The following is a 47258-nucleotide window of genomic DNA, read 5'->3' as shown; positions in this document are numbered from 1 at the left end:
AGTACTCCGTGACGCCTGCGATAGAACCGAGCGGCCGCGGCGTACTGGATGCCCCGCTTTCGCGGGGCATGACAGCTATTGCTACGCGGGCAGATTGCCTATCACTCCGCCGCGACCGTCATGCCGTGGCCGAGCCGCTTCGAGATGGCGCCGGCGCAGTCGCGCAGCGCATGGGCGATCGGGCTGTCCCAGCGCGCGTCGAACGTGCCTTCCGGGCCCATCGCGGTGATGACCAGCGCGACATGGCCGGAATGATCGAACACCGGTGCTGAGAACGCATTGACGCCGGGCAGGGGATCGCCGAGCGCGCGGGCGAGGCCGTGCTTGCGGACTTCAGCGAGCATCTCGGCGACCTTCGCGCCTTTCACCGCGCGCTTGGGATTGTAGCCGACGCCATGGCGGTCGAGGCCGCTTTCGAGCGCGGCATCGATGGTCTTCTCCGGCAGGAAGGCGGCGAAGGCGCGGCCGGTCGCGGTCTCCAGCAGCGCCATCACCGAGCCGGCCCGCATCACGATGTGGACGGGCTGGGCCGGCTCTTCCAGTTGCACCACGGTCGGACCGTGCGTGCCCCAGACCGCGAGCGAGACCGCGTGGCCGATCTGGCTCGCGAGCGCCGCGATCTTGGGACGTGCGATGCGCACGCCGGAGAGGCGGCGCAGGCTGATCAGGCCGAGCTCCAGCGCCAGCGCGCCGATCTCGTAGCGGCCGGTGGTCTCGTCCTGCTCGATCAGCCCGATGCGGGAGAAGCTGGCGAGATAAGGATGCGCCTTGGCCGGCGTCATGCCGGCCTCGCGGGCGAGATCGCGCAGCATCATCGGCTCGCCGCTCCTTGCGAGCGCACGGAGCAGTTCTCCGCCGACCTCGATCGACTGGATGCCGCGGCTTTCCCTCTTCATGCGCCTCCTGGCGTGCGTCCGCTTAGGCCGCCTTGCGCTTGGCGGCGCTGTCGGCAAGGTGTCGTCCGGCAATGTAGCCGAAGGTCAGCGCCGGCCCAAGCGTGATGCCGGCGCCGGGATAATTGCCGCCCATGATGCTCGCCATGTCGTTGCCGGCGGCATAGAGCCCGGGAATCACCCGGCCTTCGGCGTCGAGCGCGCGCGCGTTCTCGTCGGTGACGATGCCGGCATAGGTGCCGAGATCGCCGATCACCATCTTGATGGCATAGAACGGGCCGTTCTCGATCGGCGCGACGCAGGGGTTCGGGCCGTGCAGGGCATCGCCCTGGTAGCGGTTATAGGCCTTCGAGCCCTTGCCGAAGGCGGCATCGTGCCCTTGCGGCGCGGTCGTATTGAATTGCTTGACGGTCTCGGTGAACGCTTTGGCATCGATGCCGGCCTTCGCCGCCAGTGCCTCCAGTGTGGAGCCACGCATGAGGTAGCCGGTCTGCAAATGATGGCCCAGCGGCATCGGGAATGGCGGCACACAGCCGAGGCCATACTTCCGCAGCGTCTTGTGATCGCAGACGAGGAAGGCGGCGATCTCCTCGCCGGGCTTGGCCGCCTTCACCATGGCCTGGACGAAGTCGTGATAGGAATTGCCCTCATTGGCAAAACGCCTGCCGTCGCGCATCACCGCGATCACGCCAGGCTTGGCACGGTCGATGAAGTGCGGCATCACGCCCTTTGACCCGTCCTTGCGCGTGGTTAGGGACACCGGGACCCAGGCGGCCGCGTTCGGCAGGCGATCCTCGATATGTCCGCCGGCGCTTTCCGCAAGGCGCAGACCGTCACCGGTGTTGCCGGCCGGTCCCGGCGAATAATGCTCATTGCCGGTCGGCGCATGTGGAAACATCTTTCTGCGTCGCTCGACATCGTGCGGAAAGCCGCCGCAGGCGAGCACGACGCCATGGCGCGCGCGGACGTGCACATCGCGTCCCTCACGCGAAACGATCGCGCCGATGACGGCGCCATTCTCGACCGTCAGCTCGCGCACCGGCGAGGACAGCCACATCGGAATCTTCAGGTCGAGCGCGGATTTTGCCAGTCGTCCGGCGAGCGCGTTGCCGTTGGTCAAGGTCATGCCGCGGCCGTAGCGCAGCACGTCCATGAAATGCCGCGACAGGCGCTTGGCGACATAGACCGCGGAGGCCAGCGACTTCGTGACGCGCATGAAATGGATGATCTCCTTGCCGGAGCCCAGCATCATGCCGAACACGGTGAGCTCGGGCAGCGGCATGCCCAGCGTCTTGATGTGATCGCCGAGCTCGCGGCCGTCGAACGGGCGCGTCACCATGGAGCGGCCGCCCTGCGCGCCGCCGGGTGCCTCGGCGTGATAGTCGGGAAACACCAGCGGCATGTCGAAGCGCAATGCGGTCTTGGTGGTGAAGAAATCGACCGCTTCGGGGCCGGCGCTCAGGAATGCGTCGACCCGCGCGGCGTCGTAATTGTTGCCGGCCTCGTGCCGCAGATAGGTGCGGGCCTGCTCCGGTGTTTCCTCGATGCCATAAGCCTTGGCAAGAGAGGTGCCGGGGATCCAGAGCCAGCCGCCGGAGCGGGCGGTGGTGCCGCCGAAGCGCGGCTCCTTCTCGACGATGAGCACGTCGAGGCCGCGATGGCACGCGGTGATCGCCGCCGACATGCCGGAGGCGCCTGACCCGGCCACGAGCACATCGCACTCGTAAGTCTCAACTGCGCTGCGCTCGTTACCGGTCATCTGGACCTCACTTCTTCAAGAGTGGACATTTGGACTCGGAGACCGGGCGGAAGGCGTCCTCGCCCTTCACGGTCTTGACGATGTCCAGATAGTCCCACGGCTCCTTGGACTGCTCGGGCGACTTCACCTTGGCGAGATACATGTCGCGGATGACGCGGCCGTCCTCGCGTAACTTGCCGCCATGGACGAATGTATCCTCGATCGGCAGCTCGCGCATCTTGGCCATCACCTTGGCGGACTCGTCGGTTCCGGCGGCCTTGATGGCCTTGAGATAATGCAGCACCGAGCCGTAGACGCCGGTCTGGATCATGGTCGGCATCACCTTGGTGCGCTCGTAGAATTTCTTCGACCAGGCGCGAGTCGCCTCGTCCATCGCCCAGTAGGAGGCCGTGGTCATATAGGTGCCCTGCGCGGCCTTGAGGCCGATCGCGTGCACGTCGGTCTCGAACATCAACAGGCCGACCAGCTTCTGGCCGCCCTGGACGAGGCCGAACTCGCCGGACTGCTTGATGGCGTTGTCGGTGTCCTGGCCGGCATTGGCGAACGCAACCACGTCGGATTTCGAGCTCTGGGCCTGGAGCGCGAAGGAGGAGAAGTCCGCGGTGTTGGTCGGATGCTTGACGCCGCCGAGCACCTTGCCGCCCATCTCATTGATGAAGCGGGTTGCGTCCCTCTCGAGCTGTTGGCCGAAGGCATAGTCGGCGGTGATGAAGTACCAGGACTTGCCGCCCTCCTTGATCACGGCGGAGGCCGTCACCTTCGACAGGGCATAGGTGTCGTAGGTGAAATGCACGGTGTTGGGGCTGCACAGCTCGTCGGTCAGCGAGCTTGCACCGGGGCCCGAGAGCAGTGCGACCTTGCCCCGCTCGCGCACCATGTTGTGCACGGCGATCGCGATGCCGGAATTGGGAATGTCGACGACGGCATCGACCTTGCCGTTGTCGAACCAGCCGCGCACGATCTGCACGCCGACATCGGTCTTCATCTGGTGGTCGGCGCTGATGATCTCGATCGGCTTGCCGAGCACGGTCGCTCCGAACTCCTCCACCGCCATTTTCGCCGCTTCGACCGAGCCCGGCCCGCTGTTGTCGCGGCCCCAGCTCGACAGATCCGTCAGCACGCCGATCCGCACCACGTCGTCGGAGACTTGCGCGGTGGCAGCTGTAGTCATGGCAGCTGTAGTCATGGCCGCGAGCATGGCGCAGGCCAGAAGCCCTTTCATCGTGGTTCCCTCTCTTATGGGCCGCTTGGTGCGGCGGGTTATTCTGGCGGCTAGTTAGATATGGGCGAATGAGTTTGTCAATGGCGAATAAGGGCGCCGGCCGAGGTTCCATAGTCCCCGCGACGACATTGCGGAGATGTCCGCGCAGCTGCCTCAGCACCCGTCATTGCGAGGAGCCCTTGCGACGAAGCAATCCAGACTGCCTCTGCAGAGAAAGTCTGGCGGGTCCGCCATCGGCCGGTGCCAAACTCGCAATGACGGGTGTTGAGGCTGTGGGCGCGAAAATCCCGCATTGTGATCTCGGCGAGAGGCAACACCTCCGCAGGTTGCAACCACGCGCGCGATTATTCATGATGCCATCCGGAATCTTTGGGGGCAGGGCATGACGGCAGCAACGGGGGTCTCCGCTTCGGCGGAGAAATCGACGACGGCGCATGTGGTGTGGGCGAGCGCGCTTGGCACCGCGATCGAGTGGTATGACTTCCTGATCTACGGCACCGCCGCGGCGCTCGTCTTCAACAAGCTGTTCTTTCCGAGCTTCGATCCCTTCGTCGGTACGCTCGTGGCGTTCTCGACCTATGCAGTCGGCTTCGTGGCGCGGCCGATCGGCGGCGCGATCATCGGGCATTACGGCGACCGGCTCGGCCGCAAGACCATGCTGGTCGCGACCATGATCGCGATGGGGCTCGGCACCTTCCTGATCGGCTGCCTGCCGACCTACAGCCAGATCGGCGTCTGGGCGCCGATCCTGCTCGTCTGCCTGCGCTTCGTCCAGGGCATCGGGCTCGGGGGCGAATGGAGCGGCGCGGTGGTGATGGTAATCGAGCATGCCGGCAATCGCCGCGGCTTTTACGGCAGCCTGGTGCAGGTCGGCTTTCCCGTCGGCGTCGCCGCCTCCACCGGCATCTTCGGCCTGATGACGAAGCTGCCCGAGGCCGACTTCCTCAGCTGGGGATGGCGCGTGCCGTTCCTGATCAGCATTCTGCTCGTCGGTATCGGCTTCATCGTGCGGCTCAAGCTTGCGGAGACGCCGCATTTCAAGGAGGTGGTCGAGCGCAAGGAGGTGCTGGCGCAGCCGGTGCTCGAGGTGCTGCGTCGCGACTGGCGCAGCTTTCTGCTCGCGATCGGCATCACGGTGTCGGAGGTCGGGCTCGCTTATCTCCTCACCGTCTTCACCGTGGTCTATGCCACGACAAAGCTCGGACTGCCGCGGCAGGTGATCCTCGACGCGGTCGTCTGTGCCGCCATCGTCGAGTTCGCGACGCTGCCCCTCGCCGGCTGGCTCTCCGACATCTTCGGCCGCAAGTCGCTGTACCTCGCCGGCGGCGTGTTCTCGGTGGCGCTGGCGTTCCCGCTGTTCTGGTTCCTCGACACCAGGGAGCCGGCGCTGATCACGCTCGCGCTCGTCGTCACGATGACGCTGACCCATGCGCTGCTGTTCGGGCCAAAGGCCGCGTTCATGCCGGAGCTGTTCCGCACCCAGGTGCGCTACAGCGGTGCCTCGCTCGGCGCCAACGTCGCGGCGGCATTGAGCGGCGGCTTCTCGCCGTTGATTGCGGCCGCGCTGCTGGCATGGGCCGGCTCGTACTGGGCGGTGTCGGTCTACATCATCGCGCTGTCGATCATCACGATCATCGCAACGCTGATGGCGCCGGAGACGGCGCGGGAGTCACTGAAGTTCTGAGCGTCGCGGCAAGCAGGCGGGATTTGCCGCGTTCGGAATCACCAGGACGGTGATGGTCGCTGGCGCAAGCCGGATTGCTCCCGCTGGTGTTGCCTGCGCCTCGAGCCTGGGCAGCATGCCATCGGCAGTCAGCGTGAGCGTCTTGCCGTTCAACTGCACGGTCGGGCCCTGGAGCCGCACCGCGTGCAGTGTGTACCGCTCGGCAGAATCCGAGAGCGTCAGCGGGTGCGTTGCGCTGCGCGAGGCGTTGATGGCGAGCAGCGACACCGCGCCCGCCATGGCCGGGTGGCAATGCGCGTAGAGATGAAGATCGGACGAAGCGGCCTTGCCTGCGTCGAGCACGATCGTTCCCATCAGCCCGCGCCAGAGCAGCGCAGCCCAGTAACTCGGCCGCGGCCGGAACGTTGCTTCGTCGACCAGACCGTAATCGCTGGCGGCCAGCGTATTGTGCATCACCACCTGGACGCCGGCCTTCGCCAGGCGTCCGAGCTGGTCGAGATAGCGGAAGGTGTCGAGAAAGGTCTGGTCCCATCGGCTGCCGCCGCAGGCCGCATCAGCCGTCTCGGTCAGCCAGATCGGCTTGCCCGGCTCGAAGGCATCGCGCAGGGCTTGGTAGGTCTTGAGTGTCGCATCCGTGCGCGCCAGCCATTCCTCCGAGAGCGCCTGCGCCGGATCATCGTGCCCGCCGCAGCGTGGCGAGATCGTGTTGTAGTGATGATAGGAGAAGCGATCGACGCCGGGTCCGGATGCGGCGAGCAGGTCGCGCGTTGTGATGGCCGCGCCGGATGGCATGGTGCGTCGCCGGCCGAGCCTGGGCCGAGGATCAGCGTCTCCGGCGCGGCGCGCCGCATCCAGTCGCGGAAGATCTTGAAGTCGCGGCCATAGGCGGCCGCGTCATAGCCGGCCGGTGCACCGTTGGTCGCTGCGAGTGTCGGCTCGTTCATGAATTCGGCGGCGGCGATGCGGCCGCCCAGCGCGCGTGTGGTGTCGACCACCTGCTGCGCCTGGTCCGGTTCCCACACGCCATCGGTATCGCGGCTGCCGGGACTGATCGCAAAAGAGGTGACGATCTCCGCATCGACCGCGCGCGCGAACTCGACGACGCCGCGCCACTGCGCACGGCTGAGCACGGAGTTGAATCCCGGCGGCGGCTTTCCCGGCGCGTCGGCAAAGAACGTCGCATTGGCCCAGGTTCCGCTGACGCGCAGATAGGCCGGCGACAAGGCGGCCGCGAGCAGGCGCAGGCGTGCATTGGCCAGATCGATCGGCGGTCTTGCGCTGTAACGATCCAGCTGGTCGAAGCCTCGTGCCGTTCGCGGATAGGGCTTCCAGAACCGTCCGCCGGTCACCTCCACCATCTCGATGTTGTAGGACTGAAAGCGCGTATCGATCGTTGCGACCGCCTTCAACTGCGCTGCCGCGACGGTGCTGTCGTCGGCGCGCGCCGCGCACAACGTTGCGGCCGCGAGCAGCGCAATCGTCATCGCCCCTGCTGCTGCGCAAGTGGTCCGGCGCGTTCGGGAGCCTTGTCGATCATGCATGATATTTCTTCATGCCCGCTGCGGGTCCACATGCATAAAGGGCACCCCCCGGCCCTTGCCTAAATCGACATTTCTATCTTCCTTTGACGTCGCCGCCGAGAGCTTCCGGGGCATCCGCGCCGGGGCGCCTGGAGAGCCCCTTGCGAGGGCCTGCGGGGACGAGCCCGACAGCCGACGATCAACGCGGGTAGGGCGAAAAAATTTCTGGCAGCCCCCTTGAAATCGGTATCCGTTTTTCTAAGTCGTTTTTCGCCGCGAGAGCGGTGTGCCGGATGCCAGAATCGGGTCCGGCACGGGCGCCGGGCTGGTCTTTTCGGATCCGTCTGAAACCCCCGCCTTGCGCTCCTTCGTATCCATCTTGCTCTTTGGAGGACTTGGTTATGAGGACCAATTTTGATTTCGCGCCTTTGTGGCGCTCCACCATCGGCTTCGACCACCTGGCCGACCTCGTCGACAGCACGCTGCGCCAGGCGACCGAGGACAACTATCCCCCCTACAACATCGAGCGTTCCGGTGAAGACCACTACCGGATCAGCCTTGCCGTGGCGGGGTTCGGCGTTAACGACATCGCGGTGACGGCCGAACAGAACGCGCTCACCATCGAGGGCAAGAAGCCCGAGACTGCTGCGCGCGAATACCTGTACCAGGGCATTGCCGCCCGCCCCTTCAGGCGCGTGTTCAATCTCGCCGACTATGTTCAGGTGAAGCAGGCCTCGTTCCAGGACGGGCTCCTGATCATCGATCTCGTCCGCGAGGTTCCGGAGGCCATGAAGCCGCGCCGGATCGAGATCGCGAGCTGCACATCTCCTACGTCGCAGATCGAGCAGCAGAAAGCAGCTTAGGCTCGTCTAAAGCGTTGTCTTGGAGCGTGGACGGCATGTGGCCTCCGCGCTCCCGAGACCATTGAATGAAGGAGAACACCATGGCTATTCGCGATCTTATTCCCTGGTCGAGAAACCAGGAGCTTGTGCAGGCGCGCGGCAGCTACGATCCGTTCATGACGCTGCATCGCGAGATGAACCGTCTGTTCGACGATGCGTTCCGGGGCTTCGGCGGACCCGGCCTGTCGCCGCTCATGGAGGGGCGCTTCGGCTGGCCCAAGATCGAGCTCAGCGACACCGACAAGACGCTGACGATCTCGGCGGAGCTGCCCGGGATGACGGAGAAGGACGTCCAGATCGAAATCGCCAGGAGCGTCCTGACGATCCGCGGCGAGAAGAAGGATGAGCGCAAGCACGAAGGCAAATACTTCACCGAGCGCTACTACGGCGCCTTCGAGCGGCAGATTCCGCTTGAGGACGTCGATGAAGACAAGGCAGAGGCATCGTTTAAGGACGGTGTCCTGACCGTGTCGCTGCCGAAGTCCGAGAAGGCACGCGAAGGCGTCAAGCGCATCGCGATCAACACGCATTAGCATCAACCACGGGCGGCGGCGGTCGGCGCCGCCGTCTATCATCAACAAACCCGTCGCTGGCGCTGTTGGTGCTGACGCTCACGGCGTCGCAGCCGGCCGCTAGCCAAATCCCTCACCTGAAGACGGCGCCGGCGAGGGCGCCAATTCGATTTCGCCGCCAAAGGTCGATGTGGCGCAGGTTTGGTCCGCGCGCGGTGATCCAAGTCGCCGCGCCGATCCGTGTTGCTGGCATACCAAATATCGATTATCAGCCAGATCGGCGCGCATGACGCCGCCCAAGAAGGCGAAGGGAGCACCTGAGATGAAGAGGACCTCACCCACGCGACGCGATCTGCTCGCAACCGCCGCGGTCGCGACCGCGGCCACCATGGCGGACGTCGCACCGGCCGCCGCGCAGGCCGGGCCCAAGCCGATCGTCCCGGTGCCGATGGTGACGATCCCGATCGTCGGCGAGACCCAAGTGTTCCAGGTGCGCCGCATCTACTGCATCGGGCGCAATTACGCGGCGCACGCGATCGAGCGCGGCTCGGATCCGAACCGCGAGCCGCCGTTCTTCTTCCAGAAGCCGACCGACGCGATCCAGAACGTCGCGATCGGCGAGGTCGCCGATCATCCTTATCCGTCGCTGACCAAGAACTATCATCACGAGGTCGAGCTGGTCGCGGCGCTGAAATCCGGCGGCACCAACATTCCCGTCGAGAAGGCGCTCGACCATGTCTACGGCTATGCGCTCGGTCTCGACATGACCCGGCGCGATCTCCAGAACGGCATGGCCGCGGAGAAGAAGCCTTGGGAGATCGGCAAGAGCTTTGATCATGCTGCCGTGCTCGGTCCGATTCATCCGGCAAGCAAGACCGGCCATTTCGAGAAGGGTGCGATCTCGCTGGCGGTGAACGGCACCGTTCGGCAGAACTCCGATCTCGGCAAGATGATCTGGAGCGTTGCCGAGCAGATCGCAAAGCTGTCGGAAGCGTTCGAACTGAAGGCCGGCGACATCATCTATTCCGGCACGCCGGAGAATGTCGGCCCGGTCGTGAAGGGCGACGTGCTCGTGTGCAAGCTCGAGGGCCTGCCGGACATGTCGATCAAGATCGTGTAGCAGTTGCGCTGAGTGGCCGGCTTGCAACCCCGGTTGAGGGCGCAAGCTGGAAACAGCGAGTTCCATGGTCGATTGCCCTTTGTTGGCCGGCAAGCGAACTTCGTACGGCCATATTTGAGCAGGAGTGATCTCCCGCGAGGGGAGGCACTCCGATGAACAAGGCTCTGATCACCGCTATCGCAATGCTGGCTTGCGTGCCCGCGAGCGCAGTTGCGCAGGAGCGCGCGGGCGATGCAGCGCTCGGCGCCCTATCCGGTGCTGTCGTGCTGGGCCCGGTCGGAGCCGTCGCCGGAGCTTTGGTCGGCTATACGGCCGGACCTTCGATCGCCCGGTCCTGGGGCATGAGAGGTTCGCAGTCGGCAAGGCACCGGCAGCCGCCGCGTCGCGCGGCCGCGACCCGCGTTCCACCGCCCACGCGCGAGGCGATGGCTGCCAACGGCCAGATGAGAGCTGCCGGCAATCCGACCGCGCCGGTTCAAGCGGCGCCTGCCGTACCACCGCAAACCTCGACGCCGCCCGTTCAGGGATTCGACTGAGGCCGAGGCCGATCGATAGTCCGCGCAATCAGCGCGGCTTGGCGAACGATCATGGCGAGGCCTGCGTCCCGATCTAGGGTTGGCCGAGGATTTTCTTCGCGGCGCGAAGATGCGGCTTGTCGATCATTTGGCCCTCGAGGCGCAGCGTGCCGGAATCGGGATTGCTCGCGAACGCCGCGATCACCCTCGTAGCCCATGTGCGCTCGGCGTCGGTCGGCTCGAAGGCCGCGTTGACGATATCGACATGCTTGGGATGGATCAGCGCCTTGGCCGAAAAACCGTTGCGCCGTGCCGCGCGCGTTTCGGCTTCGAGGCCGGCGAGATTGTCGATGTCGGTATAGACGGTATCGATCGGTGCGACCTCGGCCGCCGCCGCCGCCATCAGGCAGAGATCGCGCGCGAGCCGATAGGGGCTGTGGAACACGCCGCCCGAGGCTTTCTCGGTGGCGCCGAGCGAGGCCGAGAGGTCTTCCGCGCCCCACATCAGGCCGGCGAGGCGAGGGGAGGATCCCTTGTAGCTGCCGAGGCCGAAGATCGAGCCGGCGGTCTCCGTCGCGACGCAGACGATTCGCGTCGTGCCGACCGCGATGCCGGACGCCGCCTCGAACGCTTCGAGCCAGGTTGCCACCTGCCGCACATCGCCGCCGCCTTGCGATTTCGGCAGCACGATGCCGTCGGGCTTGCCCGGCATCACCGCGGCGAGGTCGGCGAGCGTCATGCCGGTGTCGAGCGCGTTGACGCGGACATAGAGCTGGTGCGGGCCGCGAGAGCCTTTCAGCATCGCCAGCGTCAACCCGCGTGCTTCGTCCTTCTTCTCGGTGACGACGGAGTCCTCGAGATCGATGATCAGCGCGTCGGCCTTGCCTTCGCTCGCCTTCTCGAATTTGCGCGGGGAATCACCCGGCACGAACAGCATCGAACGCATCAGGCCGGCCTCTTGTGCATCATCGCCATGCGCCGGCATTTGCCGACGATCTCGTCGTTCTGGTTAAGGGCGTGGTGCTCGAACTCGACGATGCCCGCCCTGGGGCGCGATTTCGATTCCCGCAACGAAAGCACCTTCGTCGTCGCTCGCAACGTGTCGCCATGGAAGACCGGCTTTGGAAAAGTCACGTCGGTCATGCCGAGATTGGCAACGGTGGTCCCCAGGGTCGTATCATAGACCGTCATGCCGATCATGATGCCGAGGGTGTAAAGGCTGTTGAAAATGCGCTGGCCGAATTCGGTCTTTTCGGAGAAATGCGCGTCGATGTGTAGCGGCTGCGGATTGAGCGTGAGCAGGCTGAACATGGTGTTGTCCATCTCCGTGACGGTCCGGGTCAGCGGATGCCTGAACTCCTGGCCCACGGAAAAGTCCTCGTAATAAAGTCCGGCCATCGCGGTTTCCCTCCCTGCGAAATAACAGCGCGCTCGCACAGTCGCGCCGCATGACCCTATGCATGGTACACACAGTTGGCAGACAAATTCACGTATCTGTATTCAGTTTTTCGAGCTAAAGAACGCAACCGAGGGAACGTCCGGCGCAGCAATTGGCCATGGCCTTTGGGTGGGTGACGCGAAGAGAAGAGAGATTGCGCGCGGTCGCGGCTTCCACGGTCATTCCCGACTTGCCTTAAAAATCGGGAACGTCAGTCGCCGCTGCTCCCCATAAGGAGATCAAGAATATGGATTTCGCGCTCACCGATCAGCAGGAAGCCATTCGCGACGCCATCGCCAAGATCTGCGAAGGCTTCCCCGACGCCTATTGGCTGAAGAAGGACCACGACGGCGGCTTCCCGCACGATTTTCACAAGGCGCTGGCCGATGCCGGCTGGCTCGGCATCTGCGTGCCGGAGGAGTATGGCGGCTCCGGGCTCGGCATCACGGAAGCCGCGATCATGATGCGCACGATCGCGGAATCCGGTGCCGGCATGTCCGGGGCGTCCGCGGTGCACATCAACGTGTTCGGGCTCAATCCCGTCGTCGTGTTCGGCACCGAAGAGCAACGCAAGCGCATGCTGCCGCCGATGGTGGAAGGCCGCGAGAAGGCGTGCTTCGCCGTCACCGAACCCAACACCGGCCTCAACACCACCCAGCTCAAGACCCGCGCGGTCGCCAAGAACGACCGCTACATCGTCAACGGCCAGAAGGTGTGGATCTCGACCGCGCAGGTCGCGCACAAGATCCTGCTGCTGGCGCGCACCACGCCGTTGGAAGAGGTGCGCTCGCCGACCCACGGCCTCAGCCTGTTCTACACCGATTTCGACCGCAACAGGATCAAGGTCCACGAAATCGAGAAGATGGGCCGCAAGATCGTCGATTCCAACGAGCTGTTCTTCGAGGACTTTGAAATTCCGATGGAGGATCGGATCGGCGAGGAAGGCAAGGGTTTCCAGTACATCCTCGAAGGCATGAACCCGGAGCGTATCCTGATCGCGGCGGAGGCCGTGGGGCTCGGCAAGCTCGCGCTGTCGCGCGCGACCGAGTACGCCAAGACGCGCGTGGTGTTCAACCGCCCGATCGGCAAGAACCAGGGCATCCAGCATCCGCTGGCGGTGAACTGGGTCGAGCTCGAGGCGGCCTGGCTGATGGTGATGTCGGCGGCCTGGCAATACGACAAGGGCATGCCCTGCGGCGCCGCCGCCAATGCGGCAAAGTATCTCGCGGGCGAAGCCGGCTTCTCGGCCTGCGAGCAGGCCGTGATGACCCATGGCGGCTTTGGCTATGCCAAGGAATTCCACGTCGAGCGGTACCTGCGCGAGATCCTGATCCCGCGCATCGCGCCGGTCAGTCCGCAGCTTGCGCTCAGCTTCATCGCAGAAAAAGTGCTTGGCCTCGCCAAGTCTTACTAAGCAAGTCCTACTAAGAAGAACTTACGGTTATTGCCCTAGAAGAGCCTATTCGGCGGCGATCCGTTCCATGGCCATGGCACGAAGCCTGGCGCGTTGAATCTTGACGCCGTTGGCACTGTCGGTGACGGGGAAGGCGTCCACCACGTAGATCCGCGCCGGCACCTTGTAGCCGGCGAGCCGCTCGCGCAGATGGGCGGTCAGCGCTTCCTGTCGCGGTGGCTCTCCAGCCGGGATCACGAAAGCGACGCAGCGTGCCTGTCCCTTGAGGTCGATCGCGACCACCTGGGCATCGGCCACCCCCGCACAAGACTTTAGCTCGTCTTCGATTTCTCCGGGCGCGACCAGGAAACCGCCGAGCCGCATCGCATCGCCCGCGCGGGTCTCGTAGACGAATGAACCATCGCCGCGCAGGTGGCCGATGTCGCCGGTGCGGAAGAATCCGTCGGCGGTGATCGCTTCGCGCGTCGCCTCGGGATTGTTGAAGTAGCCGAGGAAGCGCGACGGCGCGCTGATCTCGATCTCGCCGGAGACGTCGCTGTCCGCAAGTTCGGCGGTCTCGACATCGCGGACGCGGACTTTCGCGTCCGGCGACATCGGCCAGCCGCCGCCTTCGATGCGGTCGGCGAAGCCATCGCTGCCGCGGCCGATCGAGAACAGCGCCTGCACCTCGCTCGACCCGTAGAGTCCGAACAGCGGCATGCCGCGCGCCTCGGCCTCCGCGGCCAGCTCGCGCCAGCCGGGCTGGAACGCGGCGAAGCCGCAGATTTCGAGATGCGGAAACGGACGTGGTGCATCGGTGAGCGCGAGGATGCGGCGGAACATCTCATCCGAGCCGAATGAATGCGTGATCCTGCACTCGCTGAGGACCTTCGCCGCCGGGGCCGCTTCGAAGGCGTCGAGTACATGGATGGCGGCGCCCGCCGCGATGAAGCCGAGCAGGCTCGTCATACCAAAAGTGCCGCAGAACGGCAGCATCGCCAGCAGCGAATGGCGCTGTGGATCGAGCTCGAGTGCCTTGGCAACGGAAGCGGCGTGCGTCGCCAGCGTCCGCTGCGAATGCGCGACGAGCTTCGGGCCCTTGGTCGTGCCCGATGTCGTGTAGAGCAGCACGGGCAGGTCGATGTCGTCCTCAGCCGGCGGAGCGGGCGGACAGGGCCGCTCGAACGCATCGAACCGCACACAAGGCCAGTGTGCCGGGATGGCATCCGCGCCGACCACCGCGAGCTGTTGCAGCGCGGGCACCTCGTCCTTGGCGACATCGGCGAGGATGGCGGCAAAGTCGATCGAGCGGAACGCGGCTTCCACCACCATCAGCTTGGCACCGGACACGCGCAGCAGATGCGCGACCTCCGCGCTGCGATAGCGCGTATTGACCGCGGCGACGACCGCGCCCAGGCGGGCGGCGGCGAACAACAGTGCGAGCCATTCGATCCGGTTGACCAGCCAGACCGCGACGACGTCGCCCCTGCCGATGCCCTGGGCGGTGAGCCAGGCGGCAGTCTGCTCGATCTTTCCTGAGAACTCCGCGCGCGAGACCGGCGTGCCATCGAACACGAAGGCGGGACTGGCGGCCTCGGTCCGGATCAGCGATTGCAGCGAAAGTCTGTCGGTCAGCATGGCAATCGGAGTAACCCGATCGCGCAAAGCTGTCTACTTGGTGCCGAACATCCGGTCGCCGGCATCGCCCAGGCCCGGCACGATGTAGCCGTGGTCGTTGAGCCGTTCGTCGATCGCGGCGGTCCAGACCGGCACGTCGGGATGCTCGCTCTGGAACTGCGCGATGCCCTCGGGCGCGGCCAAAAGGCAGACGAAGCGGATGTCGCGGGCGCCGCGGGCCTTGAGCAGGGAGGCGCCGGCGCAGGCCGAATTGCCGGTGGCCAGCATCGGATCCATCAGGATCACGGTGCGATCGGACAGGTCCTGCGGCGCCTTGAAGTAATATTCCACGGCCTGCAACGTCTCGGGGTCGCGGTAGAGCCCGATATGGGCGATGCGCGCCGAGGGCATCAGCGCCAGCATGCCGTCGAGGAAGCCGACGCCCGCGCGCAGGATCGGCGCCAGCGTGAGCTTCTTGCCGGCGATCTTCGGCGCCTGCATCGGCGCGATCGGCGTTTCGATGTCCACCAGCTCCAGCGGCAGGTCGCGCGTCACCTCGTAGCCGAGCAGCATCCCGATCTCGTTCAGGATCTCGCGAAAGCTCTTGGTCGAGCGGTCCTTCTCCCGCATCAAGGAGAGCTTGTGCTGGACCAGGGGGTGGGCGACGACGTTGACGCTGCTTGTGCTCATGAAACCGCTCTACACGGTTCCGTGAAATTGCGCCAGATCGGTCGGGACTTTTCCGCGGGATACGCCGCCTCAACCTGGCATCGCGACCGCGGTGCGGGCCCGGTTGCTCGCTTCAAAGGCAGCCATGGTCAGCTCCCGTGCACTTGCCGCGCGCGGTGGCACGACCCTAAACGCCCAGGCCGCGTGCTGCCAGCGTGATCACGAGCGTCAGCACGGCGCCCCAGATCAGGCTCAGCGTCATGGTCAAGACAATCACGGTGACCACTTGCTCCAGATTTCGCGTGCCGGTCTGCATGCGCGTCTAACCGACATTGTCGCAGCCGATCGGCTCGTAGAGCGGATCGCGGGCTGGACGAACAGAGGGAACGCTCGGCCGGGCTGCCTCCAAGGTCAGCACCTGCGCCTCGGCGAAGGCCGACAGCAGGGCGAGCGCAAGGTCGGCATGGCGGGCCTCGACCGCGGAGTCCAGCCAGTCCGGCAGTTCGCGTTGGCGCGACAGGGCGCAATGCCACTCCCCATCGTCATAGGCGATACGGCGGACCTGCCAAAGCGGCAGCTCGAGCTCCATCAATGCGAGCGCGGCATCGGCCCAAGCCTCGACATCGATCAGGCACATGACGCGCGCGGTGCCTGCGCTTTGCCTGAGCGAGGGGAAGCGTCGGCACGCCGTATCGATGATCTCGATCATCAACGGCCGCGTCATTGCGCGCGCGGCGCGAATGCGTTCGCTCAGCAAGAGCAGATCACGGCGTTCGAGAGCGGTGGTCACTTTAGGCCTCGTGGACATCTGCGTCGGTCAGTCGGCCGGCGTCTCAAGATGGCTTGAACGGCATTTGAAAACGAGGTGAGGAAGGGGCGGAAGATATAAGGATTTCATAAAGGCGCGGATGCACTTGCCTGACCGACCACGGCAAGCCGGCCCGGAGGCCTTTATGAGATTCCTATAACTTCGCCGCGGCCCTCGTCTCGAAAACCTATGTCCGGGGTGGCACGTCAGCGTCGTGCCGCCGGCAGGCCGAGAATAATTGCCGGACGTATGGACACGACGAGGATCATCTCCATGATGGACATTCTGATGCTGGCGCTGGGCTTTGCCTTCTTCGCGCTCGCGGTCGGCTACACCTACGCCTGCGAGCGGCTTTGAGGGAGCGGGCCATGATCTTCGATTATGCGCTCGCCGGTGCCGTCTCATTCGGCCTCCTGATGTATCTCACCTACGCGCTGCTGCGGCCCGAACGGTTCTGAGCGGGCGCCGCTCAAACGCGATTCCACAAAGGCTCTCTCCATGACTGTGATCGGTTGGCTCCAGATCATTCTGTTTTGCGTCATTATCGTTGCACTGACCAAGCCACTCGGCTGGCACATGACGCGCGTGTTCAACGGCGAGCGGACGTTCCTGTCGCCGGTGTTGCGTCCGATCGAGGCCGGCATCTACTGGATTTCCGGCGTCGACGAGAAGCGCGAGCAGCATTGGCTGACCTACACGGTCGCCATGTTGCTGTTCCATGTCGGCGGCTTCCTCATCATCTACGGCGTGATGCGGCTTCAGGCCGTGCTGCCCTTCAATCCAGCCGGGCAGGGCGCGGTCGCCGAGGATCTCTCCTTCAACACCGCGGTCTCCTTCATCACCAACACCAACTGGCAGAACTACGGCGGCGAGAGCACGCTGTCCTATCTCGTGCAGATGCTCGGCCTGACGCACCAGAACTTCCTGTCGGCTGCGACCGGCATCGCGCTGGCGATGGCCCTGATTCGCGGCTTCTCGCGCGCCTCGATGCGCACGGTCGGCAATTTCTGGGTCGACGTCACCCGCTGTACACTCTACGTGCTGCTGCCGATCTGCGTCGTCTATGCGCTGTTCCTGGTCTGGCAGGGCATGCCGCAGACGCTCGGGCCGTATATCGAGGCGACCACGCTCGAAGGCGCCAAGCAGACCATCGCGGTCGGGCCGGTCGCCTCGCAGGTCGCGATCAAGATGCTCGGCACCAATGGCGGCGGTTTCTTCAACGCCAACGCCGCGCACCCCTTCGAGAACCCGACGGCGCTGTCGAACTTCGTGCAGATTCTCTCGATCTTCGCGCTCGGCGCCGCGCTCACCAACGTGTTCGGCCGCATGGTCGGCAACCAGCGCCAGGGCTGGGCGATCCTCTCCGTGATGGGCGTGCTGTTTCTGGCTGGCGTCGCCATCACCTATTGGGCGGAGGCAAACGGCACCTCGACGCTCCATGCGCTGGGTCTGATCGGCGGCAACATGGAAGGCAAGGAAGTCCGCTTCGGCATTGTGGCGTCCTCGCTGTTCGCGGTCGTCACCACCGCCGCCTCCTGTGGTGCGGTCAATGCGATGCATGACAGTTTTACCGCCCTCGGCGGCATGATCCCGCTGATCAACATCGAGCTCGGCGAAATCATCGTCGGTGGCGTCGGCGCCGGCATGTACGGCATGCTGCTGTTCGTCATTCTCGCGATCTTCGTCGCAGGACTCATGGTCGGCCGCACACCGGAGTATGTCGGCAAGAAGGTAGAGGCGCGCGAGGTCAAGATGGCGATGCTGGCCATCCTGGTGCTGCCGCTGATGATCCTCGGCTGGACCGCCGTCGGCGTGGTTTATCCGGCGGCAGTCGCCTCCATGGCGAATGCCGGACCGCACGGCTTCACCGAAGTGCTCTACGCCTTCACATCGGCGGCCGGCAACAACGGCTCGGCCTTCGCCGGGCTCACCGGCAACACGTTCTTCTACAACCTGACGCTGGCAAGCGCGATGTTCGTCGGCCGCTTCTTCATGATCGTCCCGGCCATGGCGATCGCTGGATCGCTTGCGGAGAAGAAGTCGATCCCGCCGTCCATGGGCACGTTCCCGACCACCGGCGGCCTGTTCGTCGGCCTCGTCGTCGGCGTCATCCTGATCATGGGCGGCCTGACCTTCTTCCCGGCGCTCGCGCTCGGCCCGATCGTCGAACATCTGGCGATGAACGCCGGCAACCTGTTCTGATTGTTGGACTGACCTCCATGGATACGATGAAGCTGCAAAAACGTGCGCCGATGTCGGCAATGCTCGATCCCAGAATCGTGATGCCCGCGATCCGCGCCTCCTTCACCAAGCTCGATCCGCGGCTGATGGTGAAGAACCCTGTCATGTTCGTGGTCGAGGTCGTGGCTGCGCTCACCACGGTGATCTTCCTGCGTGACATCGTCACCGGCGGTGCCAGCCTCGGCTTCACCTTCCAGATCATCGTCTGGCTCTGGTTCACGGTGCTGTTCGCCAATTTCGCCGAAGCGGTGGCCGAAGGCCGCGGCAAGGCGCAGGCCGAATCGCTGCGCAAGACCCGTACCGAAAGCCAGGCCAAGCTCCTGATCGGTGCCGACCAGCCCTTCAAGCTCGTGCCTGGCACGAGCCTCAAGGTCGGCGACATCGTGCTGGTCGAGGCCGGTGACACCATCCCTTCCGACGGCGAGGTGATCGAGGGCGTTGCCTCCGTCAACGAGGCCGCCATCACCGGCGAGTCCGCGCCCGTGATCCGCGAATCCGGCGGCGACCGCTCTGCGGTCACCGGTGGCACGCAGGTGCTGTCGGACTGGATCCGCGTCCGCATCACGGCAGCCCAGGGCTCGACTTTCATCGATCGCATGATCAAGCTGGTCGAGGGCGCCGAGCGGCAGAAGACCCCGAACGAGATCGCGCTCAACATCCTGCTCGCCGGTCTCACCATCATTTTCGTGTTCGCCACCGTCACCATCCCGAGCTATGCGGCCTATGCCGGCGGCTCGATCTCGGTAATCGTGCTGGTCGCCCTGTTCGTGACGCTGATCCCGACCACCATCGGCGCGCTGTTGTCGGCGATCGGCATCGCCGGCATGGACCGCCTGGTGCGCTTCAACGTGCTGGCGATGTCCGGCCGCGCCGTCGAGGCCGCCGGCGACGTCGACACGCTGCTGCTGGACAAGACCGGCACCATCACGCTCGGCAACCGGCAGGCGACGGCGTTCCGTCCTGTGCGCGGTGTCACCGAGCAGGAGCTGGCGGACGCGGCCCAACTCGCCTCGCTCGCCGATGAGACACCGGAGGGCCGCTCCATCGTCGTGCTGGCGAAGGAGAAATACGGCATCCGTGGTCGCGACATGGCCGAGCTTGGCGCCACTTTCATCCCGTTCACCGCGCAGACCCGCATGAGCGGCGTCGATGCTGGCGGCTCATCGGTGCGCAAGGGTGCGGTCGATGCCATGCTGAATTATGTCGGCGGTGGCGCGCCGCTGGCCGTTGCCTCCGGCAACGCGGCGCGGGCAATCCAGCCGGCCGCGCTGTCGGATCTCGGTCGCGAGATCCAGGCCATTGCCGATGATATCTCGAAGGCCGGCGGTACGCCGCTGGCGGTCGCCAGGGACGGCAAGCTGCTCGGCGTCATCCAGCTCAAGGACATCGTCAAGGGCGGCATCCGCGAGCGCTTCGCCGAATTGCGCCGCATGGGCATCCGCACCATCATGATCACCGGCGACAATCCGATGACGGCGGCTGCGATCGCGGCGGAGGCCGGCGTCGATGACTTCCTCGCGCAGGCAACGCCCGAGGATAAGCTCAAGCTGATTCGCGACGAACAGGCCAAGGGCAAGCTGGTCGCTATGTGCGGCGACGGCACCAACGATGCGCCGGCGCTCGCGCAGGCCGACGTCGGGGTCGCCATGAACACCGGCACCCAGGCCGCCCGCGAGGCCGGCAACATGGTGGACCTCGATTCCAATCCGACCAAGCTGATCGAGGTGGTCGAGATCGGCAAGCAGCTCTTGATGACGCGCGGTGCGCTGACCACGTTCTCGATCGCCAACGACGTCGCCAAGTATTTTGCGATCATCCCGGCGATGTTCCTGGCGTTCTACCCCCAACTCAACGCGCTCAACGTCATGAACCTGTCGAGCCCGCAGAGCGCCATCCTGTCGGCGATCATCTTCAACGCGCTCATCATCATCGCGCTGATCCCGCTGGCGCTGAAGGGCGTTGCCTACCGCGCCGTCGGCGCCGGCGCGCTGCTCCAACGCAACCTCTTGATCTACGGCCTCGGCGGCATCGTCATTCCCTTTATTGGCATCAAGGCGATCGATCTCGTCGTCACCGCCTTGCATCTGGCCTAACGCCGTCATTGCGAGGAGCTCTTGCGACGAAGCAATCCAGGCTGCCTCCATGGAAAGACTCTGGATTGCCTCGCTTCGCTCGCAATGACGGAAGAAATAGGAGACTAACATGCTCAGAGAAATCCGTCCCGCCATCGTGCTCTTGCTGGCGCTCACCGCCATCACGGGCCTTGCGTATCCGCTCGCAATGACTGCCATCGCCGGCACGTTGTTTCCCGTGCAGGCGCAGGGCAGCCTGATCGAGAAGGACGGCAAGGTGGTCGGCTCCGCCCTGATCGGGCAGGAGTTCAAGGAGGACAAATACTTTCACGGCCGCCCTTCGGCGACGGTTGCGCCGGACCCTCATGATTCAACCAAAACGGTGCCAGCGCCCTACAACGCCGCCAATTCCGGCGGCTCCAATCTCGGCCCGACCAGCAAGGCGCTGGCCGACCGGCTGAAGGAAGATGTGGATAAGCTGAAGGCGGAGAATCCGAATGCGGCCGTGCCGGTCGACCTGGTGACGACCTCGGCCAGCGGCCTCGACCCTGACATCTCGCCGGAAGCGGCGCAATTCCAGGTGCCGCGCGTGGCGAAGGCGCGGAAGATGCCGGAGAATCAAGTCGAGCAACTCGTGGCTGCCAACACCGAAGGCCGTTTGCTCGGCCTGATCGGCGAGCCCCGCGTCAACGTGCTGGCGCTGAATCTCGCGCTCGACCGCGCCGCGAAGTAGTCTAGGCTCGGCACACGGGGGTGATTATATTGGCCTGATGGTTCAACAGCGCCGCGATCCCGAACAACGTCCGTCGCCCGAGGCGCTGCTGGAAGCAGCGCGCCGGGAGGAGAGCGCGAGCGGCAGGCTGAAGATCTTCGTCGGCGCCGCCCCCGGCGTCGGCAAGACCTACGAGATGCTGCAAAGCGCTCACGCCAAGCGCAAGGCGGGTGTCGACGTCGTGGTCGGCTTCGTCGAAACCCACGGCCGGGCTGAGACCGAGGCGCTGGTGCGCGGGCTCGAAATGGTGCCGCGCAAGCGGCTCGATTACCGCGGCCAGGTCGTCGAGGAGATGGACCTCGACGCCGTGATCGCGCGCCGGCCGCAGATTGCGCTGGTCGACGAGCTCGCCCACACCAACGCGGCGGGCAGCCGCCACCCCAAGCGCTATCTCGACATCGAGGAGCTGCTCTCCCACGGCATCGACGTCTATGCCGCCGTCAACATCCAGCACATCGAGAGCCTGAACGACGTCGTCGCCCAGATCACCCATGTGCGGGTGCGCGAGACCGTGCCGGATTCGGTGTTCGACCGGGCCGATGCGATCGAGCTGATCGACCTCACGCCTGATGATCTGATCCAGCGGCTGAAGGAGGGCAAGGTCTATGTGCCCAAGCAGGCCGAGCGGGCGCTGGAGCATTATTTCTCGCCAGGCAACCTGACCGCGTTGCGCGAGCTCGCGCTGCGGCGCACGGCCGAGCGGGTCGACGAGCAACTGCTCACCCATATGCAGGCGAACGCCATCGCCGGTCCCTGGGCTGCGGGCGAACGCATCCTCGTCTGCGTCAGCGAGGATCCGCGCGCGGCTGGCCTCGTGCGCTATACCAAGCGGCTGGCCGATCGGCTGCATGCCCCGTTCACCGCGCTCTCGATCGAGACGCGGCGATCCCTGCAATTGTCCGACGATGAGCGCGACCGGCTGGCCGATACGCTGCGGCTCGCCGAATCGCTCGGCGGCGAGGCGCTGACGATTCCCGCCGTCGGCCGCCGCATCGCCGACGACGTCGTCAACTTCGCACAAGGCAACAACGTCACCCAGATCGTGATCGGCAAGTCGACGCGCTCGCGCTGGTTCGAGATGACGCGCGGGTCAGTCGTGCATGACCTGGTGCGCCGCGCCGGCAACATCACGGTCCATGTCATCGCCGGTGACGAGCTGCCCGGCGAGGCCGTGCCCAAGACCGCGGTGCAGACCGCTGCGCGCTCGGAGCCGTTCAACCCGCGGCCCTATCTGAAGGCGCTCGGCATCGTGCTGATCGGCCTCGGCGCCGCCGAGCTGATCCAGCCCTATTTCGGGCTCGAGAACGTCGATCTCGTGCTGCTGACCTCGGTCGTCGCGGTTGCCGTCCGCTATGGCTTGTGGCCGTCCCTGATGGCAACAGTGGCGGCGTCGCTTTGCTACAACTTCTTCTTCATTCCGCCGATCTATACCTTCACGATCACCGATCCGACCAACGTTGCCGCCTTCGTGCTGTTCATGGTGGTGGCGATGATCGTCTCCAATGTCGCGGCGCGCGTGCGCATCCAGGCCGACACCGCGATCGGCCGGATCCGGATGACCGAGCAGCTCCATGCCTTCAGCCGCAAGCTCGCCGGCACCGCCACGCTCGACGACGTCTTGTGGGCAACCGCCTACCAGATCGCGCTGATGCTGAAGGTCCGCGTCGTGTTGCTGCTGCCGGAAGAGGGCCTGCTCACCGTGAAATCCGGCTATCCACCGGAGGATGAGCTCGATCAGGCCGACCTCGCCGCCGCCAACTGGGCCTGGAGCAATGACCGCCCCGCAGGCCGCGGCTCGGACACGCTGCCGGGTGCGAAACGGCTGTTCCTGCCGATGCGCACCGGGCGCGGGCCAATCGGCGTCATCGGCATGGACAACGACCGCACCGGCCCGCTATTGACCCCGGACCAGCGCCGGCTGCTCGACGCGCTGGTCGACCAGGGCGCGCTCGCGATCGAGCGCGTGCTGCTGGTCGAGGACATGGACCGCGTCAAGCGCACCGTCGAATCCGAGCGGCTGCGCTCGGCGCTCCTGACCTCGATCTCGCACGATCTGAAGACGCCGCTGGCCTCGGTGCTCGGTGCGGCCTCCACCCTGCGCGACCTCGCCGGCGCGCTCTCGGACACCGAGAAGCGCGACCTGCTTGCGACCGTGATCGATGAGTCCGAACGGCTCAACCGCTTCATCGCCAATCTGCTCGACATGACCAAGCTCGAATCCGGCGCCATCGTGCCCAACACGGCACTGCACGATCTCGGCGAGATTGTCGGTAGCGCGTTGCGGCGGGCGGCCAAGATCCTCGCTGCCCACAAGGTCGAGCTCGTGCTGGCGGCCGATCTGCCGATGCTCGAGCTCGATGCCGTGCTGTTCGAACAAGCGCTGTTCAACCTGCTCGACAATGCCGCGAAATATTCGCCGGCCGACACCACGATTGCGATCCGCAGTCAGCGCGAGCGGGATCACGTCGTTCTCCAGATCGCCGATGAGGGCGGCGGCATCCCACCCGACGAGCTCGAGAGCGTGTTCGACAAGTTCTATCGCGTGCAGAAGGGTGACCATGTCCGGCCCGGCACCGGGCTCGGCCTCGCCATCTCGCGCGGCTTCATCGAGGCGATGCGGGGCACGATCTCGGCCGCCAACCGTAGCGACCGAAGCGGCGCGATCCTCACCATCCGTCTGCCCGTCCCAGTGCAGACCCACGCATTGGATACCGCCGCATGAGTGCTGCCCCGATCAAGGTTCTGGTCATCGATGACGAGCCGCCGATCCGAAAATTGCTGCGGATGGGGCTGACGACGCAGGGCTATGAGATCCTGGAGGCGTCGAACGGCAAGACCGCGCTGGAAAAGCTTGCCGAAGACCCGGCGCTGATCATCCTCGATCTCGGCCTGCCCGACATCCAGGGCCACGAGCTGCTGCGCACCATCCGCGCCAGCAACGAGGGCGTGCCGATCGTGGTGCTGTCGAGCCGCGGCGACGAGGCCGGCAAGGTGCAGGCGCTCGATCTCGGCGCCGACGATTACCTGACCAAGCCGTTCGGCATGGATGAGCTTCTGGCCCGCTTGCGTGCCGCGCTGCGCCACCAGCTTCAGGTCAAAGGCGAGCGCCCTGTATTCCGCACCGGCGACCTCTCTGTCGATCTCGTCCGCCGCATCGTCAAGGTCGGCGAGCGCGACGTGAAGCTGTCGCCGAAGGAATACGATCTTCTTCGCGTGCTGGTGCAGCACGCCGGCAAGGTGCTCACCCACCGCTTCCTGCTCAAGGAGCTCTGGGACGAGCTGACGGATGCGCAATATCTGCGTGTCTATGTCCGTCAGCTCCGCCAGAAGATCGAAGCCGATCCGGAACGGCCGCAATATGTGCTGACGGAGACGGGGATCGGGTACAGGCTGAAGGCGGGGGATTAGGCCAGCCGTCATTCCGGGGCGCGCGTCAGCGCGAGCCCGAATCCATTTCTCCGCCAGTCACGCTTGGCACGATGGATTCCGGGCTCGATGCTTCGCATCGCCCCGGAATGACAGTCAACCCGCCTTGCGATGCCGCGCCGGCGACCGGTGCGCCTTCCTGGCGGCTCGGTGCCGCCCCTGCGCACGCCGCGCATGTGACTTCGCCGCCGTCTTCTTGCCGCCGCGTCCCTTCAGGCTCTGCTTCAGCGCATCCATGAGGCTGACGACGTTGCTCGGCCGTTCTTCGGGCTCCGGCAGCTCGATCTTCTTGCCGCTGGCCTTGCGCTTCACCAGCGCCTTCAGCGCGTTCTCGTACTCGTCCTTGAATTCGCTAGGATCGAAATGCGCGGCCTTGGAGTGCAGGATGTGGCCGGCGAGCTCGACCATGTCCTTGGTGATCTTCGGGCTCTTGATGTCCTCGAAGAACTGATCCTCGTCGCGCAGTTCGTAAGGATACCGCAGAGTGGTGCCGAGCAGGCCCTTACCGAGCGGCTCGATCGCCATCACGTGCTCGCGGTTGGTGAGCACGATTTTTGCGAGTGCCACGCGGTCCTGATCTTTCATGGCGTCGCGGATCACTGCGAAGGCGTCGACCGCGGCTTTGCCGTCGGGCGCGATGTAATAGGGGTGGTTGAGGTAGCGCTGGTCGATTTCCTCGCTCGGCACGAAGCTCTCGATGTCGATGGTGTGGTTGCTCTCGATCTGAACCGCCTCGAGCTCCTCCGGTTCGATCTCGACATATTTGCCCTTACTCAGCTCGTAGCCGCGTCCCTTCTCGTCGCTCTCGACGACGTCGCCGGTCTCGGAATCGATCATCTGTTGCTTGAGCCGGTTCCCGGTCTCGCGGTTGATGAGATGAAACCGAGTCTTCTCCGCGGCGGTCGAAGCCGGATAGAGCACGACCGGACAGCCGACCAGCGAGAGCTTCAACGTTCCCTTCCAATAGGCACGCGGGGCCATTGCATTCTCCAGCGTTTTCAAGGCGTTTTGGAACCCCAACCCTTCCGTGGGGTTTTGGTTCCGAGTGGGACTTTGGCCGTGATAGGCTTGAATGCCGAAAGAGAAGCGGGACCAGTCGTGCTGCAAAAACTCTCCACTTACCGACAGAAGCGTGACTTCGAGAAGACGCCCGAGCCATCGGGCAAGACCCCTGTCGCGCCCTCGAAGCAGCGGCGCTTCGTGATCCAGAAGCATGATGCCAGTCGGCTGCATTACGACTTCCGGCTCGAGTTGGACGGTGTCTTCAAGTCCTGGGCGGTGACGAAAGGGCCCTCGCTCGATCCGCACGACAAGCGGCTGGCAGTCGAGGTCGAGGACCATCCGCTCGACTATGGTGATTTCGAAGGTACGATTCCAGAAGGGCAGTATGGCGGCGGCACCGTGATGCTGTGGGATCGAGGCACTTGGGAATCGGAAGATCCGGAAGCCGGCTTCAAGAAGGGCGATCTCAAATTCACCCTGCATGGCGACAAGCTGCACGGAAGCTGGGTGCTGGTGCGCATGCGCAACCGCGGCGGCGAAAAGCGGACCAACTGGCTGCTGATCAAGCACCGCGATGAACATGTCCGCGAAGGCGCCGACAACGACATCCTCGACCAGGACAAGTCCGTCGCCTCCGGCCGCGCGATGGAGCAGATCGCCGAGGGCAAGGGCCGCGCGCCCAAACCTTTCATGCTGGCCAAGGGTCTTAGGGGTCCCAAGGGCAAGGCTAATGCAGTCTGGCAGTCCAACCGCGTCGAGGAGGCGAAAGGGCGAACGGTGAAGCCGGCGCCGCGCAGGGCGTTGAAGGCCGGAACGACGGCAAGGAAGAAGGCGACGACAGCAGCAAACGCGAAGAAAGTTTCAGAGATACCGGACTTCGTGGCGCCGCAGCTCTGTACGCTGGTCGAGCGGCCGCCGGCCGACCAGGGCTGGTGCCACGAGATCAAGTTCGACGGCTATCGCGTCCAGCTCCGGGTCGAGGACGGCGAGGCGACGCTCAAGACGCGCAAGGGGCTCGACTGGACCGGCAAGTTCGCCTCCATTGCCAAGGAAGCTGGCGCGCTGCCGGACGTGATGATCGACGGCGAGATCGTCGCGCTCGATCACAACGGCGCGCCGAACTTCTCCTCGCTTCAGGCTGCGTTGTCCGATGGCAAGACTGACGAGCTGATCTTCTTTGCCTTCGACCTCCTGTTCGCGGAGAACCAGGATTACCGCCGACTGCCGCTCGGCGAACGCAAGGCCCGGCTGAAGGAGCTCCTGGAATCGCGCAAGCGGAAATCGAGCCAGATCCGGTATGTCGAGCATTTCGAGAGCGGCGGCGATGCCGTGCTGCAATCGGCCTGCAAGCTCGAGCTCGAGGGGGTGGTATCGAAGAAGCTGGATGCCCCGTATCGTTCCGGCCGCACCGAGAGCTGGGTCAAGTCGAAATGCCGCGCCGGCCACGAGGTGGTGATCGGCGGCTACAAGACCACGAACGGCAAGTTCCGTTCACTGATGGCCGGCGTTCAGCGTGGCGATCATCTCGCCTTCGTCGGCATCGTCGGCACCGGCTTTGGCGCGGACAAGGTCAAGCGCATCATGCCGTCGTTGAAGGCCATGGCGACCAAGGAAAGTCCCTTCGGCGGCAAGAATGCGCCGAAGAAGACCCGCGACGTGCACTGGCTGAAGCCGGAGCTCGTCGCCGAGATCGAATTCGCCGGCTTCACCGCCGACGGCAATGTCCGCCAAGCGGCTTTCAAAGGCCTGCGGCAGGACAAGCCGGCCGAGGAGGTCGAGGCCGAGACGCCAGTCGACACCGAGCTCGCCCAACCCTCGGCCAAAGGAGTGAAGCGCGCAAAAGCGAAGCCAGGCGCGCGATCGGCCCCCAGCGGCAGCAATGCCGAGGTCATGGGTGTCGTCATCTCCAAGCCGGACAAGGAGCTCTGGCCCGATGTCGGCGATGGTGGTGCCATCACCAAGCTGGACCTTGCGCGCTATCTCGAAGCCGTCGGCGATTGGATGATCGTGCACCTGAAGGGCCGGCCTTGCTCGCTGATCCGCGCTCCTGACGGCATCAAGGGTGAATGCTTCTTCCAGCGCCATGCCATGCAGGGGACGTCGAACCTTCTGGAGCTCGCAAGGGTCTCCGGCGACCGCAAGCCGTATTTGCAGATCGATCGGATCGAAGGGCTCGCCGCGGTGGCGCAGGTCGGCGGCGTCGAGCTGCATCCCTGGAATTGCGCGCCTTATGCCTATGACACGCCGGGCCGGCTGGTGTTCGATCTCGACCCTGCGCCCGACGTCGACTTCGCCGACGTCGTCGAGGCGGCCAAGGAGATGCGGCAGCGCCTCGCCGATATCGGCATGGACAGCTTCTGCAAGACCACGGGCGGCAAGGGCATCCACGTGGTGGTGCCGCTGCTCCACGGCGCGCGCGACAAGGTGAGCTGGAAGGAGGCCAAGGCGTTTGCGCAAGGCGTCTGCCAGTGGATGGCCGATGACGATCCCGAACGTTATCTGCTCAACATGTCCAAGAAGCTGCGCAAGGGAAAGATCTTCTTGGACTATTTGCGCAACGACCGTATGTCGACGGCGATTGCCCCGCTGTCGCCGCGTGCGCGCGCCGGTGCCACGGTGTCGATGCCGGTGACCTGGGCGCAGGTGAAGAGCGATCTCGATCCGAAGCGCTATACGATGCGCACCGTGCCGGGCCTGCTGGCGCGATCGAAAGCGTGGGAGGGTTATGATGATGCCGCCGCGTCGATCAAGACGGCCATGAAGAAGCTGGCGTCGAAAAAGTAGGGTGGGTTAGCCGAAGGCGTAACCCACCAATTTCGTTCAATATTCGCAGAAGCGTGGTGGGTTACGCTTCGCTAACACACCCTACGTGCCTAGATCCGTCCCATCAGGAGCAGGATCAGAAGGATGACGATGACGAGTCCGAGGCCGCCGCCGCCATAGTAGCCGGTGCCGTAGAACGGCCCGCCGCCGATGCCGCTGAAGCCGCCGAGCAGGGCGATGACCAAGATGATCAGAATGATCGTGCCGATAGACATGCGAGTCTCCTCCGCCCTTTCTTGAAAGGGTCGTTGCACCTGTCCCGTCGTGCGGGGGCAACTTGCCGCAGGTTTTAAAGTTCCGCCTTCGCAAGTGGGCCCCAACTGCGGCATGCATGGAACTTTTGCCGTTCCATGCGGCATGATCAGGTGAGGGTCAGTCAGCAGGGTCACGGCCATGTCAGAACCGCTCGTCGTCTCAATTCCGCATCGTCTCGGCCGCGATGAGGCAGTGCGCCGGCTCAAGACGGGGCTTGGCCGCGCCGCAGCAAGCATCCCCGTGTTGCAAGTCGAAGAGGAGCGCTGGAGCGGCGACAGCATGAATTTCCGCATCCGCGCGCTCGGGCAGATCGCGACCGGCCAAGTCGACGTCACCGAAGATCACGTCCGGGTCGAGGTGGTGCTGCCCTGGCTGTTGCAGCGCTTTGCCGAGATGGCCCAGGCCGCGATCAGGAAGCGCGGACAGTTGCTGCTGACCAAGGACGGGGGCAAGTAGCCTCAGGCGCGCACGCGCTGCCGCATCGGCTTCGCTGCACTGGCGGTGCGCGCCTCGATGATGGTCGCGGGAAGATCGCGCAAGGCCTGCGCGAGCGGCAGTTCGTTGCTCGGAAGATCCGTCGCGGCATAGCCGGTGATGTCGACGGTGGCATCGAAGCCCTCCAGCGCGGGCCATTCCCGGCCTCCTTGCGTGAACGGCGCGAAGTGACGCCCGACCACGACGATTGCGGCCGCGCGGCCATGGCGGCGGGCGAAGGCGATGACGTGGTCGGCATGCAAGCCGCGCACCTCGAGCGGCTGATAGTCGCCCCGGACGAAGATGTCGGGAAGCCGGTTGCGCAGCTTGAGGAGATGACGCGTCCAGGCCAGCTTGAGCTGGCCGTCCGGCCAGGCCTTGATCAGGCCACGCCAATCCGGCTTGTCCAATGAGTTCAGCGCTGCACGGCAGGCGACAAAGTCCACCGGACGACGGTTGTCGGGGTCGACCAGCGACAGGTCCCAGAATTCGGTGCCTTGGTAGAAGTCCGGCACGCCCGGCAGTGTTGCCTTGAGCGTGAGCTGGCTCAGCGAGTTCAACATGCCGAGCAGTGCGACGCGGCGGGCCAGGGTCTGCAGCGCCTCCAGGAAATCTGCAGACTGAGTGGGGTCGAGGATCTTGCCGATGAAGCTCTTGAGGCCGTTCTCATACGCTTCGTGCGGATTGAGCCAGCTCGTCTCCTCCTTGCCTTCACGCGCGGCCTTGAGGGCATAGGCCTGGATGCGCTCGACGACATCAGGATCGACCGGTCCCTGGAGCGGCCAGGCCCCGAGCAGCGTCTGGTAGAGCATGTACTCGAAGGTCGCCGACGGCGCCCGGAAACTGCCGTGGTGTGTGAGATGCGGCGCGTTCAACACCTTCCAGCGCGCCACCGCGCTGGTCCATTCACCGGGAAGCTCGCTGAGCGCAGCGATGCGCGCGCGGGCATCTTCGCCGCGCTTGGTGTCGTGGGTGGCCGTGGCGGTCATGCCGTGCGGCCATTCCTTGGCGCGGGCCTGCATGGCCTGGTGGAAAGCGGCAATGGTGAGGCCGATGCTTGCGGGATCACCGCCGACCTCGTTCAGCGCGAGCAGCCGGTGGAACTGGTAGAACGCGGTGTCCTCCACCGACTTCGCCATCATCGGTCCGGTGAATTGCTGCACCTTCAGCGCGAAGCGGCGCACGCGCGGGGCGCTGTGCGGGGGACGGCCCGGCTTGAGCAGGTCCATGGTCAGGGCGTCGCGCAGGAAGTCGAAAATGCCGTCATCTGCGGCGAACCATTCTGCGCGCGCCCGCGCGATGGTCTCCTCGATCAGCTTGCGATCGTGTGCGGTCGGCGCGCTCGTCGTGAGGTAAGTGCGGTAGACCGGGAAATGCAGCACATAGAGTTCGAGCGCCTGGCGCAGGCTGTCGGCGGAGAAATCGCGCGTCGAGTAATGCCCGTTGGCGATGCGCGCCAAAAGCCGCGTCAGCACGGTGAACTCGCTGGTGAGCAGTGTCTCCAGCACCCGCCGCTTGGCGTCCTTGACGTAAGGCGCAAGCCGGGGCGGCCGGTTGCTGATCTGCCGCCAGGTCTCGTCCAGCGCCGCCAGTCCCTTGGCGTCGACCAGCACCTGGATGATGACGTTCATCCATTCATAGCCGGTGGTGCCCTGGACGCCGGCGAAGTGCGGCAGGCGTTCGTGCTCGCACAGGATCTTCTCGATCAGGGTATAAAAGGGCTTCGTCGTACCCTGCGCATCGCGGACCAGCCGGCGCAGCCGCTGGCAATATTGCGCGGGATCGCGCAGGCCGTCGATGTGATCGAGGCGGATGCCTTGCAGTCTGCCGTCGGCGATGAGCTGCTTGACCAGCCGGTGCGTAGCGGCAAACGTGCCGGGATCCTCGACGCGCAAGCCCGCAAGTCCGTTGATGTCGAAGAAGCGGCGATAGTTGATGTCACTGGAGGCGAGCCGCCAATGTCCGAGCTTGTAGTGCTGGCGCTCGAGCAGATGATGCAGCGCCAGCGTCTGGGCGGGACGGTCCTTGGCGGCGCGGTATGCGGTGAGGCCGCGCGCGATGATGTCGGCAGCACCCGCAATGCCCTTGAGTTCTGCCTTGAAGGCGGGAGCTTCCTTGCGGTTGGGACGGCGCAGTCCGGTGTAGTGCGCCGCGAGCGCGAGCAGGCGCTTGCCGGGCTCGGTTTCCGCCGCGTCCACCTCCTTGACGATCATCCGCAGCACTTCGCCATAGCGCTCCGGCGCGACGGGCAAGCGATGCTCGAAATACCAGGCGGAAAGACTTCCCTCATCCGGATCGTAGCGCAGCTCGATCTCGCCCCGCTCGAGCGCCTCGCCATAGGACACGCCGAGAATCGGCAGCAGCACGCCGCCGCGGGCGCGGAAGGCCAGTTGATCCCAGTCGATGTCGAAGGAGACGGCGTGCGGCGAAGCCTGGCCCCACTCCAGCACGTCGAGCCACCAGGGATTGTCGGCAAAATGCACGCCGACATGATTGGGCACGAAATCGATGATGAGGCCGAGATCGTGCTGCTGAAGCGCCTCGCTCAGCCGTGCGAAGCCGGCCTCGCCGCCGAGCTCGGGACTGAGCTGGCTGTGATCGACGGTGTCGTAGCCGTGGGTCGAGCCCTTGCGGGCCTTCATCACCGGCGAGGCATAGAGGTGCGTGATCCCCAGCGCCCTGAGATAGGGCACGACGGCGGCGGCCTTGTCGAAGTCGAAATCCGCGGTGAGCTGGAGCCGGTAAGTCGCGAGCGGAATGGCAGGAGGCATGCTAACCTCCGAGACGCCAGACCACCGACCAGGGCGGAAGCCGCTCGCCGGCCTCGCCGCCCCAGATCGGCGTGCCCGCACTGCTGTTGGAATACGCAACATCCTTGTCCGAGAGATTGGCGGTCAGGCGTAGCGTCGCACCGTCCCCCATGCGCCAATGCGCCGTGAGCAGGCCGGTATCCGCTGCCTCGGCGTCGCCGAACGTTGCTCCTTTCAGCCGCGGCATGACTTCCTTGCGACGGAGCGCGAGCAGCTCGCGCACCAGCGCGAGTCGCGCGTCCTGCTCGGGCGTGCGGCCGTTCCAGTCGAGCATGGCCGATTGCAGCGTGGTCGGATCGAGCGGATCCGGCACCTCGTCGCCGTATTTCTCATAGGCCCAGGCATATTCCTGCTTGCGCCCCTTGCGCACGGCATCGGCCAATCCGCCGTGGAAGTCGCAGAAGAACGGGAAGGGCGCTGTCGAGCCCCATTCCTCGCCCTGAAACAGCATCGGGATCATCGGTGCGAGAAGCGTCACCGCGAGCGCGGCCTCGATCTGTTTTGGCGATGTCAGGCTCTCGAGCCGGTCGCCGAGTGGGCGGTTGCCGATCTGGTCGTGATTCTGGAGAAAGTTGACGAAGGTCGCCGGCGGCAACTCGCCGCTCGGCTCGCCGCGCGGCTTCTTGCCCCAGAATTCCGAGATCTCGCCCTGGTAGACGAAGCCGGAAGCGAGCGCGCGCGCAAGATCCATGCGCGGCGTCTGGTAGTCCGCGTAGTAGCCGGCGAGCTCGCCGGTCAGCATCACATGCCAGACGTGGTGATAGTCGTCGTTCCACTGTCCGCGATATTTGCCGTTCGGCGGCTCCTGCGCGGCATCGAGCAGGCTCGCGCGGTTGTCACCGTTCTCGAGCACCAGATGGATGTGCCGTCCAGTGGCCTTGGCGAGCTCGCCGGCGGCGACGCTGAGGTCTTGCAGCATGGACTGCTCGCCGGGCACCGCCATGATGTGGTTGGCGGCATCCAGCCGCAGGCCATCGAAGCGGTAGTCGCTGAGCCAGGACAGCGCGTTCTCGACCGCGAACGCGCGCACCTGCGGCACGCGATAGTCGATTGTGCTGCCCCATGGCGTGTGCGCGTCGGTAAAGAAGCTCGGCGCATAGCGGCCGAGGTAATTCCCCTCGGGGCCGAAGTGATTGTAGACGACGTCGAGGAACACCATGAGCCCGCGCAAATGCGCCTCGTCGATCAGCGTCTTCAGGTCTTCGGGCCGGCCATAGGCGCTGTCGGGCGCATACCACAGCACGCCGTCATAGCCCCAGCCGCGACGGCCGGCGAAATCGGCCAGCGGCATCAATTCCAGCGCGGTGATGCCGCTCGCCGTGAGATGATCGAGCTTGTCGATCATGCCGCGGTAGGTGCCCTCTGGCGTGAAGGTGCCGACATGGGTCTCGATCAGCACCGTCTCTTCCCAGGGGCGGCCGCGCCAATCGCGCGCGCGCCACACGAAGGCGTCGTGATCGATCACCTCGCTCGGGCCGAACACATCCTCGGGCTGGAAAGCCGAGGCGGGATCGGGCACGTCGATCTCGTCGTCGATCCTGAATTTGTAATCGCTACCGGCGCGCAGGCCGGCAATGTCGGCCACGTACCAGCCATCCTGGCGGCGCTGCATCGCGTGCCTTCTGTCGAGCAGGAGATCGACACGGCGCGCGCCAGGCGCCCACAGCCGGAACGACACGCCGTCCTTGGTCGCCCTCGCCCCGAAGGATGGCCTCATGGCGCCCCCGCGAAGGCGAGCACGGATCGCGGCGGCGCCTTGCTGTCGCTTCCGGGCAGGAAGTCGATCGAGTTCAGCCTGGCCTCGGTCGTGTTGAGGATCTGCTGCCAGCTCTTGTACTCGGTCATTTTGGGCAATTTAAATGCGATCTCTTCGGGAGCGGCGTTCAGAACGATAAAGATCGCGGCGCTGCCCGGTTCCATCGGCCCCATCACATAGGAGAGAAACCGCCCCTCTGGGAATTTCCAGTCGTTCTCCGTCATCTCGTCCCCGGCGGGCGTCAGCCACAGCGCGCCGTAGGAGATGGCGTCCTTGGGACGGCCGTCGAGCCAGCGATGGCTGCGGAGTTGCGAGAACCGGCGGCGGATATCGGCGAGATGGGCGACGAAATCGACCATGTCGTCGCCCTCCTTGCCGAGATTGTCCCAGCCGACCCAGCCGACCTCGTTGTCCTGGCAATACGCGTTGTTGTTGCCGGATTGAGAATTGCCGACCTCATCGCCGGCGAGGATCAGCGGAACGCCTTGCGCCAGCATCAGGCAGGCCAGCACGTTCTTGCGAAGCTGCCGGCGCAGGCCGAGGATTTGTGGATCGTCGGTCGGGCCCTCGACGCCGCAATTGTTGCTGTGGTTGTCGTTGGAGCCGTCGCGATTGTCCTCGCCGTTGGCCTCGTTGTGCTTCTCGTTGTAGCTGAAGAGGTCGGCGAGCGTGAAGCCGTCATGCACGGTGATGTGGTTGATGCTGGCGCGTGGCCGCCGTCCGTCATGGTTGAACAGGTCTGATGACGCCGTCATGCGGCTGGAGATGTCGCCGATCAGGCTGCCTTCGCCGCTCCAGTAGCGGCGCATGGCGCTGCGATAACGATCGTTCCACTCCGACCATTGCGAGGGGAAGGCGCCGACCTGGTAGCCGCCGAGCCCGAGATCCCACGGTTCGGCCACGAGTTTGACGGTCGCCAGCACCGGATCCTGCCGGACCGCGGTCAAGAACGAGATGCCGCGATCAAAGCCGTTCGGGCCGCGCGCCAAGGTGGTGGCGAGGTCGAAACGGAAGCCGTCGACATGGCAGACCTCGACCCAGTAGCGAAGCGAATCCATCACCATCTGGAGCACGCGCGGATGGGCGAGGTTCACCGACGAGCCGCAGCCGGTGAAGTCGTCGTAATAGCGCGGGTTCTCGCGGCTCAGCCAGTAATAGGAGGCGTTGTCGATGCCGCGATAGCACAGCGTCGGGCCGAGGTGATTGCCCTCGGCGGTGTGGTTGTAGACGACGTCCAGCATCACCTCGATGCCGGCATCGTGCAGCCGCGCGACCGTGGTGCGGAAGGAATCCAGCGCGTTGTCCTGGGCGTAGCGCGGCTCGGGTGCGAAGAAGGACAGCGTGTTGTAACCCCAGTAATTGGCGAGCTTCTTTTCCACCAGGATACGGTCGTCGACGAAGCTGTGGATCGGGAGAAGCTCGATCGTGGTGACGCCAAGCCTCTTCAGATGCTCGATCATCGCCGGCGACGACAGGCCACCATAGGTGCCGCGCAGATTGGGCGGCACGTCGTCGCGCTTCTGCGTCAGGCCCTTGACGTGGGCCTCGTAGATGATGGTGTCTTCCCAGGGGATGTTGGGACGGATCTCGCGCCGGCCCCAGTTGAAGGTCTCGTCGACGACGACGGCCTTGGGCATGCCGCGCGCATTGTCGCGCCGGTCGAACGACAGGTCCTCGCGCGGCGAGCCGGTGCGGTAGGCGAAATGCGCATCGCTCCAGACCAGCCGTCCGGCCAGCCGCTTCGCATAGGGATCGAGCAGCAGCTTGTTGGCGTTGAAGCGGTGGCCGTGCTCGGGCTCGTAGGGGCCGTGTACGCGATAGCCGTAGAGCTGGCCGGGCGAGACGTCGTTGAGATAGCCGTGCCAGACGTCCTCGGTCCTCTCAGGCAATTCGATGCGTTCGAGCTCGCGGCGGCCTTGCGTGTCGAACAGGCAGAGCTCGACCTTCTGCGCGTTGGCGGAGAACAGCGCGAAATTGGTGCCGCGTCCGTCCCAGCTTGCGCCGAGGCGTGCGGGCGATCCAGCAGTCAAGCGCATGTGTCAACTTTCCGGAACGAGGAAGATCGCGGCAAGTGGCGGAATGGTGAGGCGGAGCTCGCCGCCCTCGGCATGGACTTCGCCGATGTTGCCGACGTTGCTGCCGCCATAGTGGGCGGAATCCGAGTTGAGCACTTCCTTCCACTTGCCGCCAAAGGGCACGCGAACGCGATAGTTCTGGTAGACGTTCGGCGAGAAGTTGACGATCACCAGGCACCGCGCTTGCTCGTCGAAGCCCTTGCGCAGCCAGGCGAACACGTTGCGGTTGGCGTCGTCGGTGATCAGCCATTCGAAGCCGGCCTGGTCGCAATCCATCTGATGCAGCGCCGGCACCGCGCGATAGAGCCGGTTGAGATCGCGGATCAGCGCCTGGATGCCGGAATGGTACTTGTATTCGAGCAGGTGCCAGTCGAGCGACTGGTCGTGGTTCCATTCGCGGCTCTGCGCGATCTCCGCGCCCATGAACAACAGCTTCTTGCCGGGATGGCCGAACATGAAGCTGTAATAGGCGCGCAAGTTCGCGAATCGTTGCCATTCGTCGCCGGGCATGCGGCCGAGGATCGAGCGCTTGCCGTGCACGACCTCGTCATGCGACAGCGGCAGGATGAAGTTTTCCGAAAATGCGTAGTGCAGGCCGAACAGGATCTCGCCGTGGTGGTGCTTGCGGTAGATCGGATCCTTGCTGATGTAGCTCAGCGTGTCGTGCATCCAGCCCATGTTCCACTTGTAGCCGAAGCCGAGCCCGCCGAATTCGACCGGGCGCGAGACCTGCGGCCAGGCGGTGGACTCCTCAGCCGCCGTGGTCGCCTGCGGGAAGCGGGCGAAGACTTCCGTGTTGAAACGGCGCAGGAAATTGATCGCCTCGATGTTCTCCCGCCCACCATACTGGTTCGGAATCCACGCGCCGGGCGGCCGGCTGTAATCGAGATAGAGCATCGATGCCACGGCATCGACGCGCAGGCCGTCGATCGCGTAGCGCTCCAGCCAGAACAGCGCGTTCGACACCAGGAAGTTAGTCACTTCGGTGCGGCCGTAGTTGTAGATCAGCGTGCCCCAGTCGAGGTGGCGCCCCTGGAGCGGGTTGGCGTGCTCGTAGAGCGAGGTGCCGTCGAAATGACCTAGCCCGTGCGGATCGTCCGGGAAGTGGCCGGGCACCCAGTCGAGCAGCACGCCGACGCCTTCGCGGTGGCAGGCATCGACGAGAACGGCAAAATCCTCCGGCGTGCCGAAGCGGCTGGTCGGGGCATAGAGGCCGGTCGGCTGGTAACCCCAGGAGCCGTCGAACGGATGCTCACTCACCGGGAGGAATTCGAGATGGGTGAAGCCCATGTCGCGGGCATAAGCCGGCAGCTGCTCGGCCAGTTCGCGATAGGTCAGCCATTCATTGCCGTTCTTGCGCCGCCACGAGCCGAGATGGACCTCGTAGATCGACATCGGCGCCGACAGCGCGTTGATGCCGTCGGGCGCCGGCCGCGGCCGCGGCAGGCGCGCCTCGTCGAACACGATCGACGCTGTCTTGGGCCGCACCTCGCTCGCAAAGCCCAGCGGATCGGATTTCAACGGAAGCATATGGCCATGCGGGCCTATGACTTCGAACTTGTAGTGATCGCCAACCTTCGCATGCGGGATGAACAGCTCCCAATAGCCGCTGCCGCGTACCCGCATGGGATGGCGTCGCCCGTCCCAGAAATTGAAATCGCCGACCACGGACACGCGCCGCGCATTCGGCGCCAGCACCACGAAGCCGATACCGTCGACACCTTCGTGCCGCATCGGATGGGCGCCGAGCTTGTCGTAGAGGCGCTGGTGGGTGCCTTCGCCGAGCAGGTAAAGGTCGAAATCGGTCAGGATCGGCGGAAAGCGGTAGGCGTCCTCGAACTCGACGACGTTGCCGCCGAATTTCGCGCGCAGCTGGTAATGCTTCGAGCCGTTGGGCAGGGCCCCGATGAACAGGCCGGAATCGTGCACGCGGTCGAGCGGGGCGACTTCGCCATGCTCGCCGACCGCCTCGACATCGGAGGCTTCGGGGAGAAAGGCGCGCACCACGCTTCTACCGCCCTCGGGATGCAGCCCGAGATAGTGGAAGGGATCGGAGTGGCGGCCTTCGATGATCGCGTAGGCCTCAGCAGGCAGTTTAGGCATGGGCTTCGCTCTCGGCACTGGACAGAATGCGAAGCAGTCCGGTCAGCGGCGCATTGAGCCCCTCAGGCCGGTGGGACAGCTCGTACTCTACTTCGTTGAACGCTTGATCAAGCAGGAAGAAACTTATCAGGCCGTCCGCGGATTGCGGATCTTGCGGCCAAATCCGCCGATCGGTCATGGTTTCGCGATAGGCGGACAAGAAGGTTGCGGTAGCGCGCTCGCGCCATTCGTCGAGCGCGGCCACGAGCCGGCCCTGCTCGTCGGAGGCGCCCGTGAGCGCGCGACTGAGGGCCGCGTTGACCGAAACATCAATCGAGTGGATCAGGCCCGCGACGTCGCGCGCGGCCGGCGCCTTGCGCCGCTTGTCGGCCAGTGGCACACGCGGATCGCCGTCGAAGTCGATGATGAAGATATCGTCCTTCACGATCAGAGTTTGCCCGAGACGGAAGTCGCCATGATGACGGATGTTCAACCCGCCGATCCCGGAAGGCAATAGCGCATTCAGCCGGTCGGGCAGGGTCGCACGGGCCTCCGTGAGCTGATCGATCAGCGGCCGGTCCGCCTCCCGCAGGCCGTCGCGGCTGTCGGCCAGCCGTTCGAAAACCCGCTCGGCGCGCGCCTTGAGGTCGGAGACGAGGCGCGTGATGTACGAGGAGCCGATCGGCTCCGGAGCGAGCTCGTCCGGCTTTGCCGCGGCCAGCGCGACATGCAGCTCGCCGAGCCGCCGGCCGATCTGCGCGATGAAGTGCAGGTAGGGCGCCTGCTCCTGGGTTTCGCGGAGCGTTTCGCCCGCCGGCAGCACGCGCTGCTCGTCGATATAGCGATCGAGATAGCCCGTTGTCACAGTCCAGCCGTCGCCCTGGTTCTCGACATAGGCATGCAGCACGCCGAGCGCGCTGCGCTGCTCGCCCTCGACCAGCTCGACGCTACCCAGCAGCGCCGGCGTGTTGGCAAAGCGGGCGATCTCGGTGAGATAGTGACCGATCTCGATCTCGGGACTGATGCCGCTTTCGAGCCGACGATAGATCTTGGCGACGTATTGATTGTCGATCAGCGCGGTACTGTTCGACTGCTCGATCGCGCGGATGCGTTCGGGCTCCTTGATGATGTATTCGGCAAACCGGCTGGTCGCCTTGAATTCCAGCCGCAGATTGTTCTCTTCCACTGCCAGATTCTGCGACAAATTGCGCAGGAACAGGCCGATGAAGATCTGCTCGGTCGCGACATCGAGCAGCGTGCCTTCGCGCGCGCCCTGACGCACTGCGGCGAGCGCCTTCGGGTTGAAGCGTTCGCGATCGAAGCGCACCCACTCGATCTGCAACGGCAGCACATAGCGTGTCGTCTCGTTCCCCTGCTTGGTCTCGAAGAACGCGATCCAGGGCCGGTTGTCGCCGATGTCGCAGAACGGCGCCGCCGAGGTCAGCGTGGTCTTGATGTGCTTGGCATTGTGCTCGGGATACCATCGCGTCCGCGACAGGAATCCCGGCAGCACGTCGCGCTCGAACACGCCGCGCTCGCGGGCGAGCGACACCCAATTCGAGTTGACCGGCACCACCAGCGTCTCGAACTCCGGCACCGCGCGCGGCGTCACCGGCTCGGACTTGTCGCGCTCCTGAAGCTGGAACCAGTAGAAACCGTAAGGTCCCAGCGTGATCATGTAGGGCAGTTCGCCGATCGCGGGGAAGCGCGTGCGGCCGAGCATTTCCTGCGGGATGCGGTCCTTCCAGGGCGACAGATCGAGCTCGGTCGCCTGCGCGGCGCGCGACAAATTGGCGACGCAGAGGATCACCTCGTCGCGGTATTGCCGCACATAAGCCAGCACGGCGCGGTTGGCCGGGCGGATGAAGGTCATGGTGCCGCGGCCGAAGGCGAGCGTCGACTTTCGCACTGAGATCAGCCGCTTGGTGGCGCTGAGCAGCGAGGACAGGCTGCGCGACTGCGCCTCCACGTTCACCGCCTCGTAGCCGTAGACCGGGTCCATGATCAGCGGCGCGTAGAGGCGGGCCGGGTCGCAGCGTGAGAAGCCGCCGTTGCGGTCCGGGCTCCACTGCATCGGCGTGCGCACGCCGTTGCGGTCGCCGAGATAGATGTTGTCGCCCATGCCGATCTCGTCGCCGTAATAGACGATCGGCGTGCCGGGGAAGGACAGCAGCAGCGAGTTCATCAGCTCGATCTTGCGGCGGTCATTGTCCATCAGCGGCGCAAGGCGCCGGCGGATGCCGACATTGATGCGCGCGCGCGGGTCGTTGGCGTAGGTGGTCCAGAGATAGTCGCGCTCGACGTCGGTGACCATCTCGAGCGTGAGCTCGTCATGGTTGCGCAGGAACAGCGCCCATTGGCAGCTCGCCGGAATGTCCGGGGTCTGGCGCAGGATGTCGGTGATCGGGAAACGGTCCTCTTGCGCGATCGCCATGTAGATCCGCGGCATCAGCGGGAAATGATAGGCCATGTGGCACTCGTCGCCACGGCCGAAATATTCCTGCACGTCCTCCGGCCATTGATTGGCCTCGGCCAGCAGCAGCTTGCCCTTGGAGTAGGCGTCGAGCTCCTGGCGCAAGCGCTTGATGATCGCATGCGTCTCGGGCAGGTTCTCGTTCGAGGTGCCCTCGCGCTCGCACAGATAGGGAATGGCATCCAACCGGAAGCCGTCGACACCGGCATCGAGCCAGCGCTTCATCACCTGGATGAGCGCGCTCACCACGCGCGGATTGTCGAAGTTGAGGTCGGGCTGGTGCGAGAAGAAACGGTGCCAGTAGAACGCGCCGGCCTCGGGGTCCCAGGTCCAGTTCGACTTCTCCGTGTCGGTGAAGATGATGCGCGTGCCCTGGTATTTCTGATCGGTGTCGCTCCAGACATACCAGTTGCGGGCGCTTGAGCCCGGATGGCTGCGGCGCGCGCGCTTGAACCATTTGTGCTGGTCCGAGGTGTGGTTGACGACCAGCTCCGTGATGACGCGCAGGCCCCGCTTCTGCGCCTCCTGGATGAAGCGCTTGAAATCCTTCATCGTCCCGAAATCGGGATTGACCGCGCCGTAGTCGGCGATGTCGTAACCGTCGTCTCGGCCGGGCGAGGGGTAGAACGGCAGCAGCCACAGCGCGGTGACGCCGAGCTCCTGGAGATAGGGCAGCTTCTCGGTCAGCCCGGCGAAGTCGCCGATCCCGTCATTGTTGCTGTCGGCAAACGCCTTGACGTGGAGCTGGTAGATGATGGCGTCCTTGTACCAGAGCTCGTCCACGATCTCGGCAGCCTCGGCTTTCTTGGTGTCGACGGAAGACAGAACATTCATGGCGTGAACCCTTACGCCAGGCAGCGGAACAAGAGCGCCGGATCGCGCTCGGGATCGATACGCAACCTGACCCCACCCCATTCGATGCGGGACTGTTCGCCGGTGAGGAGGTTTTCGAGTGCCGTCACATGGTGTCGCTGCCCGCCGGCGTCAACGGTGACGTCGCCGAGCGGCAGCCAGAATTCGCGCACATGGCGCGACAGCGCGATTACGACGATGACGGTGTTGGCGGGCTCGGCGGCCTCCTTGGCGAAGGCAATGGATTCGCCATCCTCGACGCCGAGGAAGCGCAAATTGGCCGTCTGCCGGAGCGCCGCATTCTCGTTGCGGACGCGATTGAGCGCGGTGATGTAGGGCTTGATGTTGCCGGATTTGTCCCAGTCGCGCTGCTTGATCTGGTATTTTTCGGAATCCAGATATTCTTCACGGCCGGGAATCGCCTCGTGCTCCAAGAGCTCGAAGCCGCTGTAGATGCCGTAATTGCCCGACAGCGTCGCGGCCAACGCAAGGCGCGACTTGAACGCCCAGGCTTCGCCGCTCTGGAGGTGATAGGGCAGCAAGTCGGCTGTGTTGACGAACAGGTTCGGGCGATAGAAGTCGCGTTCGGGATAGCGCGTCAGTTCGCCGAGATATTGCTCCAGCTCCCACCGCGAGGTGCGCCAAGGGAAATAGGTGAAGGACTGCGCAAAGCCGAGCTTGGCGAGGCCCTTCATCAGCTTCGGCCGGGCGAAGGTCTTGGAGAACAGGATCACCTCGGGGTGGCGGCGGCGGATGTCGCGGATCAGCCATTCCCAGAACGGAAACGGCGCGGTGTCGTGATTGTCGATGGCGAAGATGGTCACGCCATGGTCGATCCAGAACAGCATGGCATCACGAAACGCGTTCCACAGCCCAGCCCTGTCGATGGAATTGAAATCCGGGATGATAATGTCCGAATAGGGGCCATCCGCCGTCCGCACCGAGCGATCCGGCCGCCACTTGAACCATTCCGGATGCTGCGTCAGCCAGGGATGGTCCGGCGAGCATTGCACGGCGAAGTCGAGCGCGAGCTCGAGGCCGTATTCCAGGCAGGTCGCAACCAATGCGCGGAAATCCTCGATCGTGCCGAGTTCGGGATGCAGCGCATCGTGGCCGCCTTCCATCGTCCCGATCGCATAGGGCGAGCCGGGATCGCCTGCATTCGCCACCGGCGCATTGTTGCGGCCCTTGCGGCGGGTGTGGCCGATCGGGTGGATCGGCGTGAAGTAGAGCACGTCAAAACCCATCGCGGCGATGTCGGGCACGCGGGCGATGCAGTCGCGAAGCGTGCCATGCTGGCCGGGAATCCGGCTCTGGCTGCGTGGCATCATCTGGTACCAGGCGCCAAAGCGCGCCTTGTCGCGGTCGATGATCAGCGGAAAAAGGGCCGAGCGGGTGAGGTCGGGCCGCGACTGGCTCTCGGCCATGGCTTCGCCGAGCTCGGTTGCGAGCAGCGGGCCGACGTCGCCGCTCTGCAGATAGTCCTCGCACTGCCTGATGATGACCACTGCTGCGTCTTGCCGTGCGCCATGCGCCTTGGTCAAGAGGCCGGCGCCCTCGATCGCGTCGAGGGTGAGGTCCGCACCGGAGCGTTGTTTGCGCGCGACGCCGTGGGACCAGGTGGCGAACTCGTCGGTCCAGGCTTCGATGGCGTAGATGTATTGACCGGCCGCGGTTGGGACGATGGCGCCCGACCAGCGGTCATTGCCATGATGGCTCATCGGCTCACGCTGCCATTCGCGGTCCTGCTCGCGGCGCCACAGCAGCGCGGCGCCGATCACGGCATCGCCGTCGCGATAGATGTCGGCCCAGACCTCGACCCGGTCGCCCGCGATCCGCTTCACGGCGAAGCGGCCGCCATCGATCAAGGGATAGACGTCTTCGATGAGGAAAGCGCTGCCGGCTGCGGCACTTTCGACAGTTTGAATTGTCTTGTTCACGGTGATGCCATTGACAAGAAAGCAGGGGCCCGTTTCCCTTGTCGGGAACCTACGCTTGATACCTATATAAAAAGCCGCTTGTGTGTCATTAGTTCCGGCGGGGAACGGCAGGCGCGGTTTGTGAGTTAAGCCCGACTAACGTCTTTCGCTGCCTCGTTAAATCGATGCCCCCGGCAAAAGGGTGGCTTGCAAGCTGCGTGCCGAATGGATCTCATAACTCAAGCCCGGATCAAGGGCGTCCAGTCCGAATTCATCGATGCCCTGGGCAAGCTGCGGGTGACCGACCCCGTGGCCCTCAAATCCATCCTCGACGCCCTGCCCGAGAAGCGGGTTTACCGCTTCGTCGGCGGGCCGGTCGTGGTGCGTGCCTTGGGGCATCCGCGGACGGAATTGGCGGCCATCGGTGCGCCACCGCTGCAATGGAAATTAACCGCAAATGGCAAATTGATCGCGCAAGGCGAGACGCGCGAGCCCGTGATCGCCTGGCCGGCCGGCCTGCCGCTCGGCTATCACCGTTTGACGCTGACCGATGCCGAATGTGCGACGGAAGAGGTGCCGATGATCGTGGCGCCCGAGCGCGCCTTTGGCGGCGATTTCGACCGCGGCTGGCTGCTTGCCGTGCAGCTCTACAGCGTCCGCTCCAACCGCAATTGGGGTATCGGTGACTTCACGGACCTGGCCGATCTCGTCCGGCTCGCCAAGCAATTGGGGGCCGACGGCGTCGGGCTCAATCCGTTGCATGTGCTGTTCGACGACCACCCCGCCGATTGCAGCCCCTATTCGCCGAACAGCCGGCTGTTTCTCAATCCGCTCTACATCGACGTCGCGGCGATCCCGGAATTTGCGCCCGACCTCGTGCCGGATGCCGCAGCGACCGCCGCGCGGCTGCGCGAGGGCGACCGTGTGCCGTACGCGGACATGGCGGCGTTGAAATGGCTGGGCCTACGCGCCGCCTTCAACAGCTTCGTGACGAGCGCGAGCGAAGCGCGCCGCCGGGAGTTTGACGCCTTCCGTGCCGCCCGCGGCCCGCTGTTGTCCCGCTTTGCCTGCTTCGAAGTGCTGCGTCATCGCTTCACCGTGCCATGGTGGGAATGGCCGGTGGAATGGCAAAAGCCCGACGATGCGAAATGCGCTGCGCTGCGCAATGGGCCCGACAAGCGCGATGTCGAGTTCGTCGAATTCGTGCAATGGACGGCTGACAGCCAGTTGCATGCGGCCAAGGAGCTGGCCAGCCAGCTCGGCATGCCGGTCGGGCTCTACCTCGACGTTGCCGTCGGCGTGCAGTCCAATGGTTTCGATGCCTGGAACGAGCAGATGGCGATTTCGCGCCATCTCGCCGTCGGCGCGCCGCCCGATGTGCTCAATACCGTCGGCCAGGACTGGGGTCTTGCCGGCTTCAACGCGGGCGGCCTGGAAGCCCAATCCTTCGTGCCGTTCGCCGACATGCTCGCGGCCTCGATGCGCCATGCAGGCGCCATCAGGCTCGATCACGTGCTCGGCTTGAAGCGGCTTTATCTGGTGCCGCGCGGCTTCAAGCCCGACAACGGCGCCTATGTGCAGATGCCGTTCGAGGCGCTGCTGGCGGCGGTGGCGTGCGAGAGCGCGGCTCATAAATGCATCGTGATCGGCGAGGATCTCGGCACCGTGCCGGAAGGTTTCCGCGAGACGATGCAGGATTTCGGCATCTGGTCCTACCTCGTCATGATGTTCGAGCGCGACGATGCCGGCCATTTCCGTAACATCGACCACTACCGGCCCAATGCGCTGGTTACGCTTAATACGCACGACCTGTCGACCTATGCCGGCTGGCGCTCCTTCAGCGACCTCAAGATGAAGCTTTCGCTCGGGATCGATCCCGGCGAAAGCGAGCAGGCGCGCTGGGACGCGCTCGGCAGGCTCGACGAGATTTTGCGCCAGAACGGCATCAACGCCAACGATCTCTATTCCGTGCTCGCCTTCCTGTCGCGCACGCCATCGCGGCTGCTCGCGGTGTCGCTGGAGGATCTGCTCGGCGTGATCGATCAGCCCAACATCCCCGGCACGATCGACGAGCATCCGAACTGGCGCCAGCGGCTTCCTGTTACAATCGACAAGATCGCCTCCAAGGTCGATCTCACGGCTTTGAAGGCAGCAACGCGGGAACGTTCATTGACCGGCGGGAGTTGAACCGCCGGGGCTTCTCAGGCTCGCACGACATTGTCTCAGAGGATCGAGGACTATGCGCTGATAGGCGACTGCGAGACCGCGGCGCTGGTCGGGCGCAACGGCTCGATCGACTGGCTGTGCTGGCCGGCCTTCGATTCCGATGCCTGCTTTGCCGCGATCCTCGGCACGCACAAGAACGGCCGTTGGCTGATCGCACCGAGCGTGGATGTCACCGCTACGTCGCGCCGTTATATTGGTAATTCACTCATCCTCGAAACCCGCATCGAGACGAAGAGCGGCACCGTCTTGCTGATCGACTTCATGCCGCCACGCGGCAAGGCGTCCGACATCGTGAGGCTGGTCCGCGGCATCAGCGGCGCGGTGAAGATGCGGATGCAGCTCGTCATCCGCTTCGGCTTCGGCACCGACATTCCCTGGGTGCGGCGGATCGACCATTCCCTGATGGCAATCGCCGGCCCGGACATGATTGTGCTGCGCACGCCTGTCGAGACCCGCGGCGAGGATCTGACCACGGTTTCTGACTTCGAGGTGAGGGCCGGCGAGACCATACCCTTCGTGCTGACCTACGGGCCCTCGCATATCGCGCCGCCGGCGCCGATCGACCCGGAGATCGCGCTCCAGGAGACCGAAAGATTCTGGCACGACTGGTGCAGCCATTGCACCCGCGATGGCGGCTATCACGATCTCATCGTACGTTCGCTGATCACGCTGAAGGCGCTGACCTTCGCTCCGACCGGCGGCATCGTGGCGGCACCCATCACCTCATTGCCGGAAAAGCTCGGGGGCAGCAGGAACTGGGACTATCGCTTCTGCTGGCTGCGCGATGCCACCTTCACGCTGCTTGCGCTGATGAACTCGGGCTATACCGAGGAAGCCCTGGCCTGGCACAATTGGCTCTTGCGCGCCGCCGCCGGCTCGCCCTCGAACATGCAGATCATGTACGGCATCTGGGGCCATCGGCGGCTCTTGGAATGGGAGGCAGGCTGGCTCGATGGCTATGAGGGCGCCCGGCCGGTGCGCGTCGGCAATGCCGCGCATGCGCAGCTCCAGCTCGACGTCTATGGCGAGCTGATCGATGTATTTCATCAATCGCGCATGGCCAAGCTCAAGCTCGATGAGGAGAGCTGGGCGCTGGAATGCGCGGTGCTCAATCATCTCGCCGAGGTCTGGGACCGGCCCGATCACGGCATCTGGGAGCGGCGCGGCCAGCCCAAAAACTACGTCTTCTCCAAAGTCATGACCTGGGTCGCCTTCGATCGCGGCATCAAGAGTGCGCAGACCTTCGGCTTCAAGGCGCCGCTGCTGCACTGGCAGGCCTTGCGCGAGGCCATTCATCGCGACGTCTGCAACTACGGCTTCGATGCCGACCAAAACACCTTCGTCGAGTCCTACGGCTCGAAGCTGCTCGATGCCAGCGTGCTGCTGCTGCCGGCGGTCGGCTTCCTGCCGGCGACCGATCCGCGCATCTGCGGCACCATCGCTGCTGTCGAGAAATGCCTGATGCGCGACGGCTTCGTGCTGCGGCACGATCCGCGCGAGCTGCCGGCGGAGCAGCCGCCGCTCGAAGGCGCGTTCCTGGCCTGTAGCCTATGGCTGGCCGATGCCCATGTGCTGTCGGGCAATCTCGACAAGGCGCAAGTCTTGTTCGATCGCGTGGTGCGGATTGCGAACGATGTCGGGCTGCTGGCGGAGGAATACGATTCCGTGGCGCGGCGCCAGACCGGCAATTTCCCGCAGGCGCTGACCCACATCGCGCTGATCAACACCGCGCACAACCTGTCGGCGGCCAGGCGTCAGAGCGAGAAGCCGGCCGTGCAGCGGTCGCAGTAAGGTGAGCGCGTAACAGTGCCAAGTGCGGTGAAATGCGGCTTGATCGCTGCCAGGGCGGAGGTGCGCCCCCTCTCCCGCTTGCGGGAGAGGGTTGGGGAGAGGGTGCTTCCACAATGGGACAATCCCCAAGAGGAGAAAGCCCTCACCCGCCGCTACG

Annotated in this window: 35 protein-coding genes; 16 read left to right on the top strand and 19 right to left on the bottom strand. The window is 64.8% G+C overall.

Features of this window, described 5'->3' with window-relative positions; genetic code table 11:
- Positions 1-101 precede the first annotated feature (101 nt).
- Genes CWO91_RS23300 through CWO91_RS23290 form a run of 3 tightly spaced genes read right to left on the bottom strand, consistent with a single transcriptional unit; the run spans position 102 to position 3874 of the window.
- Complete coding sequence (locus CWO91_RS23300; RefSeq protein WP_130216628.1) at positions 102-896, bottom strand: IclR family transcriptional regulator; 795 nt, start codon at positions 894-896, stop codon at positions 102-104.
- A 22-nt stretch (positions 897-918) separates the two neighbouring features.
- Positions 919-2652 carry an FAD-dependent oxidoreductase gene (locus CWO91_RS23295; RefSeq protein ID WP_130216626.1) on the bottom strand — a complete coding sequence of 578 codons (1734 nt, stop codon included), beginning with the start codon at positions 2650-2652 and terminating at the stop codon, positions 919-921.
- Positions 2653-2659: 7 nt separating this feature from the next.
- Positions 2660-3874: an ABC transporter substrate-binding protein gene (locus CWO91_RS23290; protein ID WP_130216624.1), complete on the bottom strand. Its 1215-nt coding sequence runs from the start codon at positions 3872-3874 to the stop codon at positions 2660-2662.
- 382 nt (positions 3875-4256) lie between these two features.
- Here CWO91_RS23290 and CWO91_RS23285 point away from each other — a divergent pair, with 382 nt between their 5' ends.
- Positions 4257-5558, top strand: coding sequence for an MFS transporter (locus CWO91_RS23285; protein ID WP_130216622.1), 1302 nt, complete (start codon positions 4257-4259; stop codon positions 5556-5558).
- Here CWO91_RS23285 and CWO91_RS44415 read toward each other — a convergent pair.
- Both CWO91_RS44415 and CWO91_RS44410 read right to left on the bottom strand, forming a co-directional pair.
- Entirely contained in the window at positions 5544-6011 is a 468-nt protein-coding gene (locus CWO91_RS44415) for a hypothetical protein (protein ID WP_245471342.1), read from the bottom strand. The genes CWO91_RS23285 and CWO91_RS44415 overlap by 15 nt on opposite strands.
- A gap of 113 nt (positions 6012-6124) precedes the next feature.
- Complete coding sequence (locus CWO91_RS44410) at positions 6125-7042, bottom strand: hypothetical protein (protein ID WP_245471341.1); 918 nt, start codon at positions 7040-7042, stop codon at positions 6125-6127.
- 437 nt (positions 7043-7479) lie between these two features.
- On the opposite strand from CWO91_RS44410, the gene CWO91_RS23275 reads away from it, so the two are divergent.
- The 4 genes from CWO91_RS23275 to CWO91_RS23260 all read left to right on the top strand — a co-directional run bounded on the left by CWO91_RS23275 (position 7480) and on the right by CWO91_RS23260 (position 10148).
- Positions 7480-7941, top strand: a complete 462-nt coding sequence (locus CWO91_RS23275; protein ID WP_091879751.1) for an Hsp20 family protein — start codon at positions 7480-7482, stop codon at positions 7939-7941.
- A gap of 80 nt (positions 7942-8021) precedes the next feature.
- Entirely contained in the window at positions 8022-8513 is a 492-nt protein-coding gene (locus CWO91_RS23270) for an Hsp20/alpha crystallin family protein (RefSeq protein WP_130216620.1), read from the top strand.
- 301 nt (positions 8514-8814) lie between these two features.
- Complete coding sequence (locus CWO91_RS23265) at positions 8815-9612, top strand: fumarylacetoacetate hydrolase family protein (RefSeq protein ID WP_165405650.1); 798 nt, start codon at positions 8815-8817, stop codon at positions 9610-9612.
- A gap of 152 nt (positions 9613-9764) precedes the next feature.
- Positions 9765-10148 carry a hypothetical protein gene (locus tag CWO91_RS23260; protein ID WP_130216616.1) on the top strand — a complete coding sequence of 128 codons (384 nt, stop codon included), beginning with the start codon at positions 9765-9767 and terminating at the stop codon, positions 10146-10148.
- Between the two features lie 73 nt (positions 10149-10221).
- Here CWO91_RS23260 and CWO91_RS23255 read toward each other — a convergent pair whose 3' ends face one another.
- On the bottom strand, positions 10222-11073 hold the full coding sequence (locus CWO91_RS23255) for an HpcH/HpaI aldolase/citrate lyase family protein (RefSeq protein WP_165405649.1): 852 nt from the start codon (positions 11071-11073) through the stop codon (positions 10222-10224).
- Positions 11073-11525, bottom strand: coding sequence for a MaoC family dehydratase (locus CWO91_RS23250; protein WP_130216612.1), 453 nt, complete (start codon positions 11523-11525; stop codon positions 11073-11075). Before CWO91_RS23250 ends, CWO91_RS23255 begins: the two co-directional genes overlap by 1 nt.
- A 287-nt stretch (positions 11526-11812) precedes the next feature.
- Between CWO91_RS23250 and CWO91_RS23245 the strand changes: the two genes are divergently transcribed.
- Positions 11813-12979 (top strand): acyl-CoA dehydrogenase family protein, encoded by a 1167-nt coding sequence (locus CWO91_RS23245; protein WP_130216610.1) that lies wholly within the window; start codon positions 11813-11815, stop codon positions 12977-12979.
- 45 nt (positions 12980-13024) lie between these two features.
- Here CWO91_RS23245 and CWO91_RS23240 read toward each other — a convergent pair whose 3' ends face one another.
- The 4 genes from CWO91_RS23240 to CWO91_RS23225 all read right to left on the bottom strand — a co-directional run bounded on the left by CWO91_RS23240 (position 13025) and on the right by CWO91_RS23225 (position 16034).
- Positions 13025-14596, bottom strand: a complete 1572-nt coding sequence (locus CWO91_RS23240) for an AMP-binding protein (RefSeq protein WP_130216608.1) — start codon at positions 14594-14596, stop codon at positions 13025-13027.
- A gap of 33 nt (positions 14597-14629) precedes the next feature.
- Positions 14630-15265, bottom strand: a complete 636-nt coding sequence (gene upp, locus CWO91_RS23235) for a uracil phosphoribosyltransferase (RefSeq protein ID WP_130216606.1) — start codon at positions 15263-15265, stop codon at positions 14630-14632.
- A gap of 166 nt (positions 15266-15431) precedes the next feature.
- Positions 15432-15560 (bottom strand): hypothetical protein, encoded by a 129-nt coding sequence (locus CWO91_RS45050; RefSeq protein ID WP_283810990.1) that lies wholly within the window; start codon positions 15558-15560, stop codon positions 15432-15434.
- A 6-nt stretch (positions 15561-15566) separates the two neighbouring features.
- Positions 15567-16034 (bottom strand): hypothetical protein, encoded by a 468-nt coding sequence (locus tag CWO91_RS23225; protein WP_433995574.1) that lies wholly within the window; start codon positions 16032-16034, stop codon positions 15567-15569.
- A 386-nt stretch (positions 16035-16420) separates the two neighbouring features.
- Here CWO91_RS23225 and CWO91_RS23220 point away from each other — a divergent pair, with 386 nt between their 5' ends.
- The 6 genes from CWO91_RS23220 to CWO91_RS23195 all read left to right on the top strand — a co-directional run bounded on the left by CWO91_RS23220 (position 16421) and on the right by CWO91_RS23195 (position 24545).
- Positions 16421-16510: a K(+)-transporting ATPase subunit F gene (locus CWO91_RS23220; protein WP_091879689.1), complete on the top strand. Its 90-nt coding sequence runs from the start codon at positions 16421-16423 to the stop codon at positions 16508-16510.
- Positions 16511-16550: 40 nt separating this feature from the next.
- The gene (gene kdpA / locus CWO91_RS23215) at positions 16551-18254 is read left to right on the top strand and encodes a potassium-transporting ATPase subunit KdpA (protein ID WP_130216602.1); all 1704 of its coding nucleotides are present in this window, start codon (positions 16551-16553) and stop codon (positions 18252-18254) included.
- Between the two features lie 17 nt (positions 18255-18271).
- Positions 18272-20386, top strand: a complete 2115-nt coding sequence (kdpB, locus tag CWO91_RS23210) for a potassium-transporting ATPase subunit KdpB (RefSeq protein ID WP_130216601.1) — start codon at positions 18272-18274, stop codon at positions 20384-20386.
- 109 nt (positions 20387-20495) lie between these two features.
- Positions 20496-21098, top strand: a complete 603-nt coding sequence (locus CWO91_RS23205; protein WP_130216599.1) for a K(+)-transporting ATPase subunit C — start codon at positions 20496-20498, stop codon at positions 21096-21098.
- A 37-nt stretch (positions 21099-21135) separates the two neighbouring features.
- Positions 21136-23859 carry a sensor histidine kinase gene (locus tag CWO91_RS23200; RefSeq protein WP_130216597.1) on the top strand — a complete coding sequence of 908 codons (2724 nt, stop codon included), beginning with the start codon at positions 21136-21138 and terminating at the stop codon, positions 23857-23859.
- The gene (locus CWO91_RS23195) at positions 23856-24545 is read left to right on the top strand and encodes a response regulator (protein ID WP_130216596.1); all 690 of its coding nucleotides are present in this window, start codon (positions 23856-23858) and stop codon (positions 24543-24545) included. The genes CWO91_RS23200 and CWO91_RS23195 overlap by 4 nt, the downstream gene beginning before the upstream one ends.
- A 114-nt stretch (positions 24546-24659) precedes the next feature.
- On the opposite strand, the gene CWO91_RS23190 is transcribed toward CWO91_RS23195, so the two are convergent.
- A complete protein-coding gene (locus tag CWO91_RS23190; protein ID WP_130216594.1) occupies positions 24660-25544 on the bottom strand; it encodes a Ku protein in 885 nt (294 codons plus the stop codon).
- Between the two features lie 117 nt (positions 25545-25661).
- Here CWO91_RS23190 and ligD point away from each other — a divergent pair, with 117 nt between their 5' ends.
- The gene (gene ligD, locus CWO91_RS23185; RefSeq protein WP_130216592.1) at positions 25662-28349 is read left to right on the top strand and encodes a DNA ligase D; all 2688 of its coding nucleotides are present in this window, start codon (positions 25662-25664) and stop codon (positions 28347-28349) included.
- Positions 28350-28438: 89 nt separating this feature from the next.
- Here the strand turns inward: ligD and CWO91_RS23180 are convergent, their stop codons facing one another.
- Positions 28439-28603, bottom strand: a complete 165-nt coding sequence (locus CWO91_RS23180; protein ID WP_018318514.1) for a DUF3309 family protein — start codon at positions 28601-28603, stop codon at positions 28439-28441.
- 178 nt (positions 28604-28781) lie between these two features.
- Between CWO91_RS23180 and CWO91_RS23175 the strand changes: the two genes are divergently transcribed.
- The gene (locus tag CWO91_RS23175) at positions 28782-29099 is read left to right on the top strand and encodes a polyhydroxyalkanoic acid system family protein (RefSeq protein ID WP_091879667.1); all 318 of its coding nucleotides are present in this window, start codon (positions 28782-28784) and stop codon (positions 29097-29099) included.
- Between the two features lie 2 nt (positions 29100-29101).
- Here CWO91_RS23175 and treY read toward each other — a convergent pair whose 3' ends face one another.
- The 6 genes from treY to CWO91_RS23145 are packed head-to-tail and all read right to left on the bottom strand — an operon-like array spanning position 29102 to position 43105.
- Positions 29102-31888 carry a malto-oligosyltrehalose synthase gene (gene treY / locus CWO91_RS23170; RefSeq protein WP_130216590.1) on the bottom strand — a complete coding sequence of 929 codons (2787 nt, stop codon included), beginning with the start codon at positions 31886-31888 and terminating at the stop codon, positions 29102-29104.
- 1 nt (position 31889) lies between these two features.
- Positions 31890-33644: a malto-oligosyltrehalose trehalohydrolase gene (gene treZ, locus CWO91_RS23165; protein WP_130216588.1), complete on the bottom strand. Its 1755-nt coding sequence runs from the start codon at positions 33642-33644 to the stop codon at positions 31890-31892.
- Entirely contained in the window at positions 33641-35719 is a 2079-nt protein-coding gene (glgX, locus tag CWO91_RS23160) for a glycogen debranching protein GlgX (RefSeq protein WP_130216586.1), read from the bottom strand. Before glgX ends, treZ begins: the two co-directional genes overlap by 4 nt.
- A 3-nt stretch (positions 35720-35722) precedes the next feature.
- Positions 35723-37861, bottom strand: coding sequence for a 1,4-alpha-glucan branching protein GlgB (glgB, locus tag CWO91_RS23155; protein ID WP_165405648.1), 2139 nt, complete (start codon positions 37859-37861; stop codon positions 35723-35725).
- On the bottom strand, positions 37854-41147 hold the full coding sequence (gene treS / locus CWO91_RS23150) for a maltose alpha-D-glucosyltransferase (protein WP_130216582.1): 3294 nt from the start codon (positions 41145-41147) through the stop codon (positions 37854-37856). Before treS ends, glgB begins: the two co-directional genes overlap by 8 nt.
- Positions 41148-41158: 11 nt before the next feature.
- Complete coding sequence (locus CWO91_RS23145) at positions 41159-43105, bottom strand: maltotransferase domain-containing protein (protein ID WP_130216580.1); 1947 nt, start codon at positions 43103-43105, stop codon at positions 41159-41161.
- Positions 43106-43309: 204 nt separating this feature from the next.
- Between CWO91_RS23145 and malQ the strand changes: the two genes are divergently transcribed.
- Together malQ and CWO91_RS23135 are read left to right on the top strand one after the other, a co-directional pair.
- Positions 43310-45271, top strand: a complete 1962-nt coding sequence (gene malQ, locus CWO91_RS23140; protein ID WP_130216578.1) for a 4-alpha-glucanotransferase — start codon at positions 43310-43312, stop codon at positions 45269-45271.
- Positions 45272-45301: 30 nt separating this feature from the next.
- On the top strand, positions 45302-47101 hold the full coding sequence (locus CWO91_RS23135; RefSeq protein WP_130216576.1) for a glycoside hydrolase family 15 protein: 1800 nt from the start codon (positions 45302-45304) through the stop codon (positions 47099-47101).
- Positions 47102-47258: the final 157 nt, after the last annotated feature.

It is taken from the genome of Bradyrhizobium genosp. SA-3 (assembly GCF_004212635.1).
Lineage (GTDB): Bacteria > Pseudomonadota > Alphaproteobacteria > Rhizobiales > Xanthobacteraceae > Bradyrhizobium.
The sequence above is the reverse complement of the archived record's forward strand: the minus strand, read 5'-3'. Positions and strand labels throughout refer to the sequence as shown.

What these genes read in the sequence shown, in the direction of transcription:
- CWO91_RS23300 (WP_130216628.1), bottom strand. Translation starts at nt 896, where the DNA reads ATGAAGAGGGAAAGCCGCGGCATCCAGTCGATCGAGGTCGGCGGAGAA.
- CWO91_RS23295 (WP_130216626.1), bottom strand. Translation starts at nt 2,652, where the DNA reads ATGACCGGTAACGAGCGCAGCGCAGTTGAGACTTACGAGTGCGATGTG.
- CWO91_RS23290 (WP_130216624.1), bottom strand. Translation starts at nt 3,874, where the DNA reads ATGAAAGGGCTTCTGGCCTGCGCCATGCTCGCGGCCATGACTACAGCT.
- CWO91_RS23285 (WP_130216622.1), top strand. Translation starts at nt 4,257, where the DNA reads ATGACGGCAGCAACGGGGGTCTCCGCTTCGGCGGAGAAATCGACGACG.
- CWO91_RS44415 (WP_245471342.1), bottom strand. Translation starts at nt 6,011, where the DNA reads ATGCACAATACGCTGGCCGCCAGCGATTACGGTCTGGTCGACGAAGCA.
- CWO91_RS44410 (WP_245471341.1), bottom strand. Translation starts at nt 7,042, where the DNA reads ATGACGATTGCGCTGCTCGCGGCCGCAACGTTGTGCGCGGCGCGCGCC.
- CWO91_RS23275 (WP_091879751.1), top strand. Translation starts at nt 7,480, where the DNA reads ATGAGGACCAATTTTGATTTCGCGCCTTTGTGGCGCTCCACCATCGGC.
- CWO91_RS23270 (WP_130216620.1), top strand. Translation starts at nt 8,022, where the DNA reads ATGGCTATTCGCGATCTTATTCCCTGGTCGAGAAACCAGGAGCTTGTG.
- CWO91_RS23265 (WP_165405650.1), top strand. Translation starts at nt 8,815, where the DNA reads ATGAAGAGGACCTCACCCACGCGACGCGATCTGCTCGCAACCGCCGCG.
- CWO91_RS23260 (WP_130216616.1), top strand. Translation starts at nt 9,765, where the DNA reads ATGAACAAGGCTCTGATCACCGCTATCGCAATGCTGGCTTGCGTGCCC.
- CWO91_RS23255 (WP_165405649.1), bottom strand. Translation starts at nt 11,073, where the DNA reads ATGCGTTCGATGCTGTTCGTGCCGGGTGATTCCCCGCGCAAATTCGAG.
- CWO91_RS23250 (WP_130216612.1), bottom strand. Translation starts at nt 11,525, where the DNA reads ATGGCCGGACTTTATTACGAGGACTTTTCCGTGGGCCAGGAGTTCAGG.
- CWO91_RS23245 (WP_130216610.1), top strand. Translation starts at nt 11,813, where the DNA reads ATGGATTTCGCGCTCACCGATCAGCAGGAAGCCATTCGCGACGCCATC.
- CWO91_RS23240 (WP_130216608.1), bottom strand. Translation starts at nt 14,596, where the DNA reads ATGCTGACCGACAGACTTTCGCTGCAATCGCTGATCCGGACCGAGGCC.
- upp (WP_130216606.1), bottom strand. Translation starts at nt 15,265, where the DNA reads ATGAGCACAAGCAGCGTCAACGTCGTCGCCCACCCCCTGGTCCAGCAC.
- CWO91_RS45050 (WP_283810990.1), bottom strand. Translation starts at nt 15,560, where the DNA reads ATGCAGACCGGCACGCGAAATCTGGAGCAAGTGGTCACCGTGATTGTC.
- CWO91_RS23220 (WP_091879689.1), top strand. Translation starts at nt 16,421, where the DNA reads ATGATCTTCGATTATGCGCTCGCCGGTGCCGTCTCATTCGGCCTCCTG.
- kdpA (WP_130216602.1), top strand. Translation starts at nt 16,551, where the DNA reads ATGACTGTGATCGGTTGGCTCCAGATCATTCTGTTTTGCGTCATTATC.
- kdpB (WP_130216601.1), top strand. Translation starts at nt 18,272, where the DNA reads ATGGATACGATGAAGCTGCAAAAACGTGCGCCGATGTCGGCAATGCTC.
- CWO91_RS23205 (WP_130216599.1), top strand. Translation starts at nt 20,496, where the DNA reads ATGCTCAGAGAAATCCGTCCCGCCATCGTGCTCTTGCTGGCGCTCACC.
- CWO91_RS23200 (WP_130216597.1), top strand. Translation starts at nt 21,136, where the DNA reads ATGGTTCAACAGCGCCGCGATCCCGAACAACGTCCGTCGCCCGAGGCG.
- CWO91_RS23195 (WP_130216596.1), top strand. Translation starts at nt 23,856, where the DNA reads ATGAGTGCTGCCCCGATCAAGGTTCTGGTCATCGATGACGAGCCGCCG.
- CWO91_RS23190 (WP_130216594.1), bottom strand. Translation starts at nt 25,544, where the DNA reads ATGGCCCCGCGTGCCTATTGGAAGGGAACGTTGAAGCTCTCGCTGGTC.
- CWO91_RS23180 (WP_018318514.1), bottom strand. Translation starts at nt 28,603, where the DNA reads ATGTCTATCGGCACGATCATTCTGATCATCTTGGTCATCGCCCTGCTC.
- CWO91_RS23175 (WP_091879667.1), top strand. Translation starts at nt 28,782, where the DNA reads ATGTCAGAACCGCTCGTCGTCTCAATTCCGCATCGTCTCGGCCGCGAT.
- treY (WP_130216590.1), bottom strand. Translation starts at nt 31,888, where the DNA reads ATGCCTCCTGCCATTCCGCTCGCGACTTACCGGCTCCAGCTCACCGCG.
- treZ (WP_130216588.1), bottom strand. Translation starts at nt 33,644, where the DNA reads ATGAGGCCATCCTTCGGGGCGAGGGCGACCAAGGACGGCGTGTCGTTC.
- glgX (WP_130216586.1), bottom strand. Translation starts at nt 35,719, where the DNA reads ATGCGCTTGACTGCTGGATCGCCCGCACGCCTCGGCGCAAGCTGGGAC.
- glgB (WP_165405648.1), bottom strand. Translation starts at nt 37,861, where the DNA reads ATGCCTAAACTGCCTGCTGAGGCCTACGCGATCATCGAAGGCCGCCAC.
- treS (WP_130216582.1), bottom strand. Translation starts at nt 41,147, where the DNA reads ATGAATGTTCTGTCTTCCGTCGACACCAAGAAAGCCGAGGCTGCCGAG.
- malQ (WP_130216578.1), top strand. Translation starts at nt 43,310, where the DNA reads ATGGATCTCATAACTCAAGCCCGGATCAAGGGCGTCCAGTCCGAATTC.